Raw genomic sequence first — 56,452 nt, forward strand, 5'->3', positions numbered from 1 at the left:
GCCTCCTCCTCCTGCAATACCAGGCATTGTGCTCTCCATCGAGGGGCTAATAATTTGAACCGGGCTCCTGGCCCCATCAATCCGGCAACCCAGCTGCTCCTAATCGCTCGACATACAAAGACCCCTGGGGCTCCTTGAACGGACAACGGCGCGCATAGTCCGATACCCTGAAGCCGGGCAGGATGTTCTTATGGTGCAACGACACCTGCCGTGCTTCCTCCACGCGACCGACAGCGACGAGGCTTGCGGCGAGGACGCGCGCGGCGTTTCCAAAACGCGGGCTGAGGGTCAAAGACTTCTTCGACCAGCGAATGGCATCGTCAAACGTTCCGTTCAGATAATGATTTTGGCCGAGCAGGCAGAAATTGAAAAAGGCCTGTTGGCCAAGTGGTGAAAGCCGGATGGCGCGCTCCGCACGGGCGATTCCGGTTGAAGCATCGCCGATGAACCCGGGGGTCCCGCTCCCGAACACCCATGCCCACGAATTGCTGGGGGATATGGCAAGAGCCCGCTCACACAGGTCCAATCCGCTGTCGTAGTCACGAAAGAACATGCTCTTGCCGTGCCCCTGTATCGCGAGCGCGAGAGCATTTTGCGGGTCTCTTTCGATGGCACAATTGGACAGCCGGATCACGTCGGCCGAATCCGCATCGAAATCCGACGACCACCCCTCCGCGATCTTGAAATTGTGCCACTTCGCAGCGAACGCGTACGGCGCCGCGTATTCGGGGTCTTCCTCGCTGGCTTTCTCGAGCAGCCCTTTGGCGCGCGAGAAGCTCGCGAAATCGAATTTGTAGAGCAGCTCAAGCGCCCGCAGGAGATAGTCATACGCATTGAGGCTCTTCGGCGGCTTTCGCAGCGCCCGCTTGATCTCTGCGCGACGCACATAGGCGGCGATCTTCTCAACGACACCAATGGCGATCTCGTCCTGGACTTCGAAAACGTCCGCAAGGTCCGTGTCGTATTTCTCGGCCCACACCACGGAGCCAGTCGCAACATCGACCAGCTCGACCGAAAACCGGAATCGCTTGCCCGATCGGCGAACGTGACCGCTGACGTAGTAGCGAACGCCAAGCTTCTCGCCGATTTCGACGGGATCGATCTCGCGCTGACGAAACGGCATCGTCGACCCGCGAGACACCACCAGGAGCTCCTGAATATTACTCAGGCTGACAATGATGTCTTCGACGAAGCCTTCGGCAAAATAGCTGTCGTCGACCTCCGAAGAGCTGTTCGCAAATGGAAGAACGGCGATCGAGGGCAGTTTGGTTCGTCTCGAGGATTTGGTGGAGGCGCCGATCACCGTGCGGCGGTCCACTCCCGGCGAGAGCAGGAGAAAGGCATGAACCGGCCGCGACAGGTTCTTGAGATGAAGCTCACCCAGGTCGTCAAACTTGAATTCGCTCAGATCGGCGACTACTCGCAAAAGGGCCGACGACACCACAACGCCGCCCGCGGGAGCGACAGATTGCAAGCGTGCTGCGATATTGACGCCATGGCCGTAGACATCGTTCAGATCAAAGATCACAGGCTCCCAATGGACGCCGATGCGAAAGGCTATGCGGCGCTCGGGAGGTTGCAAGGTTTCAAGCCCGGTGACTTCACGCTGCAACTCGGAGGCACAGCGAAGGGCATCGAGCGGGCTCTCGAACACCGCGACGAAGCCGTCGCCGGTGTTCTTCACAATCTCGCCTCGTCGACCGATCAAAGCAGGATCGATGACGCTCACGCGAAGAGCCCGATAGCGACTATGCGTCTCGACCTCAGCAGCTTCCATAAGTCTGGTATAGCTGACGACGTCCGCCACGAGGACGGCGCGGAAAGGTCTTTCGAATTCGAGGATCTTACCTACTTGGGAATTAAAGTCCTGTTCGGCAGCACCAACCAACCTCGCACCACTGTCGTTGGCGGTGTTCGGCGACGACGGGGGGTCGCTCGTAGGCTCCGACTTCATTGATCCCTCAGCGGCGAATAAAGCCTCTTGCCGAGCAGAGTCTCGTCGTTGAACCAGTCTGCAACACGCTAAACGCAATTCGGTTGAGGCGCTACCAAAATCACCCGAATGGCTCGGAGCGGCAGCGCCACAACAAGTCGCGGCGGAGAGTAAAAGGGCTTCTTCGGATTACCTCATCTTGGCGATCAGCGGCTCGCGCTGGAATAAGGCGCCCGATCAACGCACTCTACCTTTCGAATTCCTTTTGAATTCCTTATGAATTCCTTCTGAATTTCGACAGCATTCGCGAATTCCCACTTGCACCGGCCCCCGAAGTGGAAGCCCTCGCGCCGGGCGCGATGGCAAAAGGTCGCGCCGACCGCCTCAACCACCAATACACTTTGCTGCAGCTATGCAACTGTTTTGCCCTCAGGCGCGTCGACGCCGTCTGTAGATAGCGAAAGTCGCGGGAAGGCCGAAGCGCACCGATGAGGCGACAGGCTCATGCGCGAGGCGTCTCGATGGCGCCACACTTAAATCGGGACGCTGATATGCGGCATGCCTTGCATCGCGCCTCCGATGTTGACGCGAGCTGGTGCGGGTTTAAGTACGACAACAAATCTTGCAGGGGTGGCGACGTTCGCTGGGCTGGTTCCCGTTGACGCCACCAATGCAGGACACATGACGACCTCGCCTCACGCGACCTCGCCCCGCGCCTCAGCGCCGCCTCACCTCGCCATCGTCCTGTTCTCGCTCGCGATGGGTGGTTTTGCGATCGGAACCACCGAATTCGCATCGATGAGCTTGCTGCCGTTCTTCGCCGCCGACCTCGGGATCGACGAGCCGACCGCGGGGCACGCGATCAGTGCCTACGCGCTCGGCGTAGTGCTGGGCGCGCCGCTGATCGCCGTGCTTGGCGCGCGGTTCGCCCGGCGCACCCAGTTGCTGGCCCTGATGGCCGTGTTCGCGCTCGGCAACGCGCTCACCGCGCTCGCGCCGGGCTTCGGCTGGATGATCGCGGCTCGATTTCTGTCGGGATTGCCGCATGGCGCCTATTTCGGCATCGCCGCGCTGGTCGCGGCATCGCTCGTTCCGCAACATCGCCGTTCGCAGGCGATCGGCCAGGTGATGCTCGGCCTGACCTCTGCCACGATCATCGGCGTGCCCCTGGCCAATCTGATCGGCCAGGCGGTCGGCTGGCGCGCGAGTTTTGGCTTCGTGTCGGTGCTGGCGTTGATCACGGTCGTGCTGTGCGCGCTGTTCGCGCCGCGCGACCAGGCCGGCAGGTCCGATCCGCTGCGCGAGCTCGGGGCGCTCAGAAGCGGCCGCGTCTGGATCACGCTGGCGATCGGCGCCATCGGCTTTGGCGGCATGTTCGCCGTCTATACATATCTCGCGACGACGCTGATCGAGGTCACCAAGGTCAGCACCGCGGTCATCCCGTTCTTCCTCGCCGTGTTCGGCATCGGCGCCACGCTCGGCAATCTGTTCGTGCCGCGCTTTGCCGACCGCGCCTTGATGCCGACGGCGGGCGTCATCCTGCTGTTTGCTGCAGTCGCGCTCCTGGTGTTTCCGCTCGCCGCGGGCAATCCCTGGCTGCTCGCGGCCGACGTCTTCGCGATCGGCGCCAGCGTCTCGCTCGGCGCCGTCCTGCAGACGCGGCTCATGGACGTCGCGGGAGACGCACAAGCGCTCGCTGCTGCGCTCAATCATTCGGCGTTCAACACCGCCAACGCGCTCGGCCCGTTCCTGGGTGGCCTTGCCATTCGCGAGGGGCTGGGCTGGACCTCCACCGGTCCCGTCGGAGCCGCGCTCGCGCTTCTTGGCTTCCTGATCTGGATCGTCGCCGCGCGCGAGGCCCGAGCCGCGCCAGTCGAGGACGCCTCGAGCGACGCTGCCTTGCTGAAGGACGCTCCCGCGCGGCCGGCGCCACCGCTGGCGCCGGATGACCGAAGCCGTTCGGATGCCGTCAGGGATCCGGTGGCTTAGCGGCAGCTCAGCTTTGCCAGGGTGTGTTGCGGATGCGCGTACACACGTTCGGCTTGTGGAAGCTGGGATCGTGATCCTGGATATAGTCGAAATTGACGGTCCCGAATGTCGTCTGCGGCTTCTTCAGCGCTGAGCAGGTCTGCACCTTCAGAAACTCGTTCTTGAAATCGCCGCGCGGGAACGCAGCGATCACCTGATCGCGCTGCTCCGGCGTGTACTCGTCATATCCAACGGCCCCGACGTCCACCACAACTCCTGCCCTCGTGAGGGCGATTTCCGGTCTCATATATTCCGGAATACCGGGTGTGGTGTGCAGCGCAATCGCCTCCCAGACCAGATCGGCCTGCGGCTCGGCGATGCCGCGTGCCCGGAGAAAGTCCCGCGCGGCGTCGGCACCGTCGACCTCAAATCGCTTTGTTTCGGTGTGGTAGTGATCGACCAGGCCGAGGTCGTGAAACAGCGCCGCGACATAAAGCAACTCGGAATCGAATTTCAGCTTCTGACGCAGCCCCTTCATCGCGCCGAACACGTAGACTCGAACCGAATGGTTGAACAGCATCTCGTCTTCGTAGCTGCGCACCAGCTCGGCGGCCTCGCGCGCCAGCTTGCTGTCGGGAATTTTCACGCCGGAAATCACGCTCGTCATTTTCTAACTCCTGCCTTGCATTGACGTCGGCCGATGCCGTTCGTGGCCCGTCAGGCTGTCTTCTCGACGGCGGCCTGCGGCGTCTTACGGAAGCTGATCGCCATACGATTATACGTGTTCATCAGGCCGATCGCGATGGTGAGATCGACGAGCTCGGGCTCCTCGAAGACCCCGCGCGCGGCTTCATAGGCCTGATCCGGCACGCCGGTATCCGCGACGCGGGTCACCGTTTCGGCCCATGCGAGGGCGGCGCGCTCGCGCGCCTCGAACAGATTGCCGGCTTCCTCCCACGCCTGCAGCAGAGCGAGCTTTTCGATCTTCACCCCGCTCTTGAGCAGATCGCGCATATGCATGTCGAGGCAGTAGGCGCAGTTGTTGATCTGGGATACGCGCAGATAGACGAGGTTGATCAGCGCCGCCGGAAGATTGCTCTGCATGATGTAGCCGTAGACACCGCCCAAGGCTTTCACACCCGCCGGCGCGATCCGGTCGTAGTCGAGACGCTTGGTCATTGTCCTGCTCCTTGATGATCGATGCCCAGCCCGTGTCTCTGCCATAACTGCCCCTGCCCTGGTCCACAGAAAAGGACCAAGAATGCACGAAAATCGTGTACCAAGGGGCATGACCAAACCGCTGCGGCTGGAACTGGATCGATCTGCGAAGACGCCGCTGGCCGAGCAGATCCATGGGGGCATCAGGGCCGCCATCGAGAACGGCGTGCTCGCACCCGGAGCGCGCCTACCCTCCTGGCAGGACCTGGCAGCCCAGCTTGGCGTCGCGCGGGGCACCGTGCGCGCGGCCTATGAAAAGCTGTCCTCTGCCCAACTGATCGTCGCGTCACGCGCGACCGGCACGCATGTCGCGGATCGGCCGTCGTTTCCCGTCCGGAAGGACAAGGCCCCGGCCCCCGGCTCGTTCATGGAGATGTACCAGGAGCTCACGGCGGGGCCGGCGATCTTCCAGATGGGCGTGCCCGCGCAAGAGACTTTTCCTGCGACGCTGCTCGCAAGGATGCGCGCGCAGGCGGTTCGCGCCGAAATGAGCGCGCCGGCGATCTATCCGGATCCGCGCGGCGAGCTCGACTTGCGACGCGAGATCGCAGCCTACCTTGCGCTGGCGCGCGGCATCGCGTGCGCGCCGTCGCAGATCGTCATCACCAGCGGTTTCAGCGGCGGCCTCGGATTGGCGCTCCGTGTCCTCGGCCTCGAGCCAAAGACGAAGGTCTGGGTGGAGAATCCGGGCTTTCCCTTCACGCGGCACGGTCTCGCGCTTGCAAGACTGTCGATCGCGCCGATCCCGGTCGACGCTGACGGCATCGATGTCGATTACGGCCTGAAACATGCTCCCGACGCGGCGCTGGTTGTCGTGACGCCCGGACAGCAGGCGCCACTCGGATCCACATTGTCGCTGACGAGGCGTTCGCGCCTGCTCGACTGGGCCACCCGACGCAAGGCGTGGGTGATCGAGGATGACTATCTCAGCGAGCTTCAGCTCAAGGGCCGGGCCACGCCGGCGCTCGCCTCGCTCGATCGCGCGGGCCGCGTCATCCACATCGGCTCTTTCAGCAAGACCGTGACCCCTGCCCTGCGGCTCGGCTTTGTCGTTGCACCGGCCGCCCTGGCGTCGCGATTTGCCGAGGCCGCGGCTTGCCTCGCACCGGCGCCCGGGCCCGCGGTGCAGCTCGCGACCGCCGATTTCATGCGCGAGGGCCATTATCTGCGGCATCTCCGGCGCACGAAGCGGGTCTACGCCGCGCAAGGCGATGCATTGCTGAACCAGCTTCGGACACGCACCGCCAACGTTGCGCTTGCCGGATTGGCAACGGTCCTGCGGCTGCCGGATGGAGCGCCCGATCTCGCCATCGCCAGGGAAGCAGCATCGTTCGGACTGGCGCCTACTCCGCTGTCGCTGTGGTATGCGTCCACGGCTTCGGCGCGCCCCGGTCTGTTGCTGGGTATCGCCACATCGCCGCAAAAGCGGATCGAGGCGTCCTGCGACAGGCTCTTCGAAATCATCGATCGTCTGACGTGACGAACGCTGTATTTCGAGAAAGCACGATGTGCCGCCCGGCGCAATAAACGCGGCCCGGCATGCCACCGAAAGTTGTAGGCGCGCCGATCATCATATAACGTCGGCGCCTATCTTCACCGCGCGTGGCCCAGTCGTTACATGCTTGCCCGTATTTTGTTTCTCGTGGCCATGCTGCTTCCATGCGCGCCGCATGCCGAGGAAACGCCTGCCGAAAATGCCGGATTTGCGCGCAGGCTGACGATCTATCTTGCCAAGGGGGCACCGGACGCGTGCGGGCCGGGCTGCGACCGCTGGATCGCGATAGAGGGCGAGATTGATGGGGACGCCAGCCAGCGCATTCGCCGCTTCCTGGCCGGCGTCAAGGACACCCAGCGTCCGATCTACCTTCATTCGCCCGGCGGGAACGTGGAGCAGTCCTACGTCATCGGCCGGCTGCTGCGCAGTCGCAAGGCGGTTGCGCGGGTCGGCCGGACGATCGCGACGGCGTGCGCCGCCGGCACACAGGTGGACGCCGCATGCCTGAAGACCAAGGCCGCCGGCGGAGAGGTCGAGGCGGAGCTCACGACCTATCATGCGATGTGCAACTCGGCCTGCGGTTACCTGTTTCTCGGGGCGACATCACGCGAGGTCGCTCCCAACGCCGCTTTGGCGGTCCATAACTCCAGGCTGGTCCTCGTCTTTCACGGGCATCCGGCGCCGCAGGCGGTCGCGGAATACAGACAGCGCCGGATCGCGAACGCCGACCGCGACCGCGCCGCGTTCATCGCGGCGATGGGGATCAGCCGCGAGCTCGACAATCTCATCCGGACCGTGAAGTTCGAAAACCTGCATATGCTGACGCGAGCCGAGCTCTATCGTTTCGGAATCGACACCCGGCCGTTTGCCGAAGGGATGTGGAGGCTGGAGAAGGCAACGCGGCCGTTCATCAGCAAGATCGCGGTGATGAAGAAGGAGAGCGGCTCTTCGTTCGGGACGATGGAATGGCGCATGTTTTGCGAAACCAGGAATCGCGTGCCGCTGCTGTTCGCCGGCGAGATCGACGAGGCGAGCGTCGGCAAAAGCACGATCATGATGACGGCGGACGCCGACAAGGACCAGGAGGCCGGAGGGTTTCCGGTGCGGGCCGCAAAGTACGAGATGTGGAGCGGCAGCATCGCCCCTGACATGGTCAAGGCGATCATGGCGTCCCGCGCCCTCCATGTCCGGCGGACCACGCCGATGCCGGACGAAAAGGTGGATGTCGCGAAATTCGACATCGACCTGACGGGCCTGGCGTCGCTGCGGACTCAGCTTGCGGCGGCGTGCTCGTCGGTCGCGGCCAAGCCGAACGGTCCCTGGCCAGCGAGCCCTGGGCCAGCAATTCCGCTGCCGAACGTCACCGCGCCGCCCTCGGCCGTGCCGTCGCCGTAAGTGCAGGAGCGCCCGATCCTTGTTGGGCGCGCACCGGCAACGTCCTGCCGTTCATCCCTCCGGCACCCCGGCCATGCGCATGCCCTCGTACACATGCTCGCGCCCGGCGAGATAAGCCGGATGGTCGCTCGTCACGCGGGCCCGGTAGCGGCGGAGAGTGAAGGTCGGATTGAGCACAAGGCCCGCCTGTGCGGCGGCCCGCGCCTCGTCCGGTGAGCCGAGCAGCGACAGCGCAGCGGCGAGATAGTAATGCGGGAGGGGATGATTTCGGTTGGCCTCGATGCTCCGGCGCAGCCAGGCAACCGCTTCCACGTCGGCGCCGAGAAACAATTTGGCGAGACCGACAAACATGAACCACCGGTAGGCGTTGGTATCGCGAGGAGAGAGGCGAAGCGCCTCGCCGATATGGGCCTCGGTCTCGCCACTGCGACCGAGAAAAAACTTGGCGAGACCGATGAAGGCATGAGCGTCGGCCAAATTGTGATCCAGCGCCAGCGCCCGCTCGCATTCAGCGATGGCTCGGGCCGGGTTGGTAAATGATTGGACGAAGCCGAAGACGCTATGAGCCCGGGCATGGTTTGGCGCAAGGGACAGAGCCCTAGTTGAGGCTGCCTCGGCCGCCGCAAAGCGCGCTTTCCAGTCGTCGGTGACAAGATTGGCCCCAATCGCCGCCTCAACTCGCGCCCAGCCGACCAGCGCCTCGATACTGTCGGGATCGAGTGCCAGGGCGCGGTCGAAAAAGGCCTGCGCTTGCGTCATGTATCGCGGGGTCGTCCCATTGTTCTCGTAAGCCCAGCCCTGGAAATACAGGTCCATTGCATCGGGATGGGTTGAACGTTCCGCTCGCCGCGCTTCAACCTGAATGAGCTGGGCATTTAGCGTGTTTGCGAGCCGCGATACGATCTCGTCCTGCATGTCGAACAGGTCGGCGACGGGTTTCTCGAACCTCTCGGCCCATAGGTGATTGCCGGTTTCGGCATCGATCAGCTGAACATTCACCCGAAGCCGATTGCCGCCTCGTTGCACGGAACCTTCGAGCACATAGCGGACGTTCAACTCGCGTCCGACTTGCTTTACATCGACGGCTTTGCCTTTGAAGGTGAAAGCGGTGTTACGCGCGATCACGAATGAGCCACTGATGCGCGAAAGGTCCGTGGTCAGGCTGTCGGTCACGCCATCAACGAAATAGTCCTGCTCGGGATCGCCTCCGAAGTTCGCGAACGGCAGTACGACGATGGAAAGGCGTGGCGCAGGAATCGACATCGCAACTGTCGCGGCATCGGACCGATCTGGATCAGCGGTACCCTGAAACTGTTCACCAGAATCGGCTGTGGGCACCGCGTCTGCGGGCCTCTGCACTTCCTGCACCGTTCCAATGAAACGGAAGCCCTTGCGCTGCAGGGTTTTGATGAGACGCTGTTTTTCACCGGAATCGCCAATCACACTCCGAGCGACGTTCAGCCGCGTCGTCAGTGCCGCATCGGACACGACACGGCCGTTCCAGATGGTCTTGATGAGGTCGTCCTTGCTCACGACCCGTTCCCTGTTGCGAATCAGGTAGTCGAGCAGGTCGAACACCTGCGGCGCAACCGAGACCACGTGCGCCCCGCGGTAAAGCTCGCGAAGGTCGGTGTCGAATGCGTACTCGTCGAAGAGATACCGCAAGCTGGCAATTCCCTGGGTGGCTTTCCCCCGTCGGTCTCTCGCGCCGGTTGCAGCGCAAGAATAAGCCGGCGGTGAAGAGAATGTAAGCAGAATGTCAAGAGCGCCCGCCCATGGCCTGCTACCATCCTCGGGACGGCACAATTTGCTCAGGAAGCAATCCATGAGCACGACCAACGGCTTGCCGTACCGCGCAGCAGTGCCCCGAGCAGCGGCTCAGGATTCAACGTAGGGCCGTCCGCTTCAAGGGCCGCCAGCAACGCCACGACGCGCGTCCTCGGAATACAAACATGATGGAGACCGTGATGGCATTGAAGATCACGCGCCGCGCCTTCATCGCAACCGGCGCAGCCACCATCGCTTTGTCGTATCATGATAGCGGGTGGACGCAGACCTGGCCCTCCCGGCCGATCAAGATTGTTTGCGCCTATCCCGCCGGCGGACTTGCGGACACCCTCGCGCGCGTCTACGGCGAATACCTCTCCCAGAAGCTCGGCCAGCCGGTGATAGTTGAGAATAAGGCGGGTGCCAGCGGTTCGATCGCTGCAGCAGCCGTGAAGCAATCGCCACCGGACGGTTACACGTTACTCCTCGCCATCACCGCAACTCTGGTGCAAAGCCGCGTGCTATTTAAGACTTTGCCATACGACGCCGACAGGGACTTCGCGCTCATTTCCAGCATGTCGGCAGGATATCTGCCATTGGTCGCCTATAAGGCGACCAATGCCACCAATTTAAAGGAGTTCGTGGAATACGCCCGCAGGAACGTGACCAACGTCGGGACCTTCGGCGCAGGCTCCTACCCTCATATCGTCGTTGCAGAGCTCAACAAGCAGTACGGGCTGCAGATGAAAGCCGTGCACTACCGCGGCGAAGCGCCGATGTGGCAGGACCTCGCGGCCGGCGTGCTCCAGGCGGCGATGGGGAGCTACGCCAATGCCGTCAACGCGCTGGAATCCGGAGTTGGGAGGGCAATCGCCGTGCAGACGAGGACGCGGAGCAGAAAGCTTCCCGACGTTCCCACATTTTTCGAGCAGGGTGCCGAGTCCGAGCTCTTTGCTATGACTGGTTACGTCTTTGTCGCCGGTCCCATCGGCATGCCGCAGGACATCGTGGAGCGTGTTTCCGGCCTGATGGTGGAGGCAGGCAAGACCGACAAGATACAGAAGCTGCTCGACGCGTACGGCATCGATGAGTCCGCTCAAGGACATATCGCGTTCAGAAGGCTGTACGACAGCGAAACGCCTCCCTTGGTGGCTGCCGTGAAGGCATTGGGGCTGACGCCTGAATAGCGTGCGGGTGCCGGCGCCCGTCCGCCTTGCAGATCGCCGTGGGCCACAAACGGATCTGTGCGCCACCGGCCGAATGGATGAACCCGTCACCTCAGGAGAACTCAGGGAACAAGCACCGCTGGCATTGGTCCTGTCGGCAGCGGTACAAACTGATTCTGCTGCCCACGAGCCATCGCCAGGATTGCCAATGCAATTGCGACGATCGCCAAGAGTCTGGCCATCAATCAAATCCGCTGAGTATCTTGTTGGTACGTACGAGATGATCTTGGCTTTGCGCTCCTTTGAAAAGGCATTCGTTCGACAGCGACTGGGATCGACCAATCACAATCAATACATGCATGCTGAAGAAACCAGCACCGTGAACATGTCGACGTCGAACTCGTTCTCCAGGCTAAGCCCGAACCGCTCCAGCCATTTATCCTGAGCCAGGTAGGCCAACTTCTCTCGCGCCTGTGGGCAATCAAATTTGAGCCTTCCAACATTCTGAAGGTGATGGACCATTTCGTGTACCAGGACCGATTGGTCGGTCGGCGAAGTGCCGCCCCAATCATCAGGAAGCAGGATCGTTCTCGTCTCGTTGTCGTAAAGTGCGACAACCTCGCGCTGAGGTAGTTGTCCATCGCTTTCCATGAATCCTTGCGAAGAGTTACGGTCCCTTGCGCGCAACCTCGCAAGCTCCATCTTCGACGCAAATTCAACGACGGGACGCTGTTTGATGGCCGGCAAGCCGAAATTCGATGAGAGCCAAGTCACAATGTCGTCCAACAGGGCTTCCGCAAGTTGAGCTGCATCAGAATGCAACGAAACCGAACGCGAATCGGCGGACGCGCTGCGCTCCAAAGCATATTCGCAATGGGCTTTAGTGGATGTGGCTAACGTCAGGGAGGCTATCGCCGCGACCAAGAGGAATTGCTTGAACATGACCCTCTCCTCAGAGGCTGTTCGAAATAGACACTCTTCAAACAATCAGTCGGCAGTTGAATGGCTGGAACATAGCATTCGCCTGCCGGCGTCGTTGTGAACCCATTCACACCCAAAGAACTCACAACGCCGCCGGTCACCAGGACACCGGCCGGCCGTCCAGCAGACGACGGAACCACGTCGCTAGTGCTTGGTAGCGAACATGAGCGCCGGGGCAAACCGTTCAGAAGACCTTGCTGCCTTGGCATCCCGAACTGCAGCAATCGAGGCCGTGCGCGGCTGCTGGAATTCGGCGGACGAGCCTAGTTCGTCTTGACGAACTTGTACGTCCCCTTCTTGTGGCCAATGACCTGACTGATGCCATCGAAGTTGCTCTTGAGAGGGTCGATGGTGACGACGAGCGCGGCCTGGAGACCTTCGAATTTGCCGGTCCCACCCGTTATGTTGCAATTGTTGGGGGAGGCGGGCATCCAGTCGCATTGCTCGAACAACTGGTCGCCGTCCTTGTCGACGTAAGTACAGAACCCGTGAATTTCGGCGGTCTTCGCCGACGGATCCGTCAGGCGGCTGAGCTGACAACGTCCACCCATGTTGTTGAGTACAGGATTTCCCGCCTCGTTTGAGGCTGCCATGGCCTGGTTCATGACAACAAATTCTTTGCCGCCACCGATCGCCATCGGCTTGAGGGCAGGAATCGGCGTCGCGGTGAATATGACCGAGACGGGGCCCTCCGGCGGCATGCTCTGAGCCTGGACACTCGTCGTTGCCAGAACCGATGCGACTGAAAGCAATGCGACGCTTGCGTGCAAAATGGCCATCGTTGACTCCCTTTGAGGTGGCGCAGAGAACGATTGCGGGCGGAGAAGGCTATGCCTTGAGTTATTTTGCGGCCTGCTGCGGCTGGGGCGGCGGTGGTTTGGGGACCGACGTGAGCATGCGAATCTTCCATTGCCCGTCCTCACGAACATCGAGAGCGGTCCAAACAACGGTGAAGTCTATGGGAGCGCCTGTCTCGCTGTTGCCGGTAACGCGAGATTCGCCGGTGACCAGAGCCATGCTTTCTGACAATGACTGAACCTCGGTCGTCTTGACCTCGAGGCGACTAACTCCCGCCTTGAAAGCGTTCTCATAGTATCTGGCATTGTCCACGACGCCGTCTTCCGTCACACGCATATAGTTCTTGGTGTAAAGCGAAGTAATCCCGGCAGCGTCCTTGTTGCTGAAGTACTGCTCGTATGCTGAACCTATCTTTCCAAGTTCTTCCTTGAGATTTTGATCTGACGCAGTCGCAGGAATTGCCGATAGTAGCAGCGAGATACATACAGCTCCGAATCCGCGCATGATGTCACTCCCTACTGTTGACGCCGCTCCAGACGAGACTTGAGACGAGTCTTGCCTCCATCCCCGTGAACTCCCGACGCCGCTGCATTTGAGCCGGCAGCCTCGTTGTTCTCCATGGACAGGAAGTCTCCCTTGATCTGACGCAAGGAATTTTCTCCGCAGTCAGCGCTGCTCGAAACTTGGTTGTTCGTCTTCATGGTGGCAGCAGAGCGGCCGCGATTCCGCCGCTAAGGTCAGGCGGCCGCACGAAAAGAAAACGGGAGGTCGCCGGTATTTCAGCGTCATCTCGGCCGTACTGGCCGATCAGGATCAATCCGGCTCCGCCATTTGCCACGTTGAGAACCACGGGCTCTCCGCTCCACGTCTTGATCGGCTGCATTCCCACGATGAGGAATTCGCCCATGGGCTGATCAAGATATTGAAGGCGCAATTGCGGACCGACCTCCGCTGCAGCAAGTTCAAAGCCGAGTTGTCGGGCCCGCGCGTAAATGACGGCCAGAGGCACGCTATCGGTCTTGAAGCCGAGCTGGACCGCGGATACCGCCAAAAGCTCCACGTCCATCTTGCTAGAACTGACGGCAAATGCCGGTCGAGCGAGAACTTCCGCGGCCAACCCGCCGATATTGCAACCCACGGCATCCAATGCATTGCGCAACGCGAAGGAGTTGCCAAAAGTGCCGACCGCAATCGTCTTCCAAGTCGGAACGTCGCGGGCGGACCCGATGAGTTTTTGCGGCAAATCAACTGCACGAACTTTGCCGAGTTTCAGTTGATTCTGTAACACGTCGCGCGCCGAGCATTGTCCCCACGCCCTGGGCGCGAACTGAAACAAGGAAGCGGCACAGAGCAATGCAACCATCAAGCAATGGCTGCCCCACCTCGCGTTCAGATGGTGATGTGGTGCGGCACGATCCGCGTGGCTTGTCAGAATGCACATGTCGAAGATCGACTTGCTGCAAAGTTCAACTGAAAAAAGCCCGCCTCCGAGTCAATGGGAAGAACGGAGGCCAATGAAAAACATCGTCCGACCGCACTCAAAAGGGGGGCCGGAGGCGGGACACGATTGGCTCAACTATTCCAACTTCAAATGAACGGGCGGCGGTCCGTAAGCCCGATCGCCCGCCGCATCAAACCGAAACGGAATGACGTGCTCAAACGTAGCACCACGAGTCCCTCGGTACAATCAGCAACTCCGCCCACCAGCGTGCATTGCGATCACTCGATCGCGCTTCGCCGCGAACACCACTCTGAGGCCGCAGACGTTTGTCATAGGTCACAAGCCGCGACTGTTCGCCGCAAGCTCATCGGCGACAATCGCCCGATCGCGCCGTCGCGCGTCCGTCGGCCGCGCCCTCGCCCGCATCGCCACTCCGTATTTCACCGGGCAACGTGACGATCCCTGTGCCTATCACAATCGGCAGCGCGAAGACGCCGGAGTATTCATCGAGCTATTCTCGGCAGATGGGCTCACATCGTCAGCGTCCGACCTCAAGACGATGAATCATCGGATGAAGGGCTGCTCCATTTCGAGCACACGAGGTTGCAATCCAATGACGATCCGGCGCTGAAGCTCGTCATCTAAACGCCGGTCTCGGGCGTCGGCTCACGATCGCCTGGCGTCAGCTTTTGAGGGCCAAGCGGAGCGCAGCGATCCGTCAGAGCAACGCCGCTCGTGACCCGTCGGCGGACGTCCCTTGATCTAGATCAACCAGAACGCGGCGCTTCGCCGCTTAGCTGGCTCATCCTCCTTTGCCTGAGTTGGAGGGAATAGGAAAACACCCGCAGTGGCGGCACTACATCGCCCCACTCGGCCAATGCAGCGAATTTCTGGAGAACCCTTATGCAAAAGCATCTGTTGTCGCTTGCTGCGATCCTGTCGGGCTTGAGTCTCATCGTGTCGACATCGACCCCGAGCGCCGCTCAATCGATTTCTGCGGAAGAGGCACAAGCGATCGCTGCGGAGGCCTATGTTTACTTCTATCCGCTCGTGACGATGGACCTGACGCGCAAGCAGCTCATCAATTCCGATCCCAAAACTGCGGCAATAGGCGGTCCTCCGAACACGTTCGACAATATCCAGGCCTACCCGACCGCAGACATGAAGGCGGTGGTGCGGCCCAATTTCGACACGCTGTATTCGAGCGCCTGGCTCGACCTGACCCGCGAACCCATGGTCGTTTCGGTTCCCGATACCGGTGGCCGCTACTACCTGCTGCCGATGCTCGACATGTGGACCGATGTGTTCGCGTCGCCGGGATGGCGTACGACAGGCACCAAGGCAGCGAATTTCCTGGTCGTGCCGCCGGGCTGGAACGGAAACGTGCCGGCGGGCCTCGCACGTATCGACGCGCCGACGCCTTATGTCTGGATCATCGGCCGCACCAAGACCGATGGTCCTGCCGACTATGCTCCGGTTCACGAGGTGCAGAAGGGGTACAAGATCACACCGCTATCTGGGTGGGGTAAGCCCCCGGTCGCAGTGACACAGACCATCGATCCCAACGTTGACGTCAAGACGCCGCCGAAGCTGCAAGTCGACACGATGGCAGGCGATAAGTTTTTTGCCTATGCGGCGGAGCTATCCAAAGTCCACCCGCCACACATCACAGATGAGCCGATCATCGCGCGCATGGCGCGGATAGGTCTCGAACCGGGCAAGAACTTCGATATGACCAAAGCCGATGCCACGGTACGGAAAGCTATCGAGGATGCGCCGGCTCAGGCGCAAAAACTGATGGCATGGAAAATCCCAACGCTGGCGCGCGTCGCAAATCACTGGTCCATGAACACGGACACGATGGGCGTTTACGGGAACTACTACTTGAAGCGCGCGATCGTCGCGCAGCTCGGACTCGGCGCTAATCTGCCGGAGGACGCGATCTACCCGAACAGTGTTGGCGATGAAAACGGCAAGCCGCTCGACGGCGCAAACAAATACATCGTCCGCTTTGCCAAGGACGCGGTGCCGCCGGTCGAGGCATTCTGGTCAATCACCCTGTATGACGATGAAGGCTTCCAGGTTGCCAATCCACTCAATCGCTTTGCGGTGAGCAGCTGGATGCCGTTCAAGCGCGACGCCGACGGATCGCTCACGCTCTACGTCCAGAATGACAATCCGGGCGGCGATCGCGAAGCCAACTGGCTGCCCGCGCCCAAAAGCCCGTTCAACCTCACCATGCGTCTTTATGCGCCAAAGTCGGAGGCATTGACCGGCGTGTGGAATCCACCCGCCATCAAGCGGGTCGATAGTGAAACCGTTGGCCGGCAGCAATGACAATGCCAAGGGAGCCCGGCTGGGCAAGGCACGCGCGGCGCATTTAAAGCGCCCGAGAAGGGGCAGAGTTGATTCCGCTCGCGAAGCCTGAACCAGGATCACGCCGCCGAAGACGAACCTTCATCGAGATCGAACGGGAGGTTCGCTCCTCAAACGTCGCTCGATACATGCCTCTTGGACAGTTTACACAGCTATGGAGGTAGCCCATGCCGATCGTTCAATTTACTCGCTTCAAAACCGACAAGGTCGAGGAAACGGTCCAGATCATCCGGCAGGCGAAGAAAATCTTTGAAAAACACGGTGCCGAGTTTCTTCGGCTCTCCCGTTTCCACACCGGTCACTGGGCAGGAGAGTTGCTGGTTACGACGCGCTACTCCAATTGGGAAGTCTACGGCAAGGTGCAGGAGGCCGTGGCAAAGGACCCGGAGTTCGCGCAGCTGCAGGCTGATGGAATGAAGATTGCCGAACTGCAGGGCCGCAACATCGCCGTCAGCATCGATCTCTAGTCGGGGCGCCGCCCCGCAAACCACAATAAGCGCGGAGGCCGCCGGACATATGCCGGTGGCCTTCCCGATCTGATGACTGCGTTCTACGCCCCGACCGGCGTATAGATCACGAGCTTCAGCGCGGGATCGTCGTTGGCCTGAAAACTCGTGTGCTCGAAATGCAGCACGCCCAGAGTTGGATGAGACATCGTCTTGAGGCCCGAGGCGGTGCTGCGGATCTCGTGGGCTTCCCACCATTTGACGAATTCCGGGCTGCCCTGCCGCAGCCGCGTCAGCAATTCCGCAAAGGCGGGATCGCCGGCCCAGACGTCGTGGGTGGCGCGAAACATGGCGACCATACGCTTGGCGACCTCCGCCCAGCCCGCGCCGTAAGCCTTGCGCGTCTGCTTGTTGGTCATCATCAGGAGCATCGTGTTGCGATCCTCCTCCGGCAACCGGCCGAACGCAAAAACCTGCTCGGCGGCTTCGTTCCAGGCCAGCACGTCCCAGCGCCGCCCGGTGATATAGGCCGGATGCGGCAGGCTCTCGATCAGCCGCAGGATCGGCGGCGGCACGATCTCGCGCGTGAACGCCCGCTTGTCGCCGTCGCGCGCCAGCGCCTTGAGATGCGCATGCTCGGTCTTGCTCAGCCGCAGCGCACGGGCGAGCGCATCGACGGTGGTGACCGACGGGCTGACGGTGCGGCCCTGCTCGAGGCGGATGTACCAGTCGACACCGATGCCGGCGAGCTGGGCGACCTCCTCGCGGCGCAGGCCCGCGGTGCGCCGGCGGCTGCCCGCGGGAAGACCGACCGTCTTCGGCGTCAGCTTTTCGCGGCGGGACCGCAGGAAGTCGCCGAATTCGATGCGGCGCGGGTCGGCCATGATGTTGCGCTCCGATGGAGGGCCTTCGTAATACTAGGATAATACCAGGCCTTCCTGACCTTTCCAAGGCGGCGCATATGCCCTTTCACCCGACTTTGAGGTGAACATCATGAAAGCTGCCGTACTCAAATCCTTCGGATCGCCGCTGGTGATCGAGAATGTGCCGGAGCCGGTGCTCGGCACCGGCGAGGTCATCGTCGACGTCGTCGCCACGCGCGTCCTGTCCTACATGAACGAGGTTTTCAGCGGCGAACGAAACTACGCGCTCGACCTGCCGATCATCCCGGGTCCCGGCGGCATCGGCCGGGTGCGCGCGATCGGCCCGGACGCGACCAAGCTCGCCGTTGGCGACTGGGTGTTCTGCGACCCGACGGTGCGTTCGCGCGATGACATAGTGGCGCCCGATATCGCCCTGCAAGGGCTCACGGCCGCCGGCCCCGGCGGTATGCGCCTGCAACGGCATTTTCGCCACGGCTCCTATGCCGAGCGGATGCGCGTGCCGACCGAGAATGTGAAGCGGCTTGGCGCGATCACGTCCGACCAAGCCTCGCAATGGTGCGCGCTGGGGACGGCGCTGGTGCCCTATGGCGGCTTCCTCGCCGCCAACCTTCAGCCCGGCGAGACCGTGCTGGTGAGCGGCGCCACCGGCAATTTCGGCAGCGCGGCCGTCTCGGTCGCGCTCGCGATGGGCGCGGCCTGCGTGGTCGCGCCCGGTCGCAACGACAGGATTTTGGCCGACCTCGTCCGCCGCTTCGGCGATCGGGTGAAGCCGGTGACACTCACCGGCAACGAGAGCGACGACTGCGAAAGCATGAAGCGCGCCGCACCGGGACCGATCGACTGCGTGTTCGACATCATGCCGCCCTCGGTCAGCACGACCGTCGTACGCGCGGCGATCATGACGGTGCGCGCTTACGGCCGCGTCGTGCTGATGGGCGGCGTCGGCATGGCGGGCGGCGCGGGCCTCGATCTGCCCTACCCCTGGATCATGCGCAACTGCATCAGCATCCACGGCGTCTGGATGTATCCGCCGGATGCGGCGAGCCGCCTGATCGCGCTGGTGCGCGCGGGATTGTTACGGCTGGACGAATACGAAGCGACGGCGTTCGACCTCGACCACGTCAACGAGGCGGTGGAACACGCCGCGGCCAATGGCGGACCGTTCAAGCTGACGGTGATCAGGCCATAATGGCCCCTCCGCTGCGGCGATGCGCCGTCGCAGCCGATAGGCCCGACATGTCAAATGGCTGGAAGGCGTCACCCCGATCGCAGTCGGCCAGGGCCGGCTACTGTGCATGGGGTTGTTTTCGCAGTTTTATTATTCGAGCTCGATGACCTGGCCGTTCGACAGCGAAACGCGCCGGTCCATGCGGCCGGCGAGCTCCATATTGTGGGTCGCGATCAGCATGGAGACCTTGGTCGCCTTGACCAGCTGCATCAGGGCCTGGAAGACGTGATCGGCCGTGTGCGGATCGAGGTTGCCGGTCGGCTCGTCCGCAAACAGCACCCGCGGCGCGTTGGCGACCGCGCGCGCGATCGCGACGCGCTGCTGCTCGCCGCCCGACAGTTCCGCGGGCCGATGGGTGATGCGGTCGCCGAGGCCGAGATAGCCAAGGATCTCCTTGGCGCGCTTGACGCTCTCCGACTTCTTCAGGCCGCGGATCATCTGCGGCATCATCACGTTCTCGAGCGCCGAGAACTCCGGCAGCAGCCGGTGCGACTGGTAGACGAAGCCGATATCGGTGCGGCGGAGCTGGGTACGCTCGATGTCGGGCAGCTGCGAGGTCGGCGCGCCGTTGACGTAGACCTCGCCGGAATCGGGCGCTTCAAGCAGCCCTGCGATGTGCAGCAACGTCGATTTGCCCGAGCCCGACGGCGCGACCAGCGCCACCGATTGCCCGGCCCACAGCGCGAGCTTGGCGTTGTCGAGGATCGTCAGCGGCACCTCGCCCTGCAAGTACTGCCGCTTTATCTCGTGGAGATAAATGACTGGTACATCTTCCGCCCCCTGCTGGCTCTCCATCAGCCCCTCACTCGTACCGCAGCGCTTCGACGGGATCGAGGCGCGCGGCGCGCCACGACGGGTACAGCGTCGCAAGAAACGACAGCGTCAGCGCCATGATGACGACCGCCGTGGTCTCGCCGACGTCGATCTCGGCGGGCAGTTTCGACAGGAAGTAGAGCTCCGGCGAGAACAGCTCGGTGCTGGTCAGCCAGGACAGGAATTGCCTGATGGACTCGATGTTGAGGCAGATCACGAGGCCGACGAAAAAGCCGACCAGCGTCCCGACCACGCCGATCGAGGCGCCCGTGATCAGGAAGACGCGCATGATCGAGCCTTGCGAGGCGCCCATCGTGCGCAGGATCGCGATGTCGCTGCCCTTGTCCTTCACCAGCATGATCAGGCCGGAGACGATGTTGAGCGCGGCGACCAGCACGATCATGGTCAGGATCAAGAACATCACGTTGCGCTCGACCTGGAGAGCGTTGAAGAATGTCGAGTTACGCTGCCGCCAGTCGACCAGGAACACCGGCCGGCCCGCGGCCTCCGTCACCGCCTTGCGGAAGGCGTCGATCTTGTCGGGGTTGTTGGTGAACACCTCGATCGAGGTGACGTCGTTGCTGCGGTTGAAATAGGCCTGAGCTTCAGCCAGTGGCATGAACACGAAGCCGAGATCGTATTCGGACATGCCGATCTCGAACACCGCCACGATCTTGTAGGGCTTTATGCGCGGCGTCGTGCCCATCGGGGTGACCGCGCCCTTCGGCGCTACCAGCGTCACGCTGTCGCCGGCATGCAGCGACAGCTGGTCGGCGAGGCGGCGGCCGATCGCGACCCCCTGCCCGTCGTCAAAGCCCTCGAGCGAGCCCTGCTTGATGTTCTTGGCGATCGAGGTGAGGTTGTTGAGGTCGTCGGAGCGGATGCCGCGCACCAGGACGCCCGAGGCGTTCCACGGCGAGGACGCCAGCGCCTGGCCGTCGACCACGGGCGCTGCGAGCCGGATGCCCTGGACCTGGCTGAGGCGGTCGGCGACGTCCTTCCAGTCGGTCAGCGGCGATTCCAGCGGCTGCACCAGGATATGGCCGTTGAGGCCCAAAATCTTGTCGAGCAGCTCTTTGCGGAAGCCGTTCATGACAGCCATGACGATGATCAGCGTCGCCACGCCGAGCATGATGCCGAGGAAGGAGAACCCGGCGATAACCGAGATGAATCCCTCCTTGCGGCGCGCCCGCAGATAGCGCGCCGACAGCATCCACTCGAATGGCGCAAAAGGCGCGGTTTGCTTGGTCTCGGTCATGGTCTCATCCATCGCTCGATAATCCCATGATTCGGGGTCAATTGTGGCCGGATTGGCGGCCGCGATATCGCGCGATGAACAATATTCAGCCGACCAGCCGGGCGACCGCGTCCGCAGGCGACATCGTCTCGCGCGAGCCGTCACTGCGCTTCTTGATCTCGACCTTGCCCTCGGCGAGGCCCTTCGGCCCGATCATGATCTGCCAGGGGATGCCGATCAGGTCGGCGGCGGCGAATTTGGCGCCGGCCCGCTGATCGGTGTCGTCGTAGAGCACGTCGACACCCTTGGCGGTGAGCTCGGCGTAGAGCTTCTCGCAGGCCGCATCGACCGCGGCATCGCCCTGCTTGAGGTTGAGAATCGACGCGCGGAACGGGGCCACCGCCTCCGGCCATTTGATGCCGGCATCGTCATGGCAGGCCTCGATGATGGCGCCCAGCAGGCGCGAGACGCCGACGCCGTAGGAGCCGCCATGGATCGGCACATCGACACCGTCGGGGCCCGCAACTAGTGCCTTCATCGCATCGGAATACTTCGTGCCGAAATAGAAGATCTGCCCGACCTCGATGCCGCGGGTGTTCACCCGCTTGTCCGCAGGCACTTCCTGCTCGAAGCGCGCGGCGTCGTGCACGTCTTCCGTCGCCGCATAGACCGAGGTCCATTGCTTGATGATCGGCGTCAGGTCGCTGTCATAGTCGACGTCCTCGCCCGGCACCGGCAGGTCCAGCACGTCGCGATTGATGAAAACGCCGGATTCGCCAGTCTCCGCAAGCACGATGAACTCGTGGCTGAGATCGCCGCCGATCGGGCCGGTTTCGGCGCGCATCGGGATCGCCTTCAGCCCCATCCGCGCGAAGGTGCGCAGATAGGCGACGAACATCTTGTTGTAGGAGATCCGCGCAGCCGCCTCGTTGAGGTCGAAGGAATAGGCGTCCTTCATCAGGAACTCGCGGCCACGCATCACGCCGAAACGCGGACGCTGCTCGTCGCGGAATTTCCATTGGATATGATAGAGGTTGAGCGGCAGGTTCTTGTAGGACTTGACGTAGGCGCGGAAGATCTCGGTGATCATTTCCTCGTTGGTCGGCCCATACAGCAGCTCGCGCTTGTGGCGGTCGGCGATGCGCAGCATTTCCGGGCCATAGGCGTCGTAACGGCCGCTCTCGCGCCAGAGGTCGGCCAGCTGGAGCGTCGGCATCAAGAGTTCCAGCGCGCCGGAGCGGTCCTGCTCCTCGCGCACGATCTGCTCGATCTTCTTCAGCACGCGGAAGCCGAGCGGCAGCCAGGCATAGATGCCGGCCGCCTCCTGCCTGATCATGCCGGCGCGCAGCATCAGCCGATGCGAGACGATCTCCGCCTCTTTCGGATTTTCCTTCAGGATGGGCAGAAAGAATCGCGACAACCGCATGGCAATACTCTGGGAATCAGTGATCGCCTGCAGTGAAAGCGGATTGGGAGCGAAAACACAAGACCGGGAATGAGGAAAAGCCGCTAAGGCGGCGGAATTCCTGTCATTTTTCCGTTGCCTTCAGGTTCAGCATGAACCGCACCGGCGCGCTTTAAGGCAGCCCCAGATCGAGCTCGTCCTCCAGCGTGACCTTCTCGAAATCGGTCACCAGCGCGTCGATCCGCACATGCCAGCGGCCGGCGAAGGGGAGCTCGACCTTGCGCACGTGCCAGTAGCCGTCCGGCCCAAGCGATGCGCCCCGCTCCATCGGCTCGATGCCGCGCTCCGGCAGGCTCAGGGTCAGCGTCACCTCCTTCGCGATCAGCGGCGTGGCCTCGCCGGTCATGAGCTGAAGCACGAAATCGTCGAGCCCGGCCTTGCCCGGCGAGACCAGCACCTGGAACATCGCCTTGTCGCTGTGGATGTGGATCGCCAAGGGCGTCTCGGGAATGATCGTCCGCGGTGGCGGGGTGAAGCGCCAGCCGGCGACGACGGCAAGGATGGCGAGTGCGATCGCGCCTTCCAGCAGGATCGAGCGCTTGAGCGCGGGCGTCCCTGTCTCGTTCCGGGCCAGGGCCAGGGCCGGTGTCAGCCTGAACCGATTGAGCGCGGCAAGCGCCAGCAATCCCGTGACCAATGCAAGCTTGATCGAGAGGATGAGTCCGTAGCGGGTCTCGACCAGCGCGACCGGCTTTTCGAGCTGAACGATCGCGAGTGCGAGGCCGGTCAAGGCCAGCACGCCGACCGCCAGCGCAGCGATGCGGGAAAAGCGGTTCACGACGGGGAGCGTCGCAGTCGTCGGCTCCGACACCAGCGCGACCAGCGGCGCGAGAGCACCGATCCAGATGGTGACGCCGAGGCCGTGGAGAAAGATCGCCGGCCGGGTCAAAGCCTCCGGCGGGGCCGTTGCGGCGTGCCCGGTCATGGCAAGCGACAGGCCGACGCCGACCAGCGCGATGATCGCAAGAGCGCGCGCGTACCATGCGCTGCGCAGCGCCATCAACGCGAACAGCATCGCAGCAATCGCAACCAGCAGCGCGGGGCCGGCACTGGTCGCGAACGCGACTTTCCAGGGGGCGGCCGTCGCGAGAGCCGCTGGCGGCAGCCCGAGAAGATCCAGGCCTAACACCCCGAGAGAGACAGCGGCGCTCGGAATGCCGATGGCGAGCGCCACGCGTGGAACGGTCATGCCCGTCGTCGACCACGCAACCCAGCGCGCAAAGAACACGCCTCCGACACCGACGAACAGCCCGAGATAGAGACCGACGCGCGCAAGCCAGATCAGCACGTTCAACCCGCGATCGGCATTGGCGGGAGGTTGCGTCCCCGTCGGCATGCCGATCGAGAAGATCACCGATCCCGCGACGGGATGGCCGTCCTGCGAGATCACACGATAGCTGACGACCGCAGTGCCCTGCGGCAGGTCTGGCGGCATCGCGACCGAGATCGTTTCGCCCGACGCGCTGACGCGCGCATCGTCCCGCGCCCTGCCCGCGCCGTCGATCAAGCGGATTGCACCAGGCGTCACCGCCTCGTTGAAGCGCAGCTCCACCGCCTTCGGCGCGCTCGCAAGCATGCTGCCGCTCGTCGGTTCGACTGCGACCAGCGCCGCATGCGCAGACGCGCCGGTCGTGAAGCCGACAACGCAGAGGAGCGTCGCGAGCGCGGCGAGAAAGCGCATCAGGGCTTTGGCAGGAGCTTCACGCCCGGTGCCGGCGACTTGCCCTCATGCGAATGCCCTGCCCCGTCCGCCGGGATCTCGATCCAGCGGCTGACGCCAGTCTCGCACTCCTGGACGACAGGGAAATACAGCGTCGTGTTCGGCTTCAGGCTGTCTGTCAGGAAGCTGCTGATGACGAACTCGTCGAAATTGTGGTCCGGCAGCTTGCCGCCGGACCAGGCGACCTCCCTGACGCCGGAGGAAAGCTTGTTGCCGTGATAGTCGTATTCGTTGGCGTACTTGCCTTCGACGACATCGACGCTCCAGCCCGCCTTTGGCATCGGCTTCACCGCGATCACACCTTCCGGAATCTGCACCCTGATCTTCACGGTAGGCGAACCCGCGCAGCCGTGCGGCACGGCGAAGACGGCCTTGTAATAGGAAGCAACCGTGGCCTGCTTGGTCTCGAGCGTGATATGCGCCGCAGCAGGCGACGCGGCCAGCGCGGCGATCAGGAACAGGCAGGATCTCTTCGACATGATTGGTCCCTTCGACATCGTCACTTGATCAGGATCGGCGATTCCACACTGACATGATCGGCCTCGGAGATCGAAATTCCGAGACCCAGCATCCAGCGTCCGGGCGTCAATTGCGCGACCTTCACGTGCCAGCTGTCCTCGCCGTCGCGCGAGGCCTCGACCGGCGCGAGCTTCCTGCCGGACTGCGTGTCAACGAGCGTCACCGACACGGCTCTCGCCGTGAGCGGCGTCTCGTCCGTGGTTTCGAGCTGGATGGCGATCTCGACCGGGCCGGCGCGCCCCGGCGAGACCGTGACGTTGGCCATCGCCTTCTCGGTGTGCAGGTGCGTGAAGAAGCTGTCGTCGTCCGTCGCCGCCGCAAGCGGTGTCGCGGCAACCGACAGCAAGGCAGCCATCGCGAGCGCAAGGCCCGCGAAATTTCGAGGCGAGGTCATCGGAGACTTGATCTGTTTCATCACATCTTCATTCCCGAATGATCCGGCATTTTCTTCATCATGTGCCCGCCGTCGCCGGGCGCCTGCGCACCGACGCCCTGGACGTCGAGGGAGACGGCGACCTTGCCGGCCTTCTCGAACTCCAGCGTCACCGGTACCTTGTCACCCTGCTTGAACGGGCCCTTCAGCTCCTGGAGCATCAGATGATTGCCGCCGGGCGCGAGCTTCACCGTCTTGCCGGCATCGATCACGAGCCCCTTGTCGAGCGGACGCATCTTCATCACACCGTTGTCCATCGCCATCTCATGGACCTCGGTCTTCCCCGCGATGTCGGCGGAAACGCTGACCAGCCTGTCCGCCGTTGTCCCCTTGTTCTCGATGGTGAGATAGCCGCCGGCGACCTTGGCGCCGCCGGGCGTCGCCCGGCTCCAGGCCTGCGAGATGACGAGATCGCCGGCCTTGACGTCCTCGGCCGCCGCTGGTGCTGCGCAGAGCGCGAGAGCGAACGCTGCGAGCAGCACATCTTTCAACATGGTTTTCATATCGGTATTCCCGTTTGCAGATTGAATTTCAGTGTGTGGCGAGCTGTTGGCCCGACCATTTTTCGAGATCGGCCATCTCGGCCGAGCCTTCGATCGTCGTGATTGTCCCGTCCCGGGAGATGAGCATGGTCCGGGGAATGTCGCCCTGCCAGGCGGGGTCGATCTCGAACCTCAAACGCTCGACAAAACCGTCGTTGAAGATGAAGTTCTCGGTCGACGACAGCCCCGCCTTGTCAAGCATCGACTGCGTTGCCGCCGGCAGGTTCGGCACGAGATCGGCGCTGATCGTGACCACGTCGATCCCGGGATAGTCCTTCGCAAACTGCCCGAGCAACGGCAGCTCGACCTTGCAGGGCCCGCAGGTCACGCCCCAGAAATGCACGAGCGTCGGGCGGCCCGCATGACCCCTAAGGACGCCTTGCCAGGTGCCGCGCTCGAACGGTTTCAGGGCCGGCGCTGCTCCCAGCGTAGCCGTTGACGCGATCAGGAGACCCAGACCCAGAATGCCTGCAAATCGACGTCTCATGGCTGGTCCTCGATTGCTGTGAGCCGATAGCCGTCCGCTTTCGTCATCCATGACAAATAGACCTGTCGGCCATTGGAAACGAGCAAGGGATGATCGGATGTGTCGGTCGTGCTCGATATCGTCTTCGGCGGCGACCACGTCTCGCCGTCGTCGCGGGAGATCGTCATCTGGACCGAGGTCTTCTCGCCATCGAACTCCTTCCAGACCATCACCGTTCCCACAGCCCCTGCGAGCACGTAAGGGCGCGTCGGATTGCGGCCCGGCTGCCCCAGCGCCATGGGCGCAGAGAAGGTACGGCCTTCGTCGCGCGAGTGGGCGTAGAACAGTCCCTTCCGCGTCTTGCCGTTCGTGTACCAGGCGATGTGATAGGTCCCGTTCGGCGCAACCGTGAGGCTCGGTCCGTGATGCGGGCAGGCGTTGATCTGCCAGTCGTCATTGCTGACCCGATGGATTTCACCCGGCGTCGAGACGTCGGCGAATGTCATGACCGCGTGATCGCGCACGCCGCCCTCAAAGATATTTCTGAAGATCACGGCCGGCCGCCCTGGCGCCGCGAATGTCAGTCCCAACCGGCAGCATTCGCAAGTGTTGTCACGCGCAAGCTTCGCCTCCGCGTAGGTGGCGCCGCCATCGCGCGACGAGGCGAAGAACAGCCCCGCTCCCTCGTACTTCCGTCCCGCCTCCTTCGCGGGAACGCGATTGCGCTTGTCCAGCCATGCCGCAAAGACCGTTCCGTCCTGATCGAGCGCCAACGCCTCAAAGCGCTGGCTCTCATTGTTGGCGGTGATGGGCCCCAGCTCCGCAAAGCTCTTCCCGCCGTCGCTGGATCGCGTGTAGAGCACCTGTCCGTTGAAGGCCTCATCCCTGAAGATCGAAAATGCGAGCGCGATGCCGCCCTTGCGATCGACCACGATCTTAGGCCGCGCATCCGGTCCCCAATCAAGGTTCAGCCGCTTCGTCGTGACCTGGGTGGGCGCCGAGAAACTGCGCCCCGCATCCGGCGAACTCGCAACCGACACCTGCCCGCCCGCCATCCAGGCCAGCCACAGCGTTCCGTCCGGTCCGAATGCGGGCGTCACCTTGGTTGCGCAGCGCAGCGTCGGCTCCTCGCACGCCGCTTCGGAGGCATGTTGACCGTGCATCTGCGCGAGCGCCGCCCCTTGCAGGAATGCAAGAGCGACTATCCCAAGCAAGCCACTTCGGACCATGGCCCTATTCCCTTCGAGAGCCCGGATCATCTGAATGCCACCTTCATACCCGCAACGAACAGGCGCGGCGAGCCCGCGTAGATCGATCCCGTCGTGTTTGCGAGCACGCTCGCAGGATTTTGAAGGCCGGCCGCCGTCACCGTATTGGCGATGTTGTTTGCCGACGCGACGTAGGTGCGGTCGAAAACATTCCTGACTTCGAGGAACAGGTTCAGGGATCTGAAAGTGTCGGACACCAGATCGGTCTTGTAGTGGACGTTCAGATTGACCAGCTCATAACCCGGCGCCTTCAACAGATTTGCATTGTCCATGTAGAAGGAGTCCTTCCACTGGACCTCAACAAAGCCACCGAGACCTGCCAGTGGCCCCGCAAACTCGTCGTAGCCAACGCGGGCTGTCAGCTCGTTGGGCGAAATGCCGGGGATCTTGTTGCCGGCCCGGTTGAAGCTGAACACTGCGCCATTGGTGATGTTCTCGACATACTCGGTATAGACCTCGTCGAGGTAGGTGTACGCCGCCATAAACCGCCAGCCCGGATAGAACTTCCAGTCGGCCGCAAGCTCGATGCCGCGATGCTCCGAGCGCGGCGCATTGAACGTGTAGCTCGGGTTAGGTGAATTGACAGGTGTTGCCTGCGATACAAGTTCGTCGCGAAAGAACTCGTAGAAGCCCGTCGCGCTGACTTTGAGCGTGTTGTTCGGTGTCCAGTCGAAACCGAGGTCGTAGCCCAGATTTTTCTGAGCCTGGAGCTGGGTATTGTTGCCCGACAGCCCACTCGGCAGGACAAACAGGTTCGAAACCTGCGGAGTGCCGTACCCCGTAGCAACCCGCCCCCTGAGCACCCACTCGTTGTTCACCGTATAGAGCAACGCTAGTTCAGGCGCAGTGTTCTGGAATTGCCTGTCCGCGGTCGTCAGCGTCGTCGTGGTAATGCCAGTGGGGCCAGCGTACGCATACGCAGTGTTGATCCCCTTGAGAACGGTAGTTTCCCAGCCGACGCCTGCGACAGCCGTCAAGGATGTCGTCAGCTTGAGCTCTTCCCGCGCGCGAACGCCGTAATTGGTCGTCTGGCTATAAAGATTGCTCGACAGACTGCCGAGTGTGGCATTGCCCCCCGGCATGACGTTCCGCGTGTCGCTCGAGGCCGTCAGGGTGTTGTAGAAGGCACCGAAGAACGTGGTCGATTCCAGCCCGAGAATCTCGCCCCGCTTGGTGACGTCGCTCATGAAATTGTACGAGGGAAAATCTCCGATCGCGCTGGTCGTGCCGGTCGGCTGATTGATGTTCCTGTCGTCGAACACGAACTGGTTGCGCCAGGTCGTGGTGTTGTCGAAATCGTGCTCCCAGCGGCCGCCGACGATGGTGCGGCGGTCGTTGCGGCCAAGCCCGGCCTGCACGGCCGTCTCCTTGTCGGTTCCAGCGGTTGCATTGAAGCCGTTGTTGAACAGTGTGACCGTGCCGCATCCGGCGGCGGCCGAGACGCCGGTCGCACAGCCCTGCTGGAAAGGGTTTTGATAGTACTGGTTCAGCGACTGCCGGATCGGCAGCCGCGTGCTGAGGTCGTTGTTGATGATCTTGACCGTGAAACGATCGTCCGGCGTCGCCTTGAGCGTGCCGAGGAAGTTGACGGTCTGCGTATTGAACCAGCTATTGCCGATATAGCCGTCGCCTCGCGTGTCGCTTGCGAACAGCGAGCCCTCGAAGTTCCCGACCTTTTTGCCGGCCGCGAGATAATTGTTGAGATAGCCGTAGCTGCCGCCGTCGACGCCATATTCGACGCCGTCGATCGTGCCGCCCGGCCGTGTCCGGAAATTGAGCGCGCCGCCGGTCGCGTAATTGCCGTAGAGCGCCGACGAGGGGCCGCGGATCACGTCGATGGCGGCATAGGCCCGCGGATCGATCAGATCACTGCGGGACAGCCCGTCCGGCTGCGTGACCGGGAAGCCGTCGTCGAAGATCACGAGATTGCGGATGCCGAAGCCGTTGCGGGCGTTGGAGCCGCGGATCGAGATGCCGATATCGCGGGGTCCGTTGCCCTGCTTCACCGATATGCCGGGGCTCTCGCGCAGCACGTCGGCCACGGTAACCGCCGGCCGGTTGTCGAACTGGCTGCGATAGATGGTCGTCTCGGTCTGGCCGGTTGGCGCCTGATTGAGGCCATCTCGCGCCGCGCTGGCCGTCACGGCCCGGTTTGGGGTCGACGCGCCGACGCTCGCACTCGGCGTAACGGGCCTCGCTGCGCGGCCGGCCGAAGCGGATCGCGGTTGCGAAGGCCGGGTGACTGGTTTGGCACGGGCAGTCTGCGGCGCCTCAACGGTCACCGCCGGCAGCTCCGTGTTCGTGCTTTGGGCAAAGACTCCGCTCGACGACGCAAGCAGCGCGGCCTGGACCGCGACGGCGCTCACGCCACGGCGGGCATGACAACGTAACATGGGGCATTCCTGACGCCGGCTTTCTCTCCGGCCATTCGACAGCATCGATCGCCAGCGGACGGACCGCGGCAATCACGAGGGTCGTCAGGAAAATTGAGGTGGTGCGCGCGCCTGGGCGCCTGTGCCCTTATGAATTGCGACGGCGGATACATCCGCCGCATGCCACACCACGCGCGCGGCGTGGCGGAAGGGAATGGCGAGCGCAACGTGCGGCGGTGAATCGAGCGATGCGCCTGCCTGCGCCAGGCAGCACAGCGCGCACGCGGCGCCATGTGCGGTCGGCGCGCCGGTCTGGTCGTCCAGACCGCCCTGCTCGCTGGCGCTGTGGCAGATGACGCCGGCAGACAACGGATCGGCCACGGCCTGGCCGGCCGCCAGACAGGCGGCAATCGGCGCCAGCACCTGCATCGCCAAAGCGAGCAGGACCAAGGGTAGGAATTTTTGCAGCCGTGCGCGCATCCGCCGAGCCATTCGTTCGCCTACGAACTAAACACCTCGCCGAGACCTGAGTCGAGGTCAGTTCCGCCGGCTTCTTGGCCCAGCGCAAATTTCTCGAAAACTGTGGTCCCGCCGCCCCATGGGCTGGGACGTCCGGCATTTGAGGCAGTCCGGCAACCCGCCCCGTCCACAGATTTCTTATATTTGTCATATGCTTACGGGCTAAACAGCCCGATCATTTCGTCAGTTGCTCTAATTTTGAACAATCGTTGCCGAAAATGATGACAAGTGAGAAAAGTTGATCTAGCATCCCTCTTGCTCAGGCTGGCCGCGAGGTCGAAGTCTGGTGGTCCAAGTCTCGGGAGGAGCCCCTGGCGCGCAAAACGCAGCGTCGCCCCGTCAATCAAGAGCAAATCTTAGAATCGGGGATAATAGGGTCGACACAATTTTCGAGCGGGGCTAGGGCCCCGCTCTTTTTTTGCCCGCAAGGCTCTTTTGCCCGCATGGCTTCGATGCCGATGAGCGCTCCCTCTAATCCAATCGAAAACAGCTTCGAACTCGCGGCCTCGCGTTGCGCGGATCTCACGCCACTCGTCTACCAACGGCTGTTCGAACAGCATCCCGAAACGCAGACCATGTTCCGCTCGCAGGGCAGCGAGCTGGTGATGGGATCGATGCTTGCGCTGACGATCGAGGCAATCCTCGACTTCGCCGGTGAGCGTCGGGGCCATTTCAGGCTAATCGCTTGCGAGGTCGCCTCGCACGATGGCTACGGCACCCCGCGCGACCTGTTCATCGCGTTCTTCGCCGTCATCAGGGATGCGCTGCGCGACCTGCTCGGCGACGCATGGTCGCCGGAAATCGCGCAGGCCTGGGACCAGCTGCTCGTCGAGATCGACGCCTTCGCCACTATTCCGGCCTGACGCTTTGCGCTGCACCAACACGAGCTGCGGCGATCTCGCGATCGATTGCAGATTGAGTGGCAGGAACTCTTGTGAGAGACTTTCGGACATCGGTCGCGCAATCAATGACGCGCCGACGAAAATTTTATGGGAGCGAGCGATGTCCGGGACGAAAGATTTCTCGACGACGAGGCGCGATCTTCTTCAGGCGGCGGCGACCGCCGGCGCCGCGACTGCCCTTCTCGGCAGCATGGGCATAAACCCCGCCCTTGCAGCCGAGGTCGGACGATCCGAGAAGCCGCTGAAGGCGGCCTTCTCCAATGCGGGCCTCCAGGCCACCTGGTGCGCCCAGGGCAAGCAGGCGGCGGAATTCTGGGGCAAGCTGTTCAATGTCGAGGTGACCTGGTTCGATGGCCAGCTCGATGCGGTGAAGCAGCGCGCGGCGATCGACAACATGGCCTCGCAAAAGTGGGACTTCGTCGCGATCCAGGCCTTCGGTATCGGCACCCTCACCCAGCCCGTGCAGAAGATGATCGATGCCGGCACGCCGGTGATCGACATGGACACGCTGATTGCCCCGCTCGACCAGATCAACGTCCACTCTTTCCTTGCCCCCGACAACGAGTTCATGGGCGCCTCGGTGACGCAGGCGCTGTGCAACGCGATGGGCGGCAAGGGCAAGATCATCATGACGCAAGGCGCGCTCGGCCATACCGGCGCGCAAGGCCGGGCCAAAGGCTTCAACACCGTCGTCAAGCAGTTCCCGAACATCGAGGTGCTCGACACCCAGCCTGCCGACTGGGACGTGTCGAAAACCGCGCGTCTCTGGGAAACCTATCTGACCAAATATCCGCAGATCGACGCGGCGTTCTTCCACAATGACGACATGGCGCTCGCCGCCGCCAACATCATGAAGGCGCGCAATCGCACCAACATCCTGATCGGCGGCGTCGATGCGATGCCACCGGCGATCCAGGCGGTGAGCGAGGGCCGCATGTTCGCGACCGTGCGCAATCCGTCCTGCCGCATCCATGGCGGCGCGATCATCGCGGGCGTTTCCGCCGTGGTCGGCGGCGAGAAGAGCGGACAGGGCATTCCCAAGAACGTCGTCACCGACGGCCCGGTCGTGACCAAGGCCAACGCCGCCGGGATGCAGTGGATGCAGGATCACTTCCTGATCTGAGCCTCCATGCCTGAGGTTCGTTCGCCCATCCTGGAACTGCAAGGCATCACGAAGAGCTTCGGCGGCGTCGAGGCGCTTCGTGGTGTCGACTTCGCGCTTTCACCCGGCGAGATCCACGGTCTCGTCGGCGAGAACGGCGCCGGCAAAAGCACGCTGATGAAGATCATCGCCGGCGTGCACAGCGAATTCTCCGGCCGCTTCCTGATCGACGGGAAGGAGACGCATTTCCGCTCCGCCCGCGATGCACACGCGGCCGGGATCGCCATGGTGCATCAGGAGCTGAGCGTCGCGCCCGATCTCACCGTCGCCGAGAACGTGTTCCTGGGCAACCAGCCGACCAACCGGTTCGGCCTCGTGCAATGGCGGCGCATGGCGCGCGAGGCCGGCGAGCAGCTCGCCCGCTTCGGCATCGACGTCGATCCGATGTCCAGGCTCGGCGACCTCCCGATCGGGCTCCAGCAGCTGATCGAGATCGCCCGGGTGCTGTTCTCCGGCGCCCGCATCGTCATCCTGGACGAGCCGACCTCCGCCCTCTCCCCGCCGGAGGTCGAGCGGCTGTTCGCGACGCTCCGGCGGCTGCGCGAGGAAGGCACTGCGATCGTCTTCATCTCGCATTTCATCGAGGACATCCTGCTTGTGTCCGACACGGTGACCGTGTTCCGCAACGGGCGGAAGGTCGCCGAGACCGCGGCGGCTGCGACCAGCAAGGGCGCGCTGATCGAGGCCATGATCGGCCGCGGCGGCGAAGCGCTCGAGCACAGCTACACCGATGACCTCATGCTGCCACGGTCGAGCGACAGCTCCGTGGTCCTGAAGGTCGACCAATTGTCGCTGGCCCGCAGCCTGAAGGACATCTCCTTCGAGGCGCGCGCCGGCGAGGTGCTCGGCATCTACGGTTTCATGGGCTGCGGCCAGCAGGAGCTGTCGCGCATCCTGTTCGGCAAGCTGAAGCCGGACGGCGGCACGCTCGCCGTCGAGGGCAGGCCAAAAACCTTTGCCAGCACGGCGGCGGCGCGGCGCGCCGGCGTGGCGCTGGTGCCGGAGAGCCGGCGCGCCATGTTGTTTCACCAGGAACCGGTCTACAAGAACATCTCGATCAGCATTCTCGACCGCATCTCGTCGCTGCTGCTCAAGCCGGCACAGGAGCGCGACATCGCCAAGCGCCAGGTCGAGCAGCTGCAGATCAGGCCGCCGGTGGTCGGCCTCGACCTCGGCATGCTCTCCGGCGGCAACCAGCAGAAGGTCGCGCTGGCAAAATGGCTGACCTATCCGCCGAAGCTGCTGGTGCTGTGCGAGCCGACCCGGGGCATGGATGTCGGCGCCAAGAACGACGTCATCAACATCGTCCGCGATCTCCGCGCCAAGGGGCTTGCGGTCATCGTGCTGTCGACCGAGCCGGAAACGGTGCTGTCGCTGGCCGACCGCATCCTCGTGCTCAAGCGCGGCGCATTGGTGCGGGAATTCAAGAACGAGCCGGTCAGCAAAGACCGCCTGCTGGAAGCGGCGTGACGGAGAAGCACCATGGCGAGCAGTGAGACGGCTTTGGCGGCGGGTCAGCGGCCGCGCGGCGTTGCGCCCTTCCTGCGCTCGCAGATGCGCAACATCGCGCCGTTCCTCACCCTGATCTTCCTCTCCGCCTTCTTCGCCCTTGCCAGCCCCTCCTTCGCGACGTTGGACAATCTCGGCAACATCCTGACGCAGGTGTCGGTGACCGGCATCATCGCGGTCGGCCTCACCTTCGTGATCCTCTGCGCCGAGATCGACCTCTCGATCGCCAGCATCGCCAACGTCACCGGCATCGCGGTCGCCTACTTCACACTGCAGGACTCCTACGTCAACATCGCCAACATTCCCCTGCCCGGCGCGGTCGCGATCATCCTGTCGATCCTGCTCTGCGCCCTGCTCGGCCTCGTCAACGCGCTCGGCCTGACCGTGATCGGCATCCCCTCCTTCATCATGACGCTGGCCATGATGCAGATCGCGGCCGGCGTCTCGGCGCTGCTGGTGCGCGGCCAGATCGCCTACAAGGTGCCCGGCCTGATCACCACGCTCGGCTCGGGCTCGATCGGCGGGATCCCCTGGATCGTCATCGTCGCGGCCATCATGCTGCTTGGCGGCCATCTGGTGCTGACCTACACGCGCTTCGGCCGCTACGTCTACATGGTTGGCGGCAACCGCGAGGCGGCCGAATATTCCGGCCTCAACGTCAAGCTCATCCTCGGCGCCGTCATGGTGATCTCAGCGGTGTGCTCGGGCATCGGCGGCATGCTCGGCGTCGCCCATTTCGGCAGCGCCCAGCAGAACGAGTTCGACACCTATCTGCTCGACTCCATCGCCGCCGTCGTCGTCGGCGGCACCAGCCTGTTCGGCGGCCGCGGCGGCATCGGCAACACCATCGTCGGGCTGTTCGTTCTCGGTGTCCTGAATAACGGCCTCGACCACGTCAACATCGACAGCTTCCTGAAGATCCTGATCCGCGGCCTGATCCTGCTGGCGGCGCTGGTCATCAACGTCTACGCGCAGCGGCTCAGGGAAAAAGCGGCGGAGTAGGCAGCCCTCAAAACAAAAACGCGAAAACAACCCCATGCACAGTACAAATCATTGAAGAATTTGGCGCGAGGTGGCTTGAGCCCCCGCCGCAACGACGTTTGACACGTCGGGCAAAACAGGAGCACAACGTCATCATGGCGCCGTGCCTTTAAGGCCGATGGGCTCAGGACCGCGACCCAAACTCCGTCATTGCGAGCGCAGCGAAGCAATCCAGGAATCTATCCGCGGATACATGTCTGGAGCGCCGTTTCAGGCGGCGCGCTGGTTGTGTCGCGACGAGAGATCCGGGCACAGCACGAGCTTGCCCTCGAGGCCACCAGTCTCGAGGCGACGGTGAGCATCGGCGACCTCGTCGAAGGAGATCCGCTCGGCGATGCGCGGCCGGATGGCACCAGTTGCCAAAAGCCCGAACAGCCGCTCCAAGTCCTCCTTGAACCAGGTGGGATGTCGCGCCCGCATGGCATTTACCGAGTAAAACCGGGCCCGCTTGCCGCCGGGCAACAATCTCCACAGGTAAAGGCGCGCGATCTCCATCACGATAGGGAGCATGCGACGCTGCGCTTGCACGCTCGCCGAGAAACCGATGGCACAGAGCAGGCCGCCTGGCTTGAGCGCCGCGTATGAGCGGCGATAGCCGTCTTCGCCAACGCCGTCGACGATGACGTCGAACCCGCCCGGCAGGACCCGCGTGAAGTCCCCATGCTTGTAGTCGATCGGCGTTGCCCCTAGCTCTCGGACGAGCGCCATGTGCTCGCCGCGCGCGGTGCCCCACAGCTCGATGCCGGCCAGTCTCCCGAGCACGAGCAGCGCCTGGCCGACCGCGCCGGCGGCGCCGTGCACGAGCACGCGCTGGCCTCGCTGGACCCGGGCCGCGCGGTGCAGAAGCTGGTACGCGGTCGTCCAGCTCAAGATCAACGTGGCCGCCTCCGCCGCGTCTACGCCCTCCGGCACGCGGGCCACGTCGTTCGCCCGAAGCGTGCGGTAGTCAGCGTTTGACCCGACCACCGTCATGTCGGCCACGCGGTCGCCAATCTGAAAGTCATGCACGCCTTCACCGAGCTGATCGATTGCCCCGACCACGTCGTAGCCCATTACGAACGGCGGCCGGAGGCCCATCGTTTGCGGGTATAGATGGCGCCTGATCAACACCTCGGTGTAGTTGAGGCTCGACGCAAGTACACGGACCCGCAGCTCGCCCCGGCTGGCGGTCGGCAAGGGAGCGACGACCACCTCCAGCCTCTCGGGATCACCGAAGAGGCTGACTTGAACAACTCGATTGCGCGGCTCCATCATCGGCGATCTCCTTGCAATGTCGTGATCCAGCGCAAGGACGGGCACTCTTTTGCAGCTATTTTGCATCGCCACGTCGGCAAGCATTGAGGATATGGCCGGCCTGGAGTTCTACCTTGATTTGGCTCAAAGTATGCGATGCGCAATTTGATCGCTACCGGGGCATAGCGGACTTTCGCGAGCCGCCAGCGCGGCCGATTTATGGGTTCAAGGCCTTATCCGACGGTAGCCGCGAGAAGCGGAAATTGCAGTGGCTCGCGCCGCCCGCCAATGTTTGTGTGCGCTCCAGGCGGATGCCGCGCGCTGCGTAGGCGACGAAATCGAGGCCGCAGATGTTCGGCAGGATGTCCTTGTCGCCATGGCGCGCTGCGAGCTTGCAGAAGCCGCAAGCCTTGTAGTTGATGCCGAATTCGAAGCTGTCTTGCGGACCCGGCTCGACGAAATCGTAGACGAAGTCTTCCGGAAACTCTTCCTGATGCGCTTTTGTAACGCTCCTTGCCGCCTGCTCGCGCAGCAAGGCCTGGTTCTCCGGCGACATGAATTGTCGCCCCGAGGCGAGACGCTCCGCTTCGGGCGCATTCAGCAATTGCGCCTCGTATGTCTCTCGCTCGATCTCGCCAATCACAGGCACCGGCACGCCGTGTCGTCGCAGCACCCGGCTGATGGCCATGAACCCCATCAGGCGCATGAAGAAATCGCTCATGCGGCTTGCCGCGCCGCCGACATAGGGCATCTGGGTGAGGACAATCTCGAATTCGTCCATCACCTCCCGCCTGATCCCGTTGATGTCGGTGAGATGCGTGCGCTCGCGCAGCATCGCTTCGGCAAGGTCGAGCCGCTCGCGCACGGCGGCCTCCATTGCGCTCCGATGCGTCTGGTAGAAGGGATGGATGTTCTCAGCCATTGGACACCTGAGGGCTCATTGCAGGGTTGGCGAAGCCGGTTTCATTCCGCGGCGATCGCCTCGATCTCCAGCAGCCATTTGCTGTCGACGGTCTCGACGACCACGACCGTCAGCGCCGGCCGATGTTCGCCGAGCACCTTGCTGCGAATGGAGCGGTTGGTCACGACTTGAGTCCGGTCAGTCAGGAACGTGGTGACCTTGACCAGATGCTCGACGCCAAGACCCGCGGCGGCAAGCACCGCGATCACGTTGCGCCAGGCCTGCGCGCATTGCGCTTCGAAACCTTCGGGCACGGTCCCGTCGGTTTTCTCGGGCACCTGACCACTGATGAACAACAGGCGGCGATGCTGCGTCAATTCAAGTCCCATGCTGTAACCGCCGGCGGGAGGATGGACCGTTGCGGGATTGTGGTTGACGATGTGAGCCATGTCAGCTTGCCTCCTGTTCGACGAATTCGAGCGCCAGACCATGCGCGGTGGCGGGTGGCACCAACAGCACGGCACCGGTCATCGCAAAGCCGACGCCGTTGTGTTCCAGCGTTCGCCTTGTCGCATCCAGATCAGCGACCGCCAGACGCGCCGCGCAAAAGCGCGGCGAAGCGCTGTTCGCGAGGCCCGGTAACCGGCGCGTCAGCTCGGACGGGCCGAGCAAGGTGATCTGATTGCCGCGCCCACCAATCGTCAGCCGCCCGGGCACAAGCTCGGCCGTGCCTTCCGTGAGGCGCTCGAGGAAATCGCGGTGCGCCGCCGGCTCCGCCGCCGACATCACCACCTCCACCACGCGGAGGGCGCCGTTGGGATGACACTGATACTGCGCCTTCCAGAACAGTTCCGGCGGGTGACGCTGCTGGCAGGTGAAGAACGCGAGCCCGGGCATGGCGGGATCGGTGGCAAAGGCCAGCGAAAACGCGACGCGCGCCGTGCCTCCGCCCGGGAGCACCGCGTCACGGCCGAAATCGAACGGCGCATAATCGCCGATGCGGTCGGCCCTGAAACGCACGGCATCGGCATGGGCGTCTGTGCTGTGCAAGACCAGCATCGACATTCCCTCGGCGGTCGCAAGAAAATCGCGGTTGTGGGCCGCGAAGCTGAAATGGCCCGGCGTGGCTGGCGGCACCAACGCATTGTCGGTGACGGCCAGCAACTCCAGAAAATTGTCGGCGAACTGCGCCAGGCGGTTACTGGTTCCGAACGGATGCACACCGGTCGGCGTGAGGTTGAAGCCGAGCCGCTGCCAATCCAGCGCAGCCTGCTCCAGATCGTGGACGCAAATGACGAGATGATCGATTCGGCGCGGCATGGGAGTTCTCCGGATTGCGGGCCGACCGTATCCGGCGACATCACTGCTTCGCAAAGCATTGTTGCTGCGGTTCAGCGCAAGAAAATCTATTGCAAGGCCAAGGCCCATCGGTGTCAAACTGCGGTGCGATGACCTACGCCCTTCCCCCGCTCAACGCGCTCCGCGCTTTTGAGGCCGCCGCCCGGCATCTCAGCTTCAAGCTGGCCGCGCACGAGCTGCACGTGACACCTGCCGCCGTGGGACAGCAGGTGAAGGCACTGGAGGCACGCCTCGGCGTGCAGCTATTCGAGCGGCTGCATAAGCAGCTCATTCTCACCGCGGCCGGTCAGGCCTATCTGCCCGGGGTCTCCGAAGGTTTTCGTCACATTGCGGAGGCGACCTCGCAATTGAAGCCGGCGGGCGCGGTGCTGCTGCAGTTGGGGGTCCATGGCAGCTTCGACCTGCGCCGGCTCGAATTGGCGGAGTTTCGCAGCGCGCATGCGGAGATCGGCTTGCGGGTGCTGCAGCCGGCCGGCCTGCACGAATTGGTCGAGGGCAAGGTCGACCTGCTGATCGCCCGCGGTCTCGGCCGCTATCCGGGCTATCGCTGCGACCGGGTCAATGAGGGATCAGGCCTCGGTGATTGGCTGATCGCGCCTGAAGGCACCGCCGATTGCCCCGAGATCGTCAGCTTCCGCGACTGGCTGCGCGCCCTGCCAGCCGAGAACCCGCTCGCAAACCGCCGCCCGCGTCTGGTCGGCATCAGCGGAAGCTAAGGCGACCGTGAGGCATGGCTTGAGCCCTCGCCGCCAGGACGTTTGAGACGTCGGGCAAAACACCGGCACAAGTCCATCATGGCGCTGGTCCCGTAGAGACCACCGAGCTCACGGCAGCGGTTCGACCTTCGCCGCCATATCGGGAACCCGCGTGATCTTATACATGGCGTTGCTGCATCTAAGAACCCAAACGTCGCGATCAGGTCGAGACGCCTTCGTGTTCTTCTTTGCGCCGAGTGGCTTTTCGCAAGTGAAGCCTTGCGTGCGTATCTGGGCCGCAAGCATTCCCTGAACGGTTTCGGCCGGAATCTGCTGCGCCCGCACTTGCGGAGCAAATAGAATAAAAACGAAGGCAAGTAGTAATGATCCAGATGCTCTGTGCATGATTTCAACCCTTGAAGCAGCCGCCCCGCAAGTTCGAACATCGCACTATAGCAGAAACACCGGTGTTGTCCGCGCCGGGCCTTCCGCGCCGTAGCGCGCTAGCTGCACTCATTGTCAGGACAACGAGCGCGGATTGGTGGCAATTTGCCCGAAAGCAGACCTATTGTGCTCAGTTCAAGCTTTGTCGTTCATGACCCAAGGCGGACCTGACGCGCTCCCGGTGCGGTGTGTTAAAATAGCAGGGAACGGATCGTGTCTATGCCAAGAACTGCTGCTGTCATCGGCACCGCCATCTTCTTCGTGTTCGCGCCCTGCGTGGTGGCTGGGGTGGTCCCGTGGTGGATTTCACGCTGGGAGTTCAGGTTGCCGTTTCTCGGCGTCGAGCTCACGCGCTTCGTCGGCGCCGCGCTAATTCTTGCCGGCTTAGCCGGGCTCGTGGATTCATTCGCGCGTTTCGCACTGCAGGGGCTCGGCACGCCGGCGCCGATCGCCCCGACCCAACATCTCGTCGTTACCGGCCTCTATCGCTATGTGCGCAATCCAATCTATGTGGCGGTCGCCGCCGTCATTTTCGGCCAGGCGCTCCTGTTCGGCGATTGGGGGCTGTTCGCCTACGGCGCAGTCGTCTGGCTCGCCTTCCACCTTTTTGTCGTGGGCTACGAAGAGCCGACTCTAAAAAGGTCATTCGGCGCGGAATACGAAGCGTTCTGCATCAATGTGGCGCGTTGGATCCCGCGCCTAACTGCGTGGCGAGGCGGTCGGTAGCTGCCGTAGCGCATGACCTCGGCGCTGATTTTTGATGAGCTTCTCGAAGGCTCCTCAACAAAGCTTGTCTGCAATTGGGCCCATCAGCGAAGTGGCGGCACGCCTCATTGAGGTCCGATCAATAGGGCATAGCGGACTGAATTTGCTCAGGTTGAGTTTTTCGTAGTTTGACCCAGAGCGGTCATCAGCCGCCGTATTCGGGCGAAGTTGATATAGATCAACCTTGATGATGTGCATAGTCGATACCGCAAAATGTTGCTTGCAGTCTCTTCGGTAGGAATGAGCCGCAAAGGATAGTCAGTCGTTCAATCATTGACACATAAGGAGACGCGCAAATGAGGAAGCTTGCTTCGGTAGGACTGATCGCCGCGGCCATGTTCGCTAATCCGGCCATGGCCGCGTGGTACGACCAAAACGGCGCAGCCGTCCATCCGTCCCGCGTCGTTCACTGCATCCGGGCTCCAGACGTTGGCAGTTTTGCCGGAGGGCCGTTCAATAAGCCTCCCTGCGAACCGGCAAGCTGGCGTAGGTCGGCGTGGCGCGACAAAAGCGGTGCAGTCGTCCCTACCTCCAACGTCGTTCACTGTGTCCGGGCTCCAGACGTCGGCAGTTATGCCGGAGGTCCGTTTAATAAGCCTCCCTGCGAACCGGCAACCTGGCGCTGAGGCGAGCGGCAAGATGCCGCCAACGTTCCCTGCGAAGCGAACGTTGAATGTCGGGACGGTTCGTTGACGCTGCGCGCTGGTGCCAAAATCACCGGGCGTAGACAAGTAGACAAAGAGAGCAACTGGCTGCCTGCGAGTGGCCAGTTCTCGCTTTACATCCGCGTCTACTGGGCGGGAGCAACATCCTCGATGGTCAGTGGAGACCGCCGTTTGTCCGAATACAATCGAGCAGTTAACTACGGCGTCCGCGACGCGGTTCCGAGATGCGAACGGACGATATATCGAACATCGGTTGTTGGCCCTTAACGGACCTATGGACGCTGTCGTGGATTTGTCTGCTGCTGACCCAGCTGAGACATCGGCGCGGGGCTTCTGTCCCGCGTTTTGTGTTTAGGACCACGGCGGCTCTTCGCTCTTCCCGACCGCCTCGTGGCGGGTCGTGACACCCGCCGAGCGCAAGCCGGTCAGCAATACGGTTCTCACAGAGGCCGGATCGAATCCAATATCCTTGGCGTTTGGTGGATGTGCTTCGCTGCCCTTCAACCGGAGCGCCAAGTGCAATTGCTCGCAAAGGTGCTGAACGACGAGATTGACCTGATCGTCAGTCATGATCTGCCTTTCTTGCTACATTTTGCTACCGAACCATGTAGCACACATGAAAATAGGGCGGTACGCGATTGGACCGCACCAAGGATCAACCCCACGCGATGGCTCTTGGGCGGGCCCCAAAATCGTCCGCCTGTCAGGGCAGACCGGACGTGACTAGCGGGCCGCTGGAGCGACGCTTTTGACCGCGACGGACGCGCCTTCCATCCCTAGAGATGCCCGCCCTCGGTCGAAGCCAATTGCGTCTGCCCAGCAATCTCGTCAGCCCGCCAGCACCTCACCTCATGTCCATCGGCGCGCGTTTCCAGCACCGGACCGGGCTCGTGGCGACACACGGCCTCCGTGTACCGGCAACGCGGGCTGAAGGCGCATCCGTTTGGCGGATTGAGCGGATTGGGGAGATCGCCGCCTGTCGTTGCTAGCGGTGCATGACGCAGCGGATCGGGAATGGCGGCGATCAGGGCTTGCGTATAGGGGTGCGCCGGGCGCTCAAAAATTTCGCGCCAGTGGCCGTTCTCTACGATGCGGCCGAGATACATGACGGCGACGCGGTCGCTCATGTGCTCGACGACGCCGAGGTCGTGGCTGATCATGATGTAGGAAAGACCGAGCGTGTCCTTCAATTCCAGCAGCAGGTTGATGATCTGGGCGCGGATCGAGACGTCGAGCGCCGATACCGGCTCGTCGCAGATGACGATCCTGGGATTGAGGATCAGGGCGCGCGCAATCCCGATGCGCTGGCGCTGGCCGCCGGAGAATTCATGCGGATAGCGGTCGGCCTGTTCCGGCCGCAGGCCGACATGCCGCAGCATCGTCGCAACGCGGTCCTCGATCTCGCTTTTTGCGGTCACACCATGCACACGCAGGGGATCTTCCAGCGTGCGGCGCACGGTCTGGCGTGGGTTGAGCGAGGCGTAGGGATCCTGAAAGACGATCTGCACGGTGCGGGCAAGCGACTTTCGGTCGCCGGATTGCCTGTTCGTCACCACCTGCCCGTCCAGCACGATGCGGCCGCGCGTCGGCGTCAACAGACCCAGGATCGACAATGCGACCGTCGACTTGCCCGAGCCGGACTCGCCGACAAGGCCGAGGCATTCGCCTCGTCTCAGCCTGAGATCGACGCCGTCGACGGCACGGAGCACCCGCCGGCCGCGGCCCAGCAGGCCGTCCCCCATCGGAAAATGAACCGCGAGATCCTCGACGCTGAGAATGAGGTCGTCGTCCGGCCTCGCCTCCCCCTGCATGGCTTGCGGCTCATGCATGGTGGTAACACCGGACGAAACCGCCGGCCTCCAGCAAATCCGTCTGCGGCGCAACCGTGCGGCAGATCTCGGTGGCCTGCGTACAGCGCGGATTGAACCGGCAGCCATCCGGGAAATTCGTGATGGCTGGAACCACGCCCGCGATCTCCTTGAGCCTGGTGCGGCCAAGCGCGGCCCGACTGCCCAGCCGCGGCAGCGAGGCGACCAGGCCCTGCGTATAGGGATGCGAAGGCGCCCGGAAAATATCGGCGGAGCCGCGCTCCTCGACGATGCGGCCGGCATACATGACGGCGACACGGCGGCAGACATTGGCGACGAGGCCGAGATCGTGGCTGATCATCAGGATCGCCGTCCCCCTCTCGGCGCACAGATTGCGCATCAGCTCGATGATTTCGGCCTGCACGGTCACGTCGAGCGCGGTGGTCGGTTCGTCGGCGATTAGGAGGTCCGGACCGCATGCGAGGGCGATGGCGATCATGACGCGCTGACGCATGCCGCCGGACAGCTGGTGCGGGTAATCGTTGACGCGCCGCTCCGGTGCGGGGACGCGGACGCTCGCCAGCGCCTCGACCGCGAGCTGGTTGGCTTCCCGCCAGCTCTTGCCCTTGTGCAGCACGAACATCTCGGCGATCTGCCGGCCCACCGGCGAGACCGGGTTCAGCGCCGTCATCGGCTCTTGGAAGATCATGGCGATGCGATTGCCGCGCAGCTCCCGCTGCCTGGCCGCGGAAAGGTGCTGGATCTCCCGTCCCTCAAACCGGATGACGCCGCCGCCGATCGACAACGGTTGCCGCAACAGGCCGATCAAGGCGAGCGCCGTGATGCTCTTGCCGCAGCCGGATTCGCCGACAAGGCCGAACGTCTCGCCTCGATCGATGCGAAATGAAATGCCCTCGGCCGCCGCAACGCGCCTCGATCCATCGTCGAGATCGATGCGCAGATCCTCGACTTCGATCAGCGGCGCGCCGGTCATGTCCGCCGGCTCCGCGATTGTGGATCGAGAATGTCGCGCAGGCCGTCGCCGAGCAGGTTCAGGCCGAGCACCGTCAGGAAGATGGCAAGGCCCGGAAACACCGAGAGCCACGGCGCCGTCGTGATCTGCTCGCGCGCATCCGACAACATGCTGCCCCAGCTTGGAAAGGGCGGGCGGACGCCGAGGCCGAGGAACGACAAGGCAGCTTCGGACAGGACCGCGCTACCCATGCCGAGCGTGCCGATGACGACGATCGGCCCTAGCATGTTCGGCAGCAGCTGCGTGACCATGATCCGCAGATCGCCGTAGCCGAGCACGGTCGCCGCCTGCACATAGCCCTGGCTCCTCAGCGACAGCGCCGAGGCCCGTGCGATCCGGCAGGTAAAGGACCAGTTGGTCAGGCCGAGCGCGATCAGCAGGCTCGTGAGGCCGGGGCCAAGCACCGCCATGATGGCGAGCGCGAAGATCAGCGAGGGGATCGCGAGCATCAGATTGGTCAGGCCGTTGACGAAATCATCCCACCAGCCGCCCCAATAGCCCGCGCTCAAGCCCAACGCGACGCCGATGACGCTGTTGATGAGCTGCGAGACGATGCCGACGGTCAGCGAGACGCGGGCGCCGTAGACGACGCGGGAATAGATGTCGCGGCCCTGGTCGTCGGTGCCGAACCACCAGGTCCAGCTCGGAGGCTCCTCCGCGTTCATGAGGTTGGCGTCCATGACGGGATCGGTGTGCGCCAGCCAGGGCGCGAGCAGGCCGACCAGGATCGCAAGCGCGAACAGCGCGCCACCGATGATGAGATTGGCGCGGAGCTTCATGCGTATCTGATCCTGGGATCGATCACGCCGTAGAGCACGTCGATCAGCAGATTGATCGCGAGAAAGGCCAGCACCACCACGAGAATGGAGCCCTGAACGGCCGGAATGTCGCGCTGGAGCACACTGTCGACGAGCAGCGAACCGATGCCCGGCCAGGAGAATAGTTTCTCGACCACGACCGCCTGCCCCATCAACCCGCCGAACTGAAGGCCGACGGTGGTGAGAATGATGACGAGCGCGTTGCGCATCACGTGCCACTTCACGACACGCGTCTCGCTCATGCCCTTCGAGCGCGCGGTGCGGACGAAATCAGCGGTCATGATCTCGAGGACCGCGGCGCGCGTCGTGCGGGCAAACAGCGCCATCGGCGAGACGCCGAGCGTCACCGCCGGCAGAAGCAGATATTTCAGCCCTCCATCGCCATAGCCAAAGCTCGGCAGCCAGCCGAGCTTCAACGCAAACAGATACATCAGCACCAATCCGAGCCAGAATTTGGCAATGGAAAGGCCCGACACCGCCAGCACCATGGCGAGCGTATCGACGATGCCCCCGGGTTTCAGCGCTGCGATGAAACCAAGGGGAACACCGATCAAAATCGCAAACGTCATGGCCGTGAAGATGAGCTGCAGCGTCGGCCAGGCCCGTTTGGCGATCATGGTCGTGACAGGCTCGCGGGTCCGGAACGAGGTGCCGAAGTCACCGGTCGCGAGCTTGGCGATGTAGGCGCCGAAACGCCAATAGAGGGGATCGTCGAGGCCGAGCTGCTTCTTCATGCGCAGCTCGACCTGGGGATCGCCGTCGTCGCTCATGCTCGAGACAATGCTGCCGGGAACGACGCTGAACAGCACGAAGACCAGCAGCACGACAGCGAGCACGGTCGGAATGGTTTGCAGAAGACGGCGGAGCAGGAACGAGAGCATCCAGGCTTTTCCTCTCTCCCCCCACCGCCCGTCGCGATGGAGGGAGCGCGAGAGCGTGTGTCACTTCGCGGGCGAGGTCTCGTCGACCCAGAGGTCTTCGACGTTCTGATGGGTCAGCTCGGTCGCATTGAGCTGAACGCCCTTGAGCCACGGCTGCACCGCCATGACCGCCTTGTTGTAGTTGAAGAACCAGACCGGCGCTTCCTCATAGAGCAGCGCATTGGCCTTTTGCAGCAGCTCGGTGCGCTTTGCGGGATCGTCGGCCTGCCCTGCCGCATCGATCAGCTTGTCGAAATCGGCATTCTTGTAGTTCATGTAGTTGCAGGCCGGCTGCGGCGTCGAGGAGTGGAAGCATTTGAGCGCGGCCTGCGGATCCGGGCCGGTCGCCTGGGAATAGATGAAGGCCTGGTAGTCGCCGCTGCGCACCACCTCGGCCAGCACCGCGGTCTCGACCTGCTTGACCTTCGCCTTGATGCCGACCTTGTCCAGCATCGGGATCACGGCCGAGACGATGGGCAGGCCCCAGCTTTCATTCTGGCTGGTGGTCCATTCGAATTCGAAGCCCTGGGGATAGCCGGCCTCCGCGAGCAGCTGCTTGGCCTTGGCGGGATCGTAGGGGTAAGGCTTCATCGCCTTGTCGTAGGCTGGAGATGTCAACGGCAGCCAGCTGGTGGCGCGATAGGCTTTGCCCTTGACCAGCTTGTTGATGATCAGGTCGGTATCGATCGCGTAATTGATCGCCTGCCGGACGCGCTTGTCGGTGAACGGCTTGAACGAGGGATTCATGCCCATATAGCGCGTGAAGACCTCGGCGACTTCGACGATGGTACCCTTGAGGTCGGCGTCGGACTGATAAGCGACGTATTGCGCAGGTCCCAGCACCGAGGTGTCGATCTCCTTGTTGCGGAAGGCGACATCGCGCGCCGCGGCCTCACCCATGATCGACACGATGACTTTGTCAGCGTAGGGCTTGCCGGGCTTGTAGAACCGGTCCCACCGCTCCAGAACGATGCGCGATCCCGGCACGTGCTCGACGAATTTGAACGGCCCGAGACCGATCGGCTTCTGGATGAAGCTCTCCTTGGCGGCCTCGTCGGCGGGATAGATCGAGGTCAGCGCGGTGAAGAAATAGAAGCCCGGATCGACTTTCTCGGTCAGCTTCATCTCGAGGGTGAAGTCGTCGATCTTCTTCAGGCCGGAGATCTCCTTGGCCTGGCCCTTCTCGACCGCGGCCGCGCCCTCGATCACGCGGACAAAGCGCGCGCCGGGATAGGCCTTGGTGCCGTCCATGATGCGGTTGTAGGACCAGATGACGTCGTCAGCGGTCATCTTGCGGCCGTTGTGGAAATAGGCGTCGTCGCGCAGCTTGAAGGTGTGAACGAGACCGCCGCCCGAGACCACGTCCTCCTTGGCGAGCTCCAGAACCGGCTTGCCCTCCGCGGAATTCCAGATGTAGAGCGACCGGTGCAGCGCCTTGGCGTAGATCTCGTCCTGGGCGCGCTGTGTCGTGTGAATGTCGAGGCTCGTGAAACTCGAACCGTAGGGCGCCGTCATGCGGATGGTTCCGCCCTTGCGCGGCGCCTGGGCCTCCGCCGAGGTGGCGAGCGCCAGCCCCAAACCAGCGACGATCGCGATCATCCTGAACATCATGTGTCCCCCAACAACGCAGGTATTTCGATCAGGGATTTGATCATTCGTAGCCCGTCGAACGCAAGCTTCGTTTTGATGGCGACGGGTTCCGGAACGCGGCGCTCGCGAGACCCTCGGAGGCCAGGTTGCGTCCCAAGCGGTGCAAGCCGCCGATTGACGCGGTGCGTCATCGAGCGACCGGGACCAGTGAACATTTTTCGTGATCAACGCGACCAAGCTCAGGATCGTTATCTGAGCCCCAGGGATTGCGGAAAAAATGAATCGCCGAACGCTAGGTATCTTGCTCGCGGGCGGACTGCTCGCCGCCACGGTTGTGCTGGCAAGCCCGGTCGCGGCCAGCCTCGGCCGGTACAGCGAGGCGGACAGCATCCGGTTCAGCTGGAGTCGCACCACCGGCGTGAACGACTATCTTGACGAGACGTGGTGGGCGGTCCGGGGCCATGACACTCCAGATAATTTCGTCGAACGACTGCTGAGCATCCCCGTCAGAGCGGTCGCACGGGGCGCAGGTGCGGGTTTCGAAGCCAGGGTTTCCCAGGGCACCGGTCTGCCACTGCCCGAAAGCTGGAGCATCGCTACGGCGAAGAATTCGCCGTTCATCGCGTCAGTCTACGCCGAGACCCCGCGCGATCTCACGGCTGTGCTCGGCTTCTATCGCGCCGAGCTCGGCAAGCGTGGCTGGATCGAGACGGTGGTCGAACCGGACCGGGCCGTGATCACCTTCACGACGGCCCGTGGACCGGTCCTGGTCCGGCTTTCCCGTCAGGACGACAGGACAATCGCCGAACTTTCGCTGCGCAAGCCGGGTATCGCGAATGCCGGCCTCCTGCCGAGGCCGAGGCAGGCAAAGTTGATGCTCGGCAACAAGTCGGACGAGGGGGCGGTCATCACCGTCGCCGACCAGACCATCAAGCTGGCGGCGCACGCCGGCGAGAAACTGGCGCACTCCGACTCCGCCGCAGCCGAAATACCTGACGGCCAAAAGATCGATCTGCCACCCGGCAAGTACAAGGTCACCCTCAAGATCGAGGGCGGCACGGTCCAGATCCGGGAGGTCGAGGTCGCGGCCAACGAGACCTGGGGTCTGCTGGCCGGCACGGACGGCGTCCTGCTGCCGATGCGGTTTATTGAAGCGCATCCGCCCCTAGCCGTTCGCAAACCCCGGCATCCAGTCCCGCAGTTTTCGCGCGGCGCCTGTGATGTCAGCGATCGTCCGAAATGCTCCCGTCTCCACCATCATCGCCCTCGCCAGCCGCGCGGCGCGGGCTTCGCTGATCGCGCGCTTCTTCGGGTCCTCGATCAGCTCGAAATCGATGTTGTGGGCGAGGCCGAAGATACGGCGGAGGGTTTTGGCGGCGGCGAAGCCGACGGTGTCAGTGAATAGCCGCTGCATGTAAGCCTGCCGCTCGGCTTCCAGGCATGCGGCGCCCTTCTCGCCGGCGAAGAGCGAGGCCGGATAGGCGTCGCCGGTGGCGCCAGCGCGCCAGAGATCGAGGAACTTGCGGGCGAACTCGTTCCAGACCTTCTCGACCGTCTCCAGCACCCAGCTTTCGAACGCCTGCCGTTCACCCGGCGTACGCTCATGGCCGGCGGAGGCAAAATAGGCCATCAGGAGGTTCGCGAGCACGGCGCCGACGTCGAATCCCATCGGGCCGTAGAATGCGAATTCGGGATCGATCACGCGCGTCTGGCTCTCCGTCACCATGATCGAGCCGGTGTGGAGATCGCCGTGGAGCAGTGCCTCGGGGCTTGCCATGAACTTCAGCTTCAGCCGGGAGATCGCGACATGCAGCTCCATGTCATCGCGCAGCTCTGCGGCCAGTCCGTCGAGATAAGGCGCGGTCCAGCGGTTCTGCTCGGCAATGCGGTAGGGATCGGTGAAGATCAGGTCCTCGGTGATCTTGCAGAGCGCGTGGTTGCCGGCAAAGGCGGCGATGCCCTGCTTCTTCTCGGCCGCCGACAGCGCGAGGTCGGAGGTGAAGAACAGGGTGCGCGCCATGAAGGTGGTGATGTCGTCCACGAAACCGGGATATTGCGTTGCGGCGACCATCCCCTTGCGCATAATGATGTGGGGCTCGAGCAGCTCCATCACCGTCAGCGCCAGTGTCTCGTTGTGGTGCAGCAGGGCCGGCACGAGGCCGGGCGCGAGTTCGGCCTGCTTCGACAAAGCGAGATATTCGTAATGGGCCCGCGACAGCGGCAGCGGCCAGCTCTCGCCGACGAGGCGGACATAGGGCAGCGCCTGCTTCACGGCGACGCCGCCGCGCGCGCCCTTGACGATGAAGACGAGATTGAGATTGCCGTCGCCGACCTCGGTGATGCCCCAGGCGGCTGGATCGGCCCCGAGCAGTGCCTTCAGGTCGGATATGCCCGCGAGATAGTCCCGCAAGGCCGCCTCATGCAGAATCCGGTAGTCCCCCGCGTCGGCCATGACGATCCCACCCCATGGTATTTGAGCATGATCTTATCGGAAACCGCTTCGCACTTTTCCGGATCATGCTCTTGGCATGGCCGGATCGTTACTCCCGCTCCAGGAAGCTCGAGCCGATCTCGGCCTTTCTTTTGATGGGATCGTAATCACAATAAACGCTGTCCGCCACCAGCGTGTAGCTGGCGCTGACGGTGTATTTGTCCAGCTTGACCGAGTTCAGGCCGATCACCGAGGTGCTCTTGCCCCCGTTCCACTTGAACGGCGTCGAGCTCTTGGCCTGCTCGCAGGCCATCACGGCTTCGTTGAAGACAGAGCCCTCGACGAACGCCTTCAGCGTTCGGACCTGCACGGCCATCTTCCACTCGAAATAGCCGATGGCGCCAAGGCCGGCGACGATCAGCACCAGAAGCGCGATGACGATCCGCTGAAAAGTCATTCGTTTCCCCCAATAAAACAAGCACAAAATTCCAAGCAAGACAAAGCACGCGCACGCCTCGTCCTTCGAGACGACCGCTTCGCGGTCTCCTCAGGATGAGGCTAACGGATATTGGTGCCCGTTGAAACTGCTGCCCCGCACCCCGTCCTCATCCTGAGGAGCCCGCCAAAGGCGGGCGTCTCGAAGGATGCGCCGCAGGGAAACGGCTCACGAACGCGATAGCCTCCGCTCCAGCGAGCGACAGCTCTAGAACGGCATTCCCATCAATCTGGACAAGCGCTCGATCGAAAGATAGCCGGCATGATAGGCCGCTATGCCGATCCCGTAGATGATCGCCGAGATGATCGTGGTCCAGATCAGCTTGCCTCTCATCCGCGTCAGGACCGGTGCGCCGGGGTCGGTGCCGGGCGCGCCGACGCCGTCCTCGTGCTGGCTGCGCACGCCGAACGGCAGCGTCAGAAACAGCGCGATCCACCAGATGACGAAGTAGATCGCAAGCGCGGTCGATATCTGGATGGCCATGATCCGGCGCCCTACGCCTGCTCGATTTCGACCAGCGCCCCGGAAAAATCCTTCGGGTGCAGGAACAGCACCGGCTTGCCGTGGGCGCCGATCTTCGGCACGCCGTCGCCGAGCACCCGCGCGCCCTCCTTAACCAGCGTGTCGCGCGAGGCGATGATGTCGACGACCTCGTAGCAGATGTGATGGATGCCGCCGTCGGCATTGCGCTCGAGGAACTTCGCGATCGGCGAGGCCTCGCCGAGCGGCTCGATGAACTCGATCTTGGTATTGGGCAGCGTCGCGAACACGGTGGTGACGCCATGCTCGGGCAGCGCGACCGCCTCCGAGATCTGCGCCCCGAACGCCGCGCCATAGATCTTGGCGGACTTGACGGCGTCCTTGGTCGCGATCGCGACGTGGTTGAGGCGACCCAGCATGTTTCTTCTCCCTCAGCGCATGATCCGAAGACCATGCTCAACTACACCGTCAGGACGTGTACCAGACAGGGGGGCTTTTTGCCCCAATGTTCGTTGATGACGGCCCGGACAGCGCGTCGCACCGACTCAGCCAGGGCATCCGCATCGCGGCGGCGGGCCTTCGGCAGGCCCTCGATGGTGGAGACCACGGCATCGAAGACGAGGTCGTCGAAGGGCTCGCCGTCCCGGTTCTTCTCGGGAATGCCGACGAGATCGACCTCGGGATCGTCGGCAAGCTCGCCCTGCTCCGTCATCGCGACCGCGACGAAGGCGCAGCCGGAGAAAGCCATGCGGCGACGCTCGACCACGGCGCGGGACTTGGAGTCCTCCAAGATCGTGCCGTCCTTGTAGATCCGGCCGGAGGGCACCTCGCCGATGATGCCGGGATCACCCGGGCCGAGCTTGATCAGGTCGCCGTTGCGAACGACCAGGACGCGCGGCACGCCGGCGGCGCGCGCGAGCTTGGCATGCTCGTTCAGGTGCAGCGCCTCGCCATGGACGGGGATCAGGAGCTGCGGCTTGGTCCAGGCGATCATGTCGCGCAATTCGTCGCGGCGGGGATGGCCGGAGACGTGGACCAGATGGTCGCGGTCGGTAAGGACCTCGACGCCCTGCAGCACCAGATTGTTGATGATCGAGCCGACGGCCTTCTCGTTGCCCGGGATGGTGCGCGAGGAGAAGATCACGCTGTCGCCGCGGTTGAGCGTGATCTCGGGATGGTCGTCATTGGCGATGCGCGCCAGTGCCGCGCGCGGCTCGCCCTGGCTGCCGGTGCACAGCGCCAGCACCTTGTCCTGCGGAAGATGGCCGTAGACCTCGGGCGAGCGGAAGTTCTGCACGCCGTCGAGATAACCGGTCTCGCGCGCGACCTGCACCACGCGCTCCATGGCGCGGCCGACCACGACGACCTCGCGATCGGCAGCCCTGGCCGCGGCAGCGACGGCCTTGATGCGCGCGACGTTGGAGGCGAAGGTCGTCACCGCGACGCGGCCCTTGGCGGCCTTGACCAGATCGATGATGGTTCGCGCGACCTCGGCTTCCGAGGGCGAGCGGCCGTCACGCACGGCGTTGGTGGAATCGCCGATCAGGGCGAGCACGCCCTCCTCGCCGAGTTCGCGCAGCCGCTTCTCGTCGGTCGGGCTGCCGAGCGTCGGGGTCGGGTCGATCTTCCAGTCGCCGGTGTGCAGCACCGTGCCGGCGTCAGTGTGGATCGCCAGCGCGTGCGCTTCCGGGATCGAATGCGCGACGGGAATGAACTCGACGTTGAACGGGCCGATATCGACGCGACCGCCCGACGGCACCACCGTCACCGGGATTTTCGGCGCATTGCGCTCGGCGGCGCATTTGGCCTCGAACAGCGCCGCGCTGAACTGCGTGGCATAGATCGGGCATTTCAGCTTCGGCCAGAGGTCGATGATGGCGCCGAAATGGTCCTCATGGGCGTGGGTCAGCACGAGACCCATCAGGTTCTTGCGTTCCTTCTCCAGGAAGCTGATGTCGGGCATGATCAGGTCGATGCCCGGCAGATGCTCCTCGTCGCCGAAGGAGACGCCGAGATCGACCGCCAGCCAGGCGCGCTGCTGACGGTTGCCGAGGCCGTAGATCGACAAATTCATGCCGATCTCGCCGACGCCGCCGAGCGGCGCAAATACCAGTTCGTCAGGCTTCGCCATCACGCAGCTCCCACGGAGGCGGCCGAACCGAAGAACACCTCGCCGGCCGCCACCGGGAGGCGTCGGCCGTCAACGGTGCGGACGATCAGGCAGCCGGTGTCGTCGATGGTGTCGAAAATGCCTTCCAGCGTCATCGTTCCCGTGTTGATCGCGACCCGTTCGCCGAGGCCGCAGGCGCGCTCCAGCCAGAGTTTGCGGATCTCCGCAAAGCCGCGGCCATTGTCCCAGATGCCGAGGAACTCGACCCAGGCGTCGGACAGCGCCGAGAACAGCTCTTCCGCGCTGATCTGGACGCCGAGTGCGGCCAGCGACACGGCCGGCGTCGGCGTCCCCTCCGGCGCCGCCACGACGTTGGTGCCGATGCCGACGACGACGGCGAGACGATCGCCGACGGCCTCGGCTTCGAGGCCAATGCCGACCAGCTTCTTGCCGCCCGCGAGGACGTCATTCGGCCATTTCAGGGCGTATCTGGGTCGCTCAGGACCAAGCCGGAGCGCGGCCTCGAGGCTGACCTTCTCCAGCGCAGCCTCTTCCGCAAGCCCCGCCGCAAACCCGATGGTGGCGGCAACCGCAGGCGCAATATCCAGCACCTCGAGGACGCTCGCGGCGAGATTGCCCTTTGGCGCGATCCAGGCGCGCTGGCGCCGGCCACGACCGGCGGTCTGGTCGGAGGTGACGAACCACATCGGGCCGCGTTCGCCGGCCCGCGCGTGCTCGATGGCGTCGGTGTTGGTCGAGCCGGTCCGTTCGAAAGCTGCGAGCTTGTAGCCCGCCGAGAGTGCGCGAGGACCGAGCGCGAACCCCATCCTAAAACAGCGACTTTGCAGCGGCGGAGGCGACGCTCACCACCGGGCCCGCGAACAGCGCGAAGAGGATGTTGAACAGGCCAAAGACAGCCAGCACAGTCTTCACCTCGACGCGCACCGGATCGACCTGACCGGCCGGCTCGTCGAAGTACATCGTCTTGACGATGGTCAGGTAGTAGTAGGCGCCCACGACGCTGGTCAACACGCCGATGACGGCGAGCGTGAACAGGTTCGCCTTGATGGCGGCGACGAAGACGTACCATTTGGCGAAGAAGCCGGCGAGCGGCGGGATTCCGGCGAGTGAAAACAGCAGCATCGCAAACATGAAGGCGAGCAGCGGATTGGTCCGCGACAGACCGGCGAAATCGCTGATCTTCTCGACGGCCTGGCCGTTGCGCTTCATCGCCAGAATGACCGAGAACGAGCCGAGCGTCATCGCGACATAGATCACGATGTACATCAAGACGCCCTGCGCGCCTTCGACCGTGCCGGAGGCGAGGCCGACCAGGGCAAAGCCCATGTGGCCGATCGAGGAATAGGCCATCAGGCGCTTGATGTTGGTCTGGCCGATCGCGGCGAAAGAGCCGAGCGCCATCGAGGCGATCGCCACGAACACCAGGATCTGCTGCCACTGCGAGACGATGCCGGGGAACGCGGTCAGCGTGACGCGGGTGAAGACGGCGAGCGCGGCCACCTTCGGCGCCGAGGCGAAGAAGGCGGTCACCGGCGTCGGCGCGCCCTCGTAGACGTCAGGCGTCCACATGTGGAACGGCACGGCCGAAACCTTGAAGCACAGGCCGGCGAGCAGGAAGACGAGGCCGAACACCAGGCCGATATTCGAGACCGTCGCGGCTGCCGCGATGCCGGTGAAGCTGACCGTGCCGGTGAAGCCGTAGATTAGCGAGGAGCCGTACAGCAGCATGCCCGACGACAGCGCGCCGAGCACGAAGTACTTCAGGCCGGCTTCGGTCGATTTGGCGTTGTCGCGGTTAGAGGCCGCCACGACATAGAGCGCGAGCGACATCAACTCGAGGCCGAGATAGAGCGAGATCAAATCGCCGGCCGAGATCAGCACCATCATGCCGAGCGTCGAGAGCAGCACCAGGATCGCGTATTCGAAGATCCGGCGCGACGGGTCCGACAGGAACTCGGTCGACAGCACCAGCGTCACCGCCGAGCCGATCAGGGCCAGGATCTTCATGAAGCGGGCAAAATCGTCGACGATGAAGCTGCCGCCGAAGGTGACGTGCTTGCCCGCAGGCTGTGCGTAGACGAGCACGCCGACCACGACCAGCAGCAGGACCGAAAGCGTCGTGACGGTCTTGGTGGTCTCCTGCCCGCGATAGGCCCCCAGCATCAAGAGTGCCATGGCGCCGACCGCGAGCACAATCTCGGGCAGCACCGGCGCCAGTTGATAACCTGCAGTCTCAAAGCTCATGGCGATATCCTGACCTGCCCGATCACTGGAGCAGTGCGGCGGCCTTCACGGCCGTCACAGCGGTGTTGTAATTATTGACGAGTTGCTGGACCGAGACGGCCGACATGTCGAGCACCGGCTTCGGATAGACGCCGAACAGGATCGTCAGCGCGATCAGCGGGAACAGCGTCACGCACTCGCGGAAAGTGAGATCCTTCATGCTCGCCAGCGACGGCTTGACCAGCGCCCCGAACACGACCTTGCGGTACAGCCACAGCGCGTAGCAGGCCGACAGGATCACGCCGAAGGTCGCGAAGAACGCGGTCGGGATCGAGACCTTGAAGGTGCCGAGCAGCGTCATGAACTCGCCGACGAAGCCGGAGGTGCCGGGCAGACCGACATTGGCCATGGTGAAGATCATGAAGGTCAGCGCGTAGAGCGGCATCCGGTTGACGAGGCCGCCATAGGCCGCGATCTCGCGGGTGTGCATGCGGTCATAGACGATGCCGACGCAGAGGAACAGCGCGCCGGAGACGATGCCGTGCGAGATCATCTGGAACATGCCGCCGGCGACGCCCTGCATGGTGCCGGCGAAGATGCCCATGGTGACGAAGCCCATATGCGCCACTGACGAGTACGCAATCAGCTTCTTCATGTCCTCCTGCATCAGGGCGACCAGCGAGGTGTAGATGATGGCGATGGCCGAGAGCGTGAAGATCAGCGGCGCGAAGTCGTGCGAGGCCAGGGGGAACATCGGCAGCGAGAAGCGCAGGAAGCCATAGCCGCCCATCTTCAGCAGGATCGCGGCCAGAACCACCGAGCCCGCGGTCGGCGCCTCGACGTGGGCGTCGGGGAGCCAGGTGTGCACCGGCCACATCGGCATCTTCACCGCGAACGACGCGAAGAAGGCGAGCCACGCCCAGGTCTGCAGGGATCGCGGCACGGCGGTGTGCATCAGGGTCGGGATGTCGGTGGTGCCGCCGTTCCAGTACAGCGCCATGATGGCGAGCAGCATCAGCACCGAGCCGAGCAGCGTGTAGAGGAAGAACTTGAACGACGCGTAGACCCGGCGCGGACCGCCCCAGACGCCGATGATCAGGAACATCGGGATCAGGCCGCCCTCGAAGAACAGGTAGAACAGCACGAGATCGAGCGCCGAGAAGGTGCCGATCATCAGCGTTTCCAGGATCAGGAACGCCATCATGTATTCGCGGACGCGGTTGGTGATCGCCTTCCAGCTCGCGATGATGCAGAACGGCATGATGGCGGTGGTCAGGATCACCAGCGGCAGCGAGATGCCGTCGACGCCCATGTGGTAGGTGATGCCGGTGGCGAGCCAGTTCGCCTTCTCGACGAACTGGAAATCGGCGCTCGACGGATCGAAGCGCATCACCAG

General features: G+C 63.2%; 52 protein-coding genes (1 of these 52 cut by a window edge). 13 read left to right on the forward strand and 39 right to left on the reverse strand.

All coding sequences use genetic code 11. The annotated features are described in order from the left end of the window. Positions 1–76: 76 nt before the first annotated feature. A complete protein-coding gene (locus IVB46_RS07840) occupies positions 77–1,954 on the reverse strand; it encodes an adenylate/guanylate cyclase domain-containing protein (protein WP_247305057.1) in 1,878 nt (625 codons plus the stop codon). 660 nt (positions 1,955–2,614) lie between these two features. On the opposite strand from IVB46_RS07840, the gene IVB46_RS07845 reads away from it, so the two are divergent. Next, a complete protein-coding gene (locus IVB46_RS07845; protein ID WP_247305054.1) occupies positions 2,615–3,922 on the forward strand; it encodes an MFS transporter in 1,308 nt (435 codons plus the stop codon). A 7-nt stretch (positions 3,923–3,929) separates the two neighbouring features. Here the strand turns inward: IVB46_RS07845 and IVB46_RS07850 are convergent, their stop codons facing one another. Both IVB46_RS07850 and IVB46_RS07855 read right to left on the reverse strand, forming a co-directional pair. Next, positions 3,930–4,568 (reverse strand): HD domain-containing protein, encoded by a 639-nt coding sequence (locus IVB46_RS07850; protein WP_166341989.1) that lies wholly within the window; start codon positions 4,566–4,568, stop codon positions 3,930–3,932. A 50-nt stretch (positions 4,569–4,618) separates the two neighbouring features. Then, positions 4,619–5,080: a carboxymuconolactone decarboxylase family protein gene (locus tag IVB46_RS07855; protein ID WP_247305051.1), complete on the reverse strand. Its 462-nt coding sequence runs from the start codon at positions 5,078–5,080 to the stop codon at positions 4,619–4,621. Positions 5,081–5,189: 109 nt separating this feature from the next. Here IVB46_RS07855 and IVB46_RS07860 point away from each other — a divergent pair, with 109 nt between their 5' ends. Next, positions 5,190–6,599, forward strand: coding sequence for a PLP-dependent aminotransferase family protein (locus tag IVB46_RS07860; protein WP_247305048.1), 1,410 nt, complete (start codon positions 5,190–5,192; stop codon positions 6,597–6,599). A 138-nt stretch (positions 6,600–6,737) separates the two neighbouring features. Further along, on the forward strand, positions 6,738–8,009 hold the full coding sequence (locus IVB46_RS07865; RefSeq protein ID WP_247342423.1) for a hypothetical protein: 1,272 nt from the start codon (positions 6,738–6,740) through the stop codon (positions 8,007–8,009). Positions 8,010–8,060: 51 nt separating this feature from the next. Here IVB46_RS07865 and IVB46_RS07870 read toward each other — a convergent pair whose 3' ends face one another. Further along, positions 8,061–9,674 carry a winged helix-turn-helix domain-containing protein gene (locus IVB46_RS07870; protein WP_247305042.1) on the reverse strand — a complete coding sequence of 538 codons (1,614 nt, stop codon included), beginning with the start codon at positions 9,672–9,674 and terminating at the stop codon, positions 8,061–8,063. A gap of 287 nt (positions 9,675–9,961) precedes the next feature. Here IVB46_RS07870 and IVB46_RS07875 point away from each other — a divergent pair, with 287 nt between their 5' ends. Next, complete coding sequence (locus tag IVB46_RS07875; RefSeq protein ID WP_247305040.1) at positions 9,962–10,963, forward strand: tripartite tricarboxylate transporter substrate binding protein; 1,002 nt, start codon at positions 9,962–9,964, stop codon at positions 10,961–10,963. Between the two features lie 327 nt (positions 10,964–11,290). Here the strand turns inward: IVB46_RS07875 and IVB46_RS07880 are convergent, their stop codons facing one another. The 4 genes from IVB46_RS07880 to IVB46_RS07895 form a co-directional block, all read right to left on the reverse strand. Then, a complete protein-coding gene (locus tag IVB46_RS07880; RefSeq protein ID WP_247305036.1) occupies positions 11,291–11,884 on the reverse strand; it encodes a DUF6647 family protein in 594 nt (197 codons plus the stop codon). A gap of 302 nt (positions 11,885–12,186) precedes the next feature. Further along, complete coding sequence (locus tag IVB46_RS07885) at positions 12,187–12,702, reverse strand: hypothetical protein (protein ID WP_247305033.1); 516 nt, start codon at positions 12,700–12,702, stop codon at positions 12,187–12,189. A gap of 61 nt (positions 12,703–12,763) precedes the next feature. After that, positions 12,764–13,225 (reverse strand): nuclear transport factor 2 family protein, encoded by a 462-nt coding sequence (locus IVB46_RS07890; protein ID WP_247305030.1) that lies wholly within the window; start codon positions 13,223–13,225, stop codon positions 12,764–12,766. Positions 13,226–13,418: 193 nt separating this feature from the next. Next, positions 13,419–14,084: a hypothetical protein gene (locus tag IVB46_RS07895; protein WP_247342427.1), complete on the reverse strand. Its 666-nt coding sequence runs from the start codon at positions 14,082–14,084 to the stop codon at positions 13,419–13,421. Between the two features lie 981 nt (positions 14,085–15,065). Between IVB46_RS07895 and IVB46_RS07900 the strand changes: the two genes are divergently transcribed. Further along, positions 15,066–16,499 (forward strand): DUF1254 domain-containing protein, encoded by a 1,434-nt coding sequence (locus IVB46_RS07900; protein WP_247342431.1) that lies wholly within the window; start codon positions 15,066–15,068, stop codon positions 16,497–16,499. 206 nt (positions 16,500–16,705) lie between these two features. Then, positions 16,706–17,005 carry a hypothetical protein gene (locus IVB46_RS07905; RefSeq protein WP_063983013.1) on the forward strand — a complete coding sequence of 100 codons (300 nt, stop codon included), beginning with the start codon at positions 16,706–16,708 and terminating at the stop codon, positions 17,003–17,005. Between the two features lie 83 nt (positions 17,006–17,088). Here the strand turns inward: IVB46_RS07905 and IVB46_RS07910 are convergent, their stop codons facing one another. Continuing rightward, positions 17,089–17,868, reverse strand: coding sequence for a helix-turn-helix transcriptional regulator (locus tag IVB46_RS07910; RefSeq protein ID WP_085400303.1), 780 nt, complete (start codon positions 17,866–17,868; stop codon positions 17,089–17,091). Positions 17,869–17,977: 109 nt separating this feature from the next. On the opposite strand from IVB46_RS07910, the gene IVB46_RS07915 reads away from it, so the two are divergent. Beyond that, complete coding sequence (locus tag IVB46_RS07915) at positions 17,978–19,057, forward strand: zinc-binding alcohol dehydrogenase family protein (RefSeq protein WP_247305027.1); 1,080 nt, start codon at positions 17,978–17,980, stop codon at positions 19,055–19,057. Between the two features lie 129 nt (positions 19,058–19,186). On the opposite strand, the gene IVB46_RS07920 is transcribed toward IVB46_RS07915, so the two are convergent. The 11 genes from IVB46_RS07920 to IVB46_RS07970 all read right to left on the reverse strand — a co-directional run bounded on the left by IVB46_RS07920 (position 19,187) and on the right by IVB46_RS07970 (position 30,411). Then, positions 19,187–19,891 (reverse strand): ABC transporter ATP-binding protein, encoded by a 705-nt coding sequence (locus IVB46_RS07920; RefSeq protein ID WP_166096967.1) that lies wholly within the window; start codon positions 19,889–19,891, stop codon positions 19,187–19,189. 7 nt (positions 19,892–19,898) lie between these two features. Next, on the reverse strand, positions 19,899–21,179 hold the full coding sequence (locus tag IVB46_RS07925) for a lipoprotein-releasing ABC transporter permease subunit (RefSeq protein WP_247305024.1): 1,281 nt from the start codon (positions 21,177–21,179) through the stop codon (positions 19,899–19,901). Positions 21,180–21,252: 73 nt separating this feature from the next. Continuing rightward, positions 21,253–22,572, reverse strand: a complete 1,320-nt coding sequence (gene proS / locus IVB46_RS07930) for a proline--tRNA ligase (RefSeq protein WP_071913420.1) — start codon at positions 22,570–22,572, stop codon at positions 21,253–21,255. 151 nt (positions 22,573–22,723) lie between these two features. After that, positions 22,724–24,292 carry a CopD family protein gene (locus IVB46_RS07935; RefSeq protein WP_247305019.1) on the reverse strand — a complete coding sequence of 523 codons (1,569 nt, stop codon included), beginning with the start codon at positions 24,290–24,292 and terminating at the stop codon, positions 22,724–22,726. Further along, positions 24,292–24,810: a YcnI family protein gene (locus IVB46_RS07940; RefSeq protein ID WP_247305017.1), complete on the reverse strand. Its 519-nt coding sequence runs from the start codon at positions 24,808–24,810 to the stop codon at positions 24,292–24,294. The genes IVB46_RS07935 and IVB46_RS07940 overlap by 1 nt, the downstream gene beginning before the upstream one ends. A 20-nt stretch (positions 24,811–24,830) precedes the next feature. After that, positions 24,831–25,265 carry a DUF5060 domain-containing protein gene (locus IVB46_RS07945; protein WP_247305015.1) on the reverse strand — a complete coding sequence of 145 codons (435 nt, stop codon included), beginning with the start codon at positions 25,263–25,265 and terminating at the stop codon, positions 24,831–24,833. Continuing rightward, on the reverse strand, positions 25,265–25,786 hold the full coding sequence (locus IVB46_RS07950; protein WP_063983006.1) for a copper chaperone PCu(A)C: 522 nt from the start codon (positions 25,784–25,786) through the stop codon (positions 25,265–25,267). Before IVB46_RS07950 ends, IVB46_RS07945 begins: the two co-directional genes overlap by 1 nt. Positions 25,787–25,814: 28 nt before the next feature. Further along, positions 25,815–26,312, reverse strand: coding sequence for a TlpA disulfide reductase family protein (locus tag IVB46_RS07955; protein WP_247304998.1), 498 nt, complete (start codon positions 26,310–26,312; stop codon positions 25,815–25,817). Further along, a complete protein-coding gene (locus tag IVB46_RS07960) occupies positions 26,309–27,520 on the reverse strand; it encodes a sialidase family protein (RefSeq protein WP_247304995.1) in 1,212 nt (403 codons plus the stop codon). Before IVB46_RS07960 ends, IVB46_RS07955 begins: the two co-directional genes overlap by 4 nt. 26 nt (positions 27,521–27,546) lie before the next feature. Next, the gene (locus IVB46_RS07965) at positions 27,547–29,952 is read right to left on the reverse strand and encodes a TonB-dependent receptor (protein WP_247304992.1); all 2,406 of its coding nucleotides are present in this window, start codon (positions 29,950–29,952) and stop codon (positions 27,547–27,549) included. Between the two features lie 84 nt (positions 29,953–30,036). Beyond that, positions 30,037–30,411 carry a DUF2946 domain-containing protein gene (locus tag IVB46_RS07970; protein WP_247304987.1) on the reverse strand — a complete coding sequence of 125 codons (375 nt, stop codon included), beginning with the start codon at positions 30,409–30,411 and terminating at the stop codon, positions 30,037–30,039. Between the two features lie 497 nt (positions 30,412–30,908). Here IVB46_RS07970 and IVB46_RS07975 point away from each other — a divergent pair, with 497 nt between their 5' ends. From IVB46_RS07975 to IVB46_RS07990, 4 genes are all read left to right on the forward strand, one after another. Then, positions 30,909–31,313, forward strand: coding sequence for a globin (locus tag IVB46_RS07975; RefSeq protein ID WP_247304985.1), 405 nt, complete (start codon positions 30,909–30,911; stop codon positions 31,311–31,313). A 139-nt stretch (positions 31,314–31,452) separates the two neighbouring features. Next, the gene (locus tag IVB46_RS07980; RefSeq protein WP_028155964.1) at positions 31,453–32,475 is read left to right on the forward strand and encodes a sugar ABC transporter substrate-binding protein; all 1,023 of its coding nucleotides are present in this window, start codon (positions 31,453–31,455) and stop codon (positions 32,473–32,475) included. Between the two features lie 6 nt (positions 32,476–32,481). Then, entirely contained in the window at positions 32,482–33,984 is a 1,503-nt protein-coding gene (locus tag IVB46_RS07985; RefSeq protein WP_247304982.1) for a sugar ABC transporter ATP-binding protein, read from the forward strand. A gap of 12 nt (positions 33,985–33,996) precedes the next feature. Next, positions 33,997–35,025: an ABC transporter permease gene (locus IVB46_RS07990; RefSeq protein ID WP_247304979.1), complete on the forward strand. Its 1,029-nt coding sequence runs from the start codon at positions 33,997–33,999 to the stop codon at positions 35,023–35,025. A gap of 249 nt (positions 35,026–35,274) precedes the next feature. Here IVB46_RS07990 and IVB46_RS07995 read toward each other — a convergent pair whose 3' ends face one another. The 4 genes from IVB46_RS07995 to IVB46_RS08010 form a co-directional block, all read right to left on the reverse strand. Beyond that, positions 35,275–36,318: a medium chain dehydrogenase/reductase family protein gene (locus tag IVB46_RS07995; protein WP_247304975.1), complete on the reverse strand. Its 1,044-nt coding sequence runs from the start codon at positions 36,316–36,318 to the stop codon at positions 35,275–35,277. A 196-nt stretch (positions 36,319–36,514) separates the two neighbouring features. Then, a complete protein-coding gene (locus IVB46_RS08000) occupies positions 36,515–37,219 on the reverse strand; it encodes an L-2-amino-thiazoline-4-carboxylic acid hydrolase (RefSeq protein WP_247304972.1) in 705 nt (234 codons plus the stop codon). Between the two features lie 41 nt (positions 37,220–37,260). Next, entirely contained in the window at positions 37,261–37,647 is a 387-nt protein-coding gene (locus IVB46_RS08005) for a RidA family protein (RefSeq protein ID WP_247304969.1), read from the reverse strand. A 1-nt stretch (position 37,648) separates the two neighbouring features. Continuing rightward, on the reverse strand, positions 37,649–38,518 hold the full coding sequence (locus tag IVB46_RS08010; protein ID WP_247342436.1) for a VOC family protein: 870 nt from the start codon (positions 38,516–38,518) through the stop codon (positions 37,649–37,651). 128 nt (positions 38,519–38,646) lie between these two features. Here IVB46_RS08010 and IVB46_RS08015 point away from each other — a divergent pair, with 128 nt between their 5' ends. Then, positions 38,647–39,273 (forward strand): LysR family transcriptional regulator, encoded by a 627-nt coding sequence (locus IVB46_RS08015; protein WP_247304949.1) that lies wholly within the window; start codon positions 38,647–38,649, stop codon positions 39,271–39,273. 108 nt (positions 39,274–39,381) lie between these two features. Here the strand turns inward: IVB46_RS08015 and IVB46_RS08020 are convergent, their stop codons facing one another. Next, entirely contained in the window at positions 39,382–39,657 is a 276-nt protein-coding gene (locus tag IVB46_RS08020; RefSeq protein ID WP_167767920.1) for a hypothetical protein, read from the reverse strand. A gap of 258 nt (positions 39,658–39,915) precedes the next feature. On the opposite strand from IVB46_RS08020, the gene IVB46_RS08025 reads away from it, so the two are divergent. Continuing rightward, positions 39,916–40,422, forward strand: coding sequence for an isoprenylcysteine carboxylmethyltransferase family protein (locus IVB46_RS08025; protein WP_247342439.1), 507 nt, complete (start codon positions 39,916–39,918; stop codon positions 40,420–40,422). A gap of 1,055 nt (positions 40,423–41,477) precedes the next feature. Here IVB46_RS08025 and IVB46_RS08030 read toward each other — a convergent pair. The 14 genes from IVB46_RS08030 to IVB46_RS08095 form a co-directional block, all read right to left on the reverse strand. Beyond that, on the reverse strand, positions 41,478–41,696 hold the full coding sequence (locus IVB46_RS08030; RefSeq protein ID WP_247342444.1) for a hypothetical protein: 219 nt from the start codon (positions 41,694–41,696) through the stop codon (positions 41,478–41,480). A gap of 206 nt (positions 41,697–41,902) precedes the next feature. Then, positions 41,903–42,955 (reverse strand): oligopeptide/dipeptide ABC transporter ATP-binding protein, encoded by a 1,053-nt coding sequence (locus IVB46_RS08035; protein WP_247304945.1) that lies wholly within the window; start codon positions 42,953–42,955, stop codon positions 41,903–41,905. Then, complete coding sequence (locus IVB46_RS08040; protein ID WP_208087124.1) at positions 42,948–43,928, reverse strand: ABC transporter ATP-binding protein; 981 nt, start codon at positions 43,926–43,928, stop codon at positions 42,948–42,950. The genes IVB46_RS08035 and IVB46_RS08040 overlap by 8 nt, the downstream gene beginning before the upstream one ends. Further along, a complete protein-coding gene (locus IVB46_RS08045) occupies positions 43,925–44,746 on the reverse strand; it encodes an ABC transporter permease (protein ID WP_028149070.1) in 822 nt (273 codons plus the stop codon). Before IVB46_RS08045 ends, IVB46_RS08040 begins: the two co-directional genes overlap by 4 nt. After that, the gene (locus IVB46_RS08050) at positions 44,743–45,666 is read right to left on the reverse strand and encodes an ABC transporter permease (protein WP_247304942.1); all 924 of its coding nucleotides are present in this window, start codon (positions 45,664–45,666) and stop codon (positions 44,743–44,745) included. Before IVB46_RS08050 ends, IVB46_RS08045 begins: the two co-directional genes overlap by 4 nt. Positions 45,667–45,726: 60 nt before the next feature. Further along, the gene (locus IVB46_RS08055) at positions 45,727–47,316 is read right to left on the reverse strand and encodes an ABC transporter substrate-binding protein (protein WP_247304939.1); all 1,590 of its coding nucleotides are present in this window, start codon (positions 47,314–47,316) and stop codon (positions 45,727–45,729) included. 1,144 nt (positions 47,317–48,460) lie between these two features. Then, positions 48,461–49,747: an S-methyl-5-thioribose kinase gene (gene mtnK / locus IVB46_RS08060; protein ID WP_247342448.1), complete on the reverse strand. Its 1,287-nt coding sequence runs from the start codon at positions 49,745–49,747 to the stop codon at positions 48,461–48,463. An 88-nt stretch (positions 49,748–49,835) separates the two neighbouring features. After that, entirely contained in the window at positions 49,836–50,183 is a 348-nt protein-coding gene (locus IVB46_RS08065) for a hypothetical protein (RefSeq protein WP_014494873.1), read from the reverse strand. Between the two features lie 246 nt (positions 50,184–50,429). Continuing rightward, positions 50,430–50,705, reverse strand: a complete 276-nt coding sequence (locus tag IVB46_RS08070; protein ID WP_063982987.1) for a DUF1467 family protein — start codon at positions 50,703–50,705, stop codon at positions 50,430–50,432. An 11-nt stretch (positions 50,706–50,716) separates the two neighbouring features. Further along, positions 50,717–51,121, reverse strand: coding sequence for a methylmalonyl-CoA epimerase (mce, locus tag IVB46_RS08075; protein ID WP_028149063.1), 405 nt, complete (start codon positions 51,119–51,121; stop codon positions 50,717–50,719). A gap of 41 nt (positions 51,122–51,162) precedes the next feature. After that, positions 51,163–52,833: a ribonuclease J gene (locus IVB46_RS08080; protein WP_028149062.1), complete on the reverse strand. Its 1,671-nt coding sequence runs from the start codon at positions 52,831–52,833 to the stop codon at positions 51,163–51,165. After that, positions 52,833–53,639 carry a biotin--[acetyl-CoA-carboxylase] ligase gene (locus tag IVB46_RS08085; protein ID WP_208087129.1) on the reverse strand — a complete coding sequence of 269 codons (807 nt, stop codon included), beginning with the start codon at positions 53,637–53,639 and terminating at the stop codon, positions 52,833–52,835. Before IVB46_RS08085 ends, IVB46_RS08080 begins: the two co-directional genes overlap by 1 nt. Before the next feature lies 1 nt (position 53,640). Beyond that, positions 53,641–55,077 (reverse strand): NADH-quinone oxidoreductase subunit NuoN, encoded by a 1,437-nt coding sequence (gene nuoN, locus IVB46_RS08090; RefSeq protein ID WP_247304933.1) that lies wholly within the window; start codon positions 55,075–55,077, stop codon positions 53,641–53,643. 22 nt (positions 55,078–55,099) lie between these two features. Then, a protein-coding gene (locus IVB46_RS08095) for an NADH-quinone oxidoreductase subunit M (RefSeq protein WP_071913375.1) crosses the window boundary here: on the reverse strand, positions 55,100–56,452 show its 3' portion. It continues 156 nt past the right edge of the window; 1,353 of the gene's 1,509 nt are visible here — the last part of the coding sequence; its start codon lies off the right edge, out of view — the gene reads right to left on this strand; the stop codon is at positions 55,100–55,102.

It is taken from the genome of Bradyrhizobium sp. 61 (assembly GCF_023073075.1).
Classification (GTDB): Bacteria; Pseudomonadota; Alphaproteobacteria; order Rhizobiales; family Xanthobacteraceae; genus Bradyrhizobium; species Bradyrhizobium barranii.

What these genes read in the sequence shown, in the direction of transcription:
- IVB46_RS07840 (WP_247305057.1), bottom strand. Translation starts at nt 1,954, where the DNA reads ATGAAGTCGGAGCCTACGAGCGACCCCCCGTCGTCGCCGAACACCGCC.
- IVB46_RS07845 (WP_247305054.1), top strand. Translation starts at nt 2,615, where the DNA reads ATGACGACCTCGCCTCACGCGACCTCGCCCCGCGCCTCAGCGCCGCCT.
- IVB46_RS07850 (WP_166341989.1), bottom strand. Translation starts at nt 4,568, where the DNA reads ATGACGAGCGTGATTTCCGGCGTGAAAATTCCCGACAGCAAGCTGGCG.
- IVB46_RS07855 (WP_247305051.1), bottom strand. Translation starts at nt 5,080, where the DNA reads ATGACCAAGCGTCTCGACTACGACCGGATCGCGCCGGCGGGTGTGAAA.
- IVB46_RS07860 (WP_247305048.1), top strand. Translation starts at nt 5,190, where the DNA reads ATGACCAAACCGCTGCGGCTGGAACTGGATCGATCTGCGAAGACGCCG.
- IVB46_RS07865 (WP_247342423.1), top strand. Translation starts at nt 6,738, where the DNA reads ATGCTTGCCCGTATTTTGTTTCTCGTGGCCATGCTGCTTCCATGCGCG.
- IVB46_RS07875 (WP_247305040.1), top strand. Translation starts at nt 9,962, where the DNA reads ATGATGGAGACCGTGATGGCATTGAAGATCACGCGCCGCGCCTTCATC.
- IVB46_RS07880 (WP_247305036.1), bottom strand. Translation starts at nt 11,884, where the DNA reads ATGTTCAAGCAATTCCTCTTGGTCGCGGCGATAGCCTCCCTGACGTTA.
- IVB46_RS07885 (WP_247305033.1), bottom strand. Translation starts at nt 12,702, where the DNA reads ATGGCCATTTTGCACGCAAGCGTCGCATTGCTTTCAGTCGCATCGGTT.
- IVB46_RS07890 (WP_247305030.1), bottom strand. Translation starts at nt 13,225, where the DNA reads ATGCGCGGATTCGGAGCTGTATGTATCTCGCTGCTACTATCGGCAATT.
- IVB46_RS07895 (WP_247342427.1), bottom strand. Translation starts at nt 14,084, where the DNA reads ATGGTTGCATTGCTCTGTGCCGCTTCCTTGTTTCAGTTCGCGCCCAGG.
- IVB46_RS07900 (WP_247342431.1), top strand. Translation starts at nt 15,066, where the DNA reads ATGCAAAAGCATCTGTTGTCGCTTGCTGCGATCCTGTCGGGCTTGAGT.
- IVB46_RS07905 (WP_063983013.1), top strand. Translation starts at nt 16,706, where the DNA reads ATGCCGATCGTTCAATTTACTCGCTTCAAAACCGACAAGGTCGAGGAA.
- IVB46_RS07910 (WP_085400303.1), bottom strand. Translation starts at nt 17,868, where the DNA reads ATGGCCGACCCGCGCCGCATCGAATTCGGCGACTTCCTGCGGTCCCGC.
- IVB46_RS07915 (WP_247305027.1), top strand. Translation starts at nt 17,978, where the DNA reads ATGAAAGCTGCCGTACTCAAATCCTTCGGATCGCCGCTGGTGATCGAG.
- IVB46_RS07920 (WP_166096967.1), bottom strand. Translation starts at nt 19,891, where the DNA reads ATGGAGAGCCAGCAGGGGGCGGAAGATGTACCAGTCATTTATCTCCAC.
- IVB46_RS07925 (WP_247305024.1), bottom strand. Translation starts at nt 21,179, where the DNA reads ATGGATGAGACCATGACCGAGACCAAGCAAACCGCGCCTTTTGCGCCA.
- proS (WP_071913420.1), bottom strand. Translation starts at nt 22,572, where the DNA reads ATGCGGTTGTCGCGATTCTTTCTGCCCATCCTGAAGGAAAATCCGAAA.
- IVB46_RS07935 (WP_247305019.1), bottom strand. Translation starts at nt 24,292, where the DNA reads ATGCGCTTTCTCGCCGCGCTCGCGACGCTCCTCTGCGTTGTCGGCTTC.
- IVB46_RS07940 (WP_247305017.1), bottom strand. Translation starts at nt 24,810, where the DNA reads ATGTCGAAGAGATCCTGCCTGTTCCTGATCGCCGCGCTGGCCGCGTCG.
- IVB46_RS07945 (WP_247305015.1), bottom strand. Translation starts at nt 25,265, where the DNA reads ATGAAACAGATCAAGTCTCCGATGACCTCGCCTCGAAATTTCGCGGGC.
- IVB46_RS07950 (WP_063983006.1), bottom strand. Translation starts at nt 25,786, where the DNA reads ATGAAAACCATGTTGAAAGATGTGCTGCTCGCAGCGTTCGCTCTCGCG.
- IVB46_RS07955 (WP_247304998.1), bottom strand. Translation starts at nt 26,312, where the DNA reads ATGAGACGTCGATTTGCAGGCATTCTGGGTCTGGGTCTCCTGATCGCG.
- IVB46_RS07960 (WP_247304995.1), bottom strand. Translation starts at nt 27,520, where the DNA reads ATGGTCCGAAGTGGCTTGCTTGGGATAGTCGCTCTTGCATTCCTGCAA.
- IVB46_RS07965 (WP_247304992.1), bottom strand. Translation starts at nt 29,952, where the DNA reads ATGTTACGTTGTCATGCCCGCCGTGGCGTGAGCGCCGTCGCGGTCCAG.
- IVB46_RS07970 (WP_247304987.1), bottom strand. Translation starts at nt 30,411, where the DNA reads ATGCGCGCACGGCTGCAAAAATTCCTACCCTTGGTCCTGCTCGCTTTG.
- IVB46_RS07975 (WP_247304985.1), top strand. Translation starts at nt 30,909, where the DNA reads ATGAGCGCTCCCTCTAATCCAATCGAAAACAGCTTCGAACTCGCGGCC.
- IVB46_RS07980 (WP_028155964.1), top strand. Translation starts at nt 31,453, where the DNA reads ATGTCCGGGACGAAAGATTTCTCGACGACGAGGCGCGATCTTCTTCAG.
- IVB46_RS07985 (WP_247304982.1), top strand. Translation starts at nt 32,482, where the DNA reads ATGCCTGAGGTTCGTTCGCCCATCCTGGAACTGCAAGGCATCACGAAG.
- IVB46_RS07990 (WP_247304979.1), top strand. Translation starts at nt 33,997, where the DNA reads ATGGCGAGCAGTGAGACGGCTTTGGCGGCGGGTCAGCGGCCGCGCGGC.
- IVB46_RS07995 (WP_247304975.1), bottom strand. Translation starts at nt 36,318, where the DNA reads ATGATGGAGCCGCGCAATCGAGTTGTTCAAGTCAGCCTCTTCGGTGAT.
- IVB46_RS08000 (WP_247304972.1), bottom strand. Translation starts at nt 37,219, where the DNA reads ATGGCTGAGAACATCCATCCCTTCTACCAGACGCATCGGAGCGCAATG.
- IVB46_RS08005 (WP_247304969.1), bottom strand. Translation starts at nt 37,647, where the DNA reads ATGGCTCACATCGTCAACCACAATCCCGCAACGGTCCATCCTCCCGCC.
- IVB46_RS08010 (WP_247342436.1), bottom strand. Translation starts at nt 38,518, where the DNA reads ATGCCGCGCCGAATCGATCATCTCGTCATTTGCGTCCACGATCTGGAG.
- IVB46_RS08015 (WP_247304949.1), top strand. Translation starts at nt 38,647, where the DNA reads ATGACCTACGCCCTTCCCCCGCTCAACGCGCTCCGCGCTTTTGAGGCC.
- IVB46_RS08020 (WP_167767920.1), bottom strand. Translation starts at nt 39,657, where the DNA reads ATGCACAGAGCATCTGGATCATTACTACTTGCCTTCGTTTTTATTCTA.
- IVB46_RS08025 (WP_247342439.1), top strand. Translation starts at nt 39,916, where the DNA reads ATGCCAAGAACTGCTGCTGTCATCGGCACCGCCATCTTCTTCGTGTTC.
- IVB46_RS08030 (WP_247342444.1), bottom strand. Translation starts at nt 41,696, where the DNA reads ATGACTGACGATCAGGTCAATCTCGTCGTTCAGCACCTTTGCGAGCAA.
- IVB46_RS08035 (WP_247304945.1), bottom strand. Translation starts at nt 42,955, where the DNA reads ATGCATGAGCCGCAAGCCATGCAGGGGGAGGCGAGGCCGGACGACGAC.
- IVB46_RS08040 (WP_208087124.1), bottom strand. Translation starts at nt 43,928, where the DNA reads ATGACCGGCGCGCCGCTGATCGAAGTCGAGGATCTGCGCATCGATCTC.
- IVB46_RS08045 (WP_028149070.1), bottom strand. Translation starts at nt 44,746, where the DNA reads ATGAAGCTCCGCGCCAATCTCATCATCGGTGGCGCGCTGTTCGCGCTT.
- IVB46_RS08050 (WP_247304942.1), bottom strand. Translation starts at nt 45,666, where the DNA reads ATGCTCTCGTTCCTGCTCCGCCGTCTTCTGCAAACCATTCCGACCGTG.
- IVB46_RS08055 (WP_247304939.1), bottom strand. Translation starts at nt 47,316, where the DNA reads ATGATGTTCAGGATGATCGCGATCGTCGCTGGTTTGGGGCTGGCGCTC.
- mtnK (WP_247342448.1), bottom strand. Translation starts at nt 49,747, where the DNA reads ATGGCCGACGCGGGGGACTACCGGATTCTGCATGAGGCGGCCTTGCGG.
- IVB46_RS08065 (WP_014494873.1), bottom strand. Translation starts at nt 50,183, where the DNA reads ATGACTTTTCAGCGGATCGTCATCGCGCTTCTGGTGCTGATCGTCGCC.
- IVB46_RS08070 (WP_063982987.1), bottom strand. Translation starts at nt 50,705, where the DNA reads ATGGCCATCCAGATATCGACCGCGCTTGCGATCTACTTCGTCATCTGG.
- mce (WP_028149063.1), bottom strand. Translation starts at nt 51,121, where the DNA reads ATGCTGGGTCGCCTCAACCACGTCGCGATCGCGACCAAGGACGCCGTC.
- IVB46_RS08080 (WP_028149062.1), bottom strand. Translation starts at nt 52,833, where the DNA reads ATGGCGAAGCCTGACGAACTGGTATTTGCGCCGCTCGGCGGCGTCGGC.
- IVB46_RS08085 (WP_208087129.1), bottom strand. Translation starts at nt 53,639, where the DNA reads ATGGGGTTCGCGCTCGGTCCTCGCGCACTCTCGGCGGGCTACAAGCTC.
- nuoN (WP_247304933.1), bottom strand. Translation starts at nt 55,077, where the DNA reads ATGAGCTTTGAGACTGCAGGTTATCAACTGGCGCCGGTGCTGCCCGAG.